Annotated in this window: 46 protein-coding genes, 1 riboswitch and 2 other annotated features (1 of these 49 running past the window's edge); of the genes, 4 read left to right on the top strand and 42 right to left on the bottom strand. The window is 38.0% G+C overall.

Going from position 1 to position 57,671, the window contains the following annotated elements:
- Positions 1 to 1,195, bottom strand: partial view of a valine--tRNA ligase gene (locus CD122_RS02205; protein WP_103357385.1) — the start only. 1,436 nt of this gene lie to the left of the window's left edge; only the first 1,195 of its 2,631 coding nucleotides appear in the window; the start codon lies at positions 1,193 to 1,195; its stop codon lies off the left edge, out of view.
- A gap of 41 nt (positions 1,196 to 1,236) precedes the next feature.
- Positions 1,237 to 1,448 (bottom strand) — a binding site (T-box leader).
- 55 nt (positions 1,449 to 1,503) lie between these two features.
- Between CD122_RS02205 and CD122_RS02200 the strand changes: the two genes are divergently transcribed.
- Positions 1,504 to 2,055, top strand: coding sequence for a DNA-3-methyladenine glycosylase I (locus CD122_RS02200; protein ID WP_103357384.1), 552 nt, complete (start codon positions 1,504 to 1,506; stop codon positions 2,053 to 2,055).
- Here the strand turns inward: CD122_RS02200 and CD122_RS02195 are convergent.
- From CD122_RS02195 to CD122_RS02015, 36 genes are all read right to left on the bottom strand, one after another.
- Positions 2,052 to 3,131 (bottom strand): AbrB family transcriptional regulator, encoded by a 1,080-nt coding sequence (locus CD122_RS02195; protein WP_103357383.1) that lies wholly within the window; start codon positions 3,129 to 3,131, stop codon positions 2,052 to 2,054. The genes CD122_RS02200 and CD122_RS02195 overlap by 4 nt on opposite strands.
- A gap of 239 nt (positions 3,132 to 3,370) precedes the next feature.
- A complete protein-coding gene (gene hemL, locus CD122_RS02190) occupies positions 3,371 to 4,660 on the bottom strand; it encodes a glutamate-1-semialdehyde 2,1-aminomutase (RefSeq protein ID WP_103357382.1) in 1,290 nt (429 codons plus the stop codon).
- A 21-nt stretch (positions 4,661 to 4,681) separates the two neighbouring features.
- Positions 4,682 to 5,656 carry a porphobilinogen synthase gene (gene hemB / locus CD122_RS02185; RefSeq protein ID WP_103357381.1) on the bottom strand — a complete coding sequence of 325 codons (975 nt, stop codon included), beginning with the start codon at positions 5,654 to 5,656 and terminating at the stop codon, positions 4,682 to 4,684.
- A gap of 3 nt (positions 5,657 to 5,659) precedes the next feature.
- Positions 5,660 to 6,334, bottom strand: coding sequence for a uroporphyrinogen-III synthase (locus CD122_RS02180; protein ID WP_103357380.1), 675 nt, complete (start codon positions 6,332 to 6,334; stop codon positions 5,660 to 5,662).
- A 15-nt stretch (positions 6,335 to 6,349) separates the two neighbouring features.
- Positions 6,350 to 7,276 (bottom strand): hydroxymethylbilane synthase, encoded by a 927-nt coding sequence (gene hemC, locus CD122_RS02175; RefSeq protein ID WP_103357379.1) that lies wholly within the window; start codon positions 7,274 to 7,276, stop codon positions 6,350 to 6,352.
- A gap of 25 nt (positions 7,277 to 7,301) precedes the next feature.
- Positions 7,302 to 7,973 carry a cytochrome c biogenesis protein gene (locus CD122_RS02170; protein WP_240624105.1) on the bottom strand — a complete coding sequence of 224 codons (672 nt, stop codon included), beginning with the start codon at positions 7,971 to 7,973 and terminating at the stop codon, positions 7,302 to 7,304.
- 180 nt (positions 7,974 to 8,153) lie between these two features.
- Positions 8,154 to 9,497, bottom strand: coding sequence for a glutamyl-tRNA reductase (gene hemA, locus CD122_RS02165; RefSeq protein WP_103357377.1), 1,344 nt, complete (start codon positions 9,495 to 9,497; stop codon positions 8,154 to 8,156).
- Positions 9,498 to 9,621: 124 nt separating this feature from the next.
- Positions 9,622 to 10,227: a ribosome biogenesis GTP-binding protein YihA/YsxC gene (gene yihA, locus CD122_RS02160; RefSeq protein WP_103357376.1), complete on the bottom strand. Its 606-nt coding sequence runs from the start codon at positions 10,225 to 10,227 to the stop codon at positions 9,622 to 9,624.
- A gap of 116 nt (positions 10,228 to 10,343) precedes the next feature.
- Complete coding sequence (gene clpX / locus CD122_RS02155; RefSeq protein WP_103357375.1) at positions 10,344 to 11,606, bottom strand: ATP-dependent Clp protease ATP-binding subunit ClpX; 1,263 nt, start codon at positions 11,604 to 11,606, stop codon at positions 10,344 to 10,346.
- A 235-nt stretch (positions 11,607 to 11,841) separates the two neighbouring features.
- Complete coding sequence (gene tig, locus CD122_RS02150) at positions 11,842 to 13,161, bottom strand: trigger factor (protein ID WP_103357374.1); 1,320 nt, start codon at positions 13,159 to 13,161, stop codon at positions 11,842 to 11,844.
- Positions 13,162 to 13,246: 85 nt separating this feature from the next.
- Positions 13,247 to 14,167 (bottom strand): hypothetical protein, encoded by a 921-nt coding sequence (locus tag CD122_RS02145; protein ID WP_103357373.1) that lies wholly within the window; start codon positions 14,165 to 14,167, stop codon positions 13,247 to 13,249.
- A 9-nt stretch (positions 14,168 to 14,176) separates the two neighbouring features.
- Positions 14,177 to 14,788 (bottom strand): NUDIX domain-containing protein, encoded by a 612-nt coding sequence (locus tag CD122_RS02140; protein WP_103357372.1) that lies wholly within the window; start codon positions 14,786 to 14,788, stop codon positions 14,177 to 14,179.
- Between the two features lie 494 nt (positions 14,789 to 15,282).
- Positions 15,283 to 15,639, bottom strand: coding sequence for a 50S ribosomal protein L20 (rplT, locus tag CD122_RS02135; protein WP_095116548.1), 357 nt, complete (start codon positions 15,637 to 15,639; stop codon positions 15,283 to 15,285).
- Between the two features lie 83 nt (positions 15,640 to 15,722).
- Entirely contained in the window at positions 15,723 to 15,923 is a 201-nt protein-coding gene (rpmI, locus tag CD122_RS02130; protein WP_044361466.1) for a 50S ribosomal protein L35, read from the bottom strand.
- A 26-nt stretch (positions 15,924 to 15,949) separates the two neighbouring features.
- Positions 15,950 to 16,477: a translation initiation factor IF-3 gene (gene infC, locus CD122_RS02125; protein ID WP_103357389.1), complete on the bottom strand. Its 528-nt coding sequence runs from the start codon at positions 16,475 to 16,477 to the stop codon at positions 15,950 to 15,952.
- A gap of 24 nt (positions 16,478 to 16,501) precedes the next feature.
- Positions 16,502 to 16,636: a sequence feature (ribosomal protein L20 leader region), on the bottom strand.
- A 41-nt stretch (positions 16,637 to 16,677) separates the two neighbouring features.
- Positions 16,678 to 18,186: an amino acid permease gene (locus tag CD122_RS02120; protein ID WP_103357371.1), complete on the bottom strand. Its 1,509-nt coding sequence runs from the start codon at positions 18,184 to 18,186 to the stop codon at positions 16,678 to 16,680.
- Between the two features lie 108 nt (positions 18,187 to 18,294).
- Positions 18,295 to 18,468: riboswitch (Lysine riboswitch) on the bottom strand.
- A gap of 57 nt (positions 18,469 to 18,525) precedes the next feature.
- On the bottom strand, positions 18,526 to 20,463 hold the full coding sequence (gene thrS, locus CD122_RS02115; protein WP_103357370.1) for a threonine--tRNA ligase: 1,938 nt from the start codon (positions 20,461 to 20,463) through the stop codon (positions 18,526 to 18,528).
- A gap of 363 nt (positions 20,464 to 20,826) precedes the next feature.
- Entirely contained in the window at positions 20,827 to 21,750 is a 924-nt protein-coding gene (dnaI, locus tag CD122_RS02110) for a primosomal protein DnaI (RefSeq protein WP_103357369.1), read from the bottom strand.
- Complete coding sequence (locus CD122_RS02105) at positions 21,747 to 23,129, bottom strand: replication initiation and membrane attachment family protein (RefSeq protein ID WP_103357368.1); 1,383 nt, start codon at positions 23,127 to 23,129, stop codon at positions 21,747 to 21,749. Before CD122_RS02105 ends, dnaI begins: the two co-directional genes overlap by 4 nt.
- A complete protein-coding gene (gene nrdR, locus CD122_RS02100) occupies positions 23,129 to 23,599 on the bottom strand; it encodes a transcriptional regulator NrdR (RefSeq protein WP_103357367.1) in 471 nt (156 codons plus the stop codon). Before nrdR ends, CD122_RS02105 begins: the two co-directional genes overlap by 1 nt.
- A 171-nt stretch (positions 23,600 to 23,770) precedes the next feature.
- The gene (locus CD122_RS02090) at positions 23,771 to 24,772 is read right to left on the bottom strand and encodes a glyceraldehyde-3-phosphate dehydrogenase (RefSeq protein ID WP_103357365.1); all 1,002 of its coding nucleotides are present in this window, start codon (positions 24,770 to 24,772) and stop codon (positions 23,771 to 23,773) included.
- A 321-nt stretch (positions 24,773 to 25,093) separates the two neighbouring features.
- On the bottom strand, positions 25,094 to 25,708 hold the full coding sequence (gene coaE / locus CD122_RS02085) for a dephospho-CoA kinase (protein WP_103357364.1): 615 nt from the start codon (positions 25,706 to 25,708) through the stop codon (positions 25,094 to 25,096).
- A 13-nt stretch (positions 25,709 to 25,721) separates the two neighbouring features.
- Entirely contained in the window at positions 25,722 to 26,594 is an 873-nt protein-coding gene (gene mutM, locus CD122_RS02080; protein WP_103357363.1) for a bifunctional DNA-formamidopyrimidine glycosylase/DNA-(apurinic or apyrimidinic site) lyase, read from the bottom strand.
- A gap of 19 nt (positions 26,595 to 26,613) precedes the next feature.
- Positions 26,614 to 29,241: a DNA polymerase I gene (gene polA, locus CD122_RS02075; protein ID WP_103357362.1), complete on the bottom strand. Its 2,628-nt coding sequence runs from the start codon at positions 29,239 to 29,241 to the stop codon at positions 26,614 to 26,616.
- A gap of 123 nt (positions 29,242 to 29,364) precedes the next feature.
- Entirely contained in the window at positions 29,365 to 31,074 is a 1,710-nt protein-coding gene (pnpS, locus tag CD122_RS02070; RefSeq protein WP_103357361.1) for a two-component system histidine kinase PnpS, read from the bottom strand.
- On the bottom strand, positions 31,075 to 31,773 hold the full coding sequence (locus CD122_RS02065) for a response regulator transcription factor (RefSeq protein ID WP_103357360.1): 699 nt from the start codon (positions 31,771 to 31,773) through the stop codon (positions 31,075 to 31,077).
- A 192-nt stretch (positions 31,774 to 31,965) separates the two neighbouring features.
- A complete protein-coding gene (gene icd, locus CD122_RS02060; protein WP_103357359.1) occupies positions 31,966 to 33,228 on the bottom strand; it encodes an NADP-dependent isocitrate dehydrogenase in 1,263 nt (420 codons plus the stop codon).
- Positions 33,229 to 33,276: 48 nt separating this feature from the next.
- Positions 33,277 to 34,395 (bottom strand): citrate synthase, encoded by a 1,119-nt coding sequence (locus CD122_RS02055; RefSeq protein WP_103357358.1) that lies wholly within the window; start codon positions 34,393 to 34,395, stop codon positions 33,277 to 33,279.
- A gap of 395 nt (positions 34,396 to 34,790) precedes the next feature.
- Positions 34,791 to 36,551 carry a pyruvate kinase gene (pyk, locus tag CD122_RS02050; RefSeq protein ID WP_103357357.1) on the bottom strand — a complete coding sequence of 587 codons (1,761 nt, stop codon included), beginning with the start codon at positions 36,549 to 36,551 and terminating at the stop codon, positions 34,791 to 34,793.
- A 17-nt stretch (positions 36,552 to 36,568) separates the two neighbouring features.
- Complete coding sequence (gene pfkA, locus CD122_RS02045; protein ID WP_103357356.1) at positions 36,569 to 37,540, bottom strand: 6-phosphofructokinase; 972 nt, start codon at positions 37,538 to 37,540, stop codon at positions 36,569 to 36,571.
- Positions 37,541 to 38,076: 536 nt separating this feature from the next.
- Positions 38,077 to 39,021, bottom strand: coding sequence for an acetyl-CoA carboxylase carboxyltransferase subunit alpha (locus CD122_RS02040; protein ID WP_103357355.1), 945 nt, complete (start codon positions 39,019 to 39,021; stop codon positions 38,077 to 38,079).
- Positions 39,021 to 39,881, bottom strand: a complete 861-nt coding sequence (gene accD, locus CD122_RS02035) for an acetyl-CoA carboxylase, carboxyltransferase subunit beta (RefSeq protein ID WP_103357354.1) — start codon at positions 39,879 to 39,881, stop codon at positions 39,021 to 39,023. Before accD ends, CD122_RS02040 begins: the two co-directional genes overlap by 1 nt.
- Before the next feature lie 166 nt (positions 39,882 to 40,047).
- Positions 40,048 to 41,283, bottom strand: coding sequence for an NADP-dependent malic enzyme (gene ystJ / locus CD122_RS02030; protein ID WP_103357353.1), 1,236 nt, complete (start codon positions 41,281 to 41,283; stop codon positions 40,048 to 40,050).
- Positions 41,284 to 41,664: 381 nt separating this feature from the next.
- On the bottom strand, positions 41,665 to 44,859 hold the full coding sequence (locus CD122_RS02025; protein WP_103357352.1) for a DNA polymerase III subunit alpha: 3,195 nt from the start codon (positions 44,857 to 44,859) through the stop codon (positions 41,665 to 41,667).
- Between the two features lie 33 nt (positions 44,860 to 44,892).
- Positions 44,893 to 45,828 carry a DHH family phosphoesterase gene (locus CD122_RS02020; protein WP_103357351.1) on the bottom strand — a complete coding sequence of 312 codons (936 nt, stop codon included), beginning with the start codon at positions 45,826 to 45,828 and terminating at the stop codon, positions 44,893 to 44,895.
- Positions 45,829 to 45,839: 11 nt separating this feature from the next.
- Positions 45,840 to 47,135 carry a DRTGG domain-containing protein gene (locus tag CD122_RS02015; RefSeq protein ID WP_103357350.1) on the bottom strand — a complete coding sequence of 432 codons (1,296 nt, stop codon included), beginning with the start codon at positions 47,133 to 47,135 and terminating at the stop codon, positions 45,840 to 45,842.
- A gap of 357 nt (positions 47,136 to 47,492) precedes the next feature.
- Between CD122_RS02015 and CD122_RS02010 the strand changes: the two genes are divergently transcribed.
- Positions 47,493 to 47,906, top strand: coding sequence for a universal stress protein (locus tag CD122_RS02010; RefSeq protein ID WP_103357349.1), 414 nt, complete (start codon positions 47,493 to 47,495; stop codon positions 47,904 to 47,906).
- 53 nt (positions 47,907 to 47,959) lie between these two features.
- On the opposite strand, the gene CD122_RS02005 is transcribed toward CD122_RS02010, so the two are convergent.
- Positions 47,960 to 48,649, bottom strand: a complete 690-nt coding sequence (locus tag CD122_RS02005; protein ID WP_103357348.1) for a metal-dependent hydrolase — start codon at positions 48,647 to 48,649, stop codon at positions 47,960 to 47,962.
- A 130-nt stretch (positions 48,650 to 48,779) separates the two neighbouring features.
- Here CD122_RS02005 and CD122_RS02000 point away from each other — a divergent pair, with 130 nt between their 5' ends.
- Positions 48,780 to 49,835 carry a M24 family metallopeptidase gene (locus tag CD122_RS02000; RefSeq protein ID WP_103357347.1) on the top strand — a complete coding sequence of 352 codons (1,056 nt, stop codon included), beginning with the start codon at positions 48,780 to 48,782 and terminating at the stop codon, positions 49,833 to 49,835.
- Positions 49,836 to 50,270: 435 nt separating this feature from the next.
- Here CD122_RS02000 and CD122_RS01995 read toward each other — a convergent pair whose 3' ends face one another.
- Together CD122_RS01995 and ald are read right to left on the bottom strand one after the other, a co-directional pair.
- Positions 50,271 to 50,480: a hypothetical protein gene (locus tag CD122_RS01995; protein ID WP_103357346.1), complete on the bottom strand. Its 210-nt coding sequence runs from the start codon at positions 50,478 to 50,480 to the stop codon at positions 50,271 to 50,273.
- Between the two features lie 135 nt (positions 50,481 to 50,615).
- Positions 50,616 to 51,731 (bottom strand): alanine dehydrogenase, encoded by a 1,116-nt coding sequence (gene ald, locus CD122_RS01990; RefSeq protein ID WP_103357345.1) that lies wholly within the window; start codon positions 51,729 to 51,731, stop codon positions 50,616 to 50,618.
- 116 nt (positions 51,732 to 51,847) lie between these two features.
- On the opposite strand from ald, the gene CD122_RS01985 reads away from it, so the two are divergent.
- Complete coding sequence (locus CD122_RS01985) at positions 51,848 to 52,351, top strand: universal stress protein (RefSeq protein WP_103357344.1); 504 nt, start codon at positions 51,848 to 51,850, stop codon at positions 52,349 to 52,351.
- A gap of 267 nt (positions 52,352 to 52,618) precedes the next feature.
- On the opposite strand, the gene cas9 is transcribed toward CD122_RS01985, so the two are convergent.
- Both cas9 and CD122_RS01975 read right to left on the bottom strand, forming a co-directional pair.
- On the bottom strand, positions 52,619 to 55,777 hold the full coding sequence (cas9, locus tag CD122_RS01980; protein ID WP_103357343.1) for a type II CRISPR RNA-guided endonuclease Cas9: 3,159 nt from the start codon (positions 55,775 to 55,777) through the stop codon (positions 52,619 to 52,621).
- A gap of 240 nt (positions 55,778 to 56,017) precedes the next feature.
- Positions 56,018 to 57,211: an MFS transporter gene (locus CD122_RS01975; protein ID WP_103357342.1), complete on the bottom strand. Its 1,194-nt coding sequence runs from the start codon at positions 57,209 to 57,211 to the stop codon at positions 56,018 to 56,020.
- Positions 57,212 to 57,671: the final 460 nt, after the last annotated feature.

Genomic DNA, 57,671 nt, shown 5'->3' with positions numbered 1-57,671 from the left:
GAATTTCTTCCATCCAGCGATTGAATGTTTTCTCAAAACGTGGTGGTACGAATTCAATACGTCCATCTGTTTTTTGGTTATCAAGCGCTTGTTGGGCAAGTGGTGCCATTTTAACGAACCATTGTGTTGATAAATATGGTTCTACAACTGCGCCACTACGTTCAGAATGTCCAACTGAATGTACGTGATCTTCAATCTTAATCACTAAATCTTCTGCTTCAAGATCTTTTACAAGTTGCTTACGACATTCAAAGCGGTCCATACCTTCATACTTGCCTGCTTTGTCATTCATTCGACCTGCTTCGTCCATTACAACGATACGCTCTAAGTCATGGCGATTACCAATTTCAAAGTCGTTCGGGTCATGTGCTGGTGTTACTTTCATGGCACCACTACCGAATTCCTTGTCTACATATGAATCAGCTAAAACTGGTAATGTACGACCGACAATCGGTAAAATCACTTCTTTACCAACGATGTCTTTATAACGTTCGTCATCTGGATTAACTACAATTGCTGTATCTCCAAGCATTGTTTCAGGACGTGTTGTCGCAATTTCAATATAACCACTGCCGTCTGCATATGGATATTTAAAATGATAGAACTTACCGTTAACATCTTCGTGAATTACTTCGATGTCTGATAATGCTGTGCGTGCTTCTGGATCCCAGTTAATAATTCGTTCACCACGGTAAATCAATCCTTTGTTGTACATATCAACAAAGACTTTGCGCACGGCTTTGCTTAAACCATCATCCAATGTAAAACGCTCACGTGAATAGTCTAAACCTAGACCTAACTTCGCCCATTGTTTACGAATAAAAGATGCATATTCTTCTTTCCATTCCCATGCTTTTTCTAGGAACTTTTCACGACCGATGTCATGACGAGAAATACCTTCTTCACGCATTTTCGCTTCTACTTTGGCTTGTGTCGCAATACCGGCATGGTCCATACCAGGTAAATACAATGTGTCATACCCTTGCATGCGTTTCATACGCGTTAAAATGTCTTGTAATGTTGTATCCCAAGCATGACCTAAATGCAACTTTCCTGTTACATTCGGTGGTGGAATCACAATTGTATACGTTGGTTTCTCAAGATCGCCACTCGGCTTAAAACGTTCGTTATCTAACCATTCTTGGTAACGTCCCGCTTCGACTTCTTGCGGGTTATATTTTGTTTGCATGTCCATTTAAATCCCTCCATAAAAAATAAAAAAGAACACCTGTCCTAAAATAGGACGGATGTTCCGTGGTACCACCTATATTCAATAGATAATTGTTAACTATTGCACTCATATGATTAACGCTCATGACACGCTCTAACCTACTGATTCAGCTAGAGAACGAGTGGGCTACCTTCAGTCAAAACTTATATGCATTCGCACCAACCATGCACTCTCTTAAATAATTTTTCAACCTACTCTTCCCAAATACTAATATTCTGTTTAACAATATAGTATAATGAATTATCTTTGAAGTCAATATTGGAGTTGATGAAATGAATCCCTGCGCTTTTGGGACAACAGATCCACTGTATATCCGGTATCATGATGAATTTTGGGGTAAGCCCCTTTACGATTCACAACAGCTATTTGAATTACTTGCATTAGAGTCACAACATGCTGGCTTATCATGGTTGACGATTTTAAAGAAAAAGGACGCATATCGTGAAGCCTTTTTTAATTTTGATCCATATAAGGTTGCACAAATGACCGAGGAAGATGTAGACCATTTGTTAGATTTTCCTAACATCATTCATCATCGTCAAAAACTAGCGGCGATCGTTGCACAAGCACCTGGCTACATTGAAATCGAACGTGAACATGGCAGTTTCAGTAAATTTTTATGGTCATTTGTTGACGGTGCACCGATTGATTTTCAATATCGTACACCTCAAGAACGCATTACTGTTAATGATACGGCGAAGCAAATGTCTAAAGCATTAAAGCAATATGGTTTTAAATTTATCGGTCCTGTCACCATCTTTTCATTTATGGAAGCGGCTGGCTTATATAATTCGCACTTGATTGACTGTCCAAACAGACACTAAGTATTGTTATTCATCTTTTTCGAGCGATATTTAAAATACACATCAATCAACGGTGCAATCAGCATTAAAATAAAGAAAATCCGGAAGATATGGAACGAAGACACAATTGCGACGTCTGCGCCCGTATCTAATGCGACAAGTACGATTTGAGCCATTCCGCCCGGTGCAGCACCTAAAAACATTGTATTGAGCGGAATGTGATTCAAATATTGTAATCCCCAGACCATGAACAGCGTACCAGCAATTAGCAATATATTTTGAAAGGCAATCGCCAATGCAATTCGCCCTTTCAATTGATTTGTCAAATGTGCAATTTGAACGCCTACACGCACCATATAAATCACTTGAGCTGCTGCAATAATCGGCGCATCTAACGTAAAGACGCGTTCAGTTGATAAATTCCAAATAATTAACACAACAATCGGTGCAAGCAGCATTTTAGTAGGAAAGTTGATTCTTTTCATAATAGCATACACGACTGCAATGCCTATAATAAGAATTAAAATATGCTCAATATGTAAGGTTTCTGTTAATAAAGGCGACTTTACAACATCTGTATGCTTTTCTGGTTCGCCTTGAAACAAAAAAGCAAGAATCGGCACTAAAATAACGACAAATATAATACGTGACGTTTGTGTCAGGCTCACTACAAGCAAATCAGCACGTTTATTCTCTTCTGCCATCACCAGCATTTGACTCAACGCACCAGGTATCACGCTCAATACTGCTGTTTCATCGTTCACATTTGCAATTTTACGAAAACCATATGACACGATAAGAGCCAATATCAAAGTTAGCACGTTGACGATAACAATTGACAACCAATGACTTTGAATATCAACAATCACTTGCCGTGTGAAACTACTCCCTATTTGAACACCAAGCATAATTAATCCGAGTTCACTCAGCCATGATGGCCATTTAACATCTTTTTTAAACAGTTTTACGACAATAAGGCTACCTATAATTGGACCAAACATCCATGGCAAAATAATGTGACAACGCCATAAAATCCAACCACAGATGATTGAGACACTTAACACAAGCAAATTATTGATCGCATTCTGATTTCTCATCAAACCCCACCCCCTTATGACAATCATTGCCTATGTATTTATTTTAATCTTAACAAACATCCATAGCTAAAATAAAAGAAATGGTTTATTCCCAACATTAAATGTTAAAGCACAAAACGCTTACAATAACTTTACATAAATATTCCTTCCCAATAAAAATGCCATGCAAATAACGTGGCATTGTTGAAACTTACATAGGCTTCAACTTAACACGACATTCACATGGCAACACTTTGTTATTATTTAGGCGCAACTCTACTCAATGCAACATCAAATGCTGCGATTGTTTTTTCAATATCTTCTTTCGTATGCTCGGTTGATAAGAACATACCTTCAAATTGAGATGGTGGTAAAAATACGCCTTGTTCTGTTAATTCGCGGTACATTTCACCGAATAATTTTAAATCTGAACGGTTTGCTTCTTCAAAGTTTCTAACTGGCCCTTCATTGATGAAGAAACCAATCATAGAACCTGCACGATTGACTGTTAATGGTACGTTATGTTTCGCAAACACTTCTTTTAAGCCCGCTTCTAACATATCACCGAGCTCATTAAAGTACTCATAGCTTTCAGGCGTTAATTGACTTAATGTCCAGTAACCACTTGTCATCGCTAATGGGTTCCCCGATAACGTTCCTGCTTGGTAAATATCGCCGCTTGGTGCAATGCGGTCCATAATTTCTTTTCTACCACCAAAAGCACCAACAGGGAGACCCCCACCGATTACTTTACCGAGACACGTTAAATCTGGTGTCACATCAAAATAACCTTGTGCACAGTTATAGCCGACACGGAAACCAGTCATGACTTCATCGAAAATAAGTAATGCATCGTTTTCTTTCGTAATATCTCTTAAGCCTTGTAAGAAATCATTAATTGGCGGTACGACACCCATATTTCCTGCAACTGGTTCAACGATAACTGCCGCAATGTCATCACCAAATTGTTCAAATGCGTAACGTACAGCTTCTAAGTTATTGTATGGTACTGTAATCGTATTTTTTGCAATACCTTCTGGCACACCTGGTGAATCCGGTAAACCTAATGTTGCGACACCGGAACCAGCTTTAATTAAAAGGGAATCACTATGTCCATGATAGTTACCTTCAAATTTAATAATTTTATTTTTGCCAGTGTAGCCACGTGCAAGTCTTAATGTATCCAACGTTGCTTCTGTACCTGATGACACCATACGCACTTTTTCAATAGATGGCACCCGTTCAATAACAAGTTCAGCTAATCTGTTTTCTTCAAGTGTTGATGCACCAAAGCTTGTACCACGTTCTAATACATCATGTAATTCATTAATGACACGCTCATTACGGTGTCCTAGAATTAGCGGCCCCCAACTTAATACATAGTCAATATACTCATTACCATCAATGTCATAGATACGACTGCCGTTCCCGCTCTCCATAAAAATAGCAGGTGTATCGACAGCTTTAAACGCACGGACAGGGCTGTTTACCCCACCTGGCATTAATTGTTCAGCTTTTTCAAATGCTTTAATCGATTTATTATAACGCAACTCTATCAACTCCTTAGCTAATTACTGATCTAAATAACGACAAATATCTTTCGCAAAATATGTGATAATCATATCCGCGCCTGCACGTTTCATGGAAATCATTTGTTCCATAACGATGCGTTCTTCATCAATCCAACCGTTTTGAGCAGCTGCTTTTGTCATACTGTATTCACCACTGACATTGTAGGCGACGATTGGAATGTTCGTGTTGTTGCGCACATCACGAATAATATCAAGATAACTTAATGCAGGTTTGACAATCATCATATCTGCACCTTCAGCTAAATCACTTTCTAACTCACGTAATGCTTCTAATCGGTTCGCTGGATCCATTTGATACGTTTTGCGGTCACCGAATGATGGTGCTGATTCAGCTGCATCACGGAACGGTCCATAGAAGCTAGACGCATATTTAATACCATAACTCATGATTGGAATATTTTGGAATCCTGCATCATCTAACCCTTTTCGAATCGCCGCAACAAAGCCGTCCATCATGTTGCTTGGTGCAATAATATCCGCACCTGCTTTCGCTTGAGAGACTGCAGTTTTCACAAGTAACGGTAAAGACTTATCGTTATCTACATCATGTGTGTGGTCATCAATCACACCACAGTGACCGTGATCTGTATATTCACATAGACATGTGTCCGCCAAAATTAATAAATCATCATACATCGATTTGGCGATTTTCGTTGCACGTTGAATAACGCCATCATCAACAAAAGCACCTGTACCACACGCATCTTTTTCATTCGGAATACCAAAGAACATCATCGCACGAATGCCTAAATCATAGGCTGCTTTAATTTCTTCATGCAGTAGATTTAAACTGATTTGGTAAATACCCGGTAATGATTTAATTTCTTCTTTAACATCATCACGTTCTACGACAAAGATAGGATAAATTAAATCTTCTTTTCGTACATGTGTTTCTCTCACCATACTTCTCATCGTTTTTGAAGAACGTAAACGTCTATGTCTATCAAATTCCATAATTTAGAACCCCTTTTCCAAAATTTTATCAATCATCGCATCAAGTGTTTGTGACTCCGCTACAATACCTTGGTAGCCATAACGAGACAGCGTCTTCTGTGTAGGTACACCGATGACATACAACCCATCAAAATCAATATTCGGATGCCTGTCATACAATGCACGCACTGCTGAAGAACTCGCAAAAGTAATCGCATCGGCTTGTTGATTAACGAGCATCGCATACACTTGATCCACTACGGCTTCATTCGCTTCAATATCATACAAATCAACTTTCGTCACCTTGTAACCGCGTTGTCCTAGCTCTGTCGCAAGTTTAGGTCGCGCTTGTGCACTTGAAGGCAATAAAATCGCCGCGTGTGCATCCGCTTCAAATTGTGCTAAGAAGCCTTCTTGTGAAAAGTCATCCGGTACAAAGTCCACAGCAATACCCTGTTCTTCACAATATTCCTGTGTTTTTTTGCCAATTGCTGCAATATGTTTCACACGCACTTGCCCAAAATATTTCATAAAATACGCCACAGCATTTTGTGATGAAAAAATAAGCCAATCATATTCGATTTCTAATACTTTTGGATCAAATGAGCATGCAACTGTTGATAAAAGTGGCATGTGACAAACATTGACTTGCTCATGTTGATAGGCAAGCGTCTGCGTCATAATGACCGTTGGCTTCATAACAAACACTCCTCGTTAATGGGAATCACTTAATGCTTCAATAATCTTATACGCGCCCTGTTGTTTCAATGTGTCGCTTACAAGTTGTCCTACTGCGACAGGGTCTGTTCCCGATGCCGTATGTTGGAATCGTTGCTTACCATCTGGCGACATAATGAGACCTGTAAAGTGAATGCTTGCATCTTCTCCAATAACCGCATGTCCACCGATTGGCACTTGGCAACTACCGTCCATCTCTTTTAAAAATGTACGCTCTGCTGTGACGCAGTCTGCTACTTCTGAATTGTGTACTTTGGCTAAAAGGTCTAACAATTCCGTATCATCAGCACGGCATTCAATACCTAAGGCACCTTGTCCAATGGCTGGAATTAATAAGTTATCATCTAAATATTCCGTTACAATATTTTCTGACCAGCCCATACGTTTTAGACCGGCTGCTGCCAAAATAATTGCATCGTAGTCTTCTTCTTGTAATTTTTTCAAACGTGTATCAATGTTGCCACGTATCCATTTAATCTCTAAATTCGGATAATGCGCTAAAATTTGTGCACCACGTCTTAAAGAGCTTGTACCGATAATGCTGCCATCTGGTAAGTCTTTTAGTGCGACGTGATTTTTAGAAATATATGCATCATATGGATTTTCGCGATCTGGGATACAGCCGAGTGTTAATCCGTCCGGTAAAACACTTGGTACATCTTTAAGTGAATGGATCGCCATATCAATCTCTTTACTGAAGAGTTCGTTTTGAATCTCTTTCACGAATAATCCTTTACCGCCGACTTTAGATAGCTGGCGATCCACGATTTGGTCGCCTTTCGTGACGATTTCTTTAATTTCAATCTCCAAATCAGGTTGAACTGCTTTGAGGCGTTCAATAAATTGGCGACTCTGTGTCAACGCTAATTGACTTCTTCTCGAGCCCACTACAAGTTTACGCATTTAAGAAACCTCCATTGATAATGTGTTATACGCCCGTCCACTGATGGAATGACGAAAGTTGTGTAATGACGATTAAGTTAATCATACAACATAAAAACAACATAATATTAACATAAATTAAAAACTGCTGCTTAAACCTCTGTGTTACGCGCATTGCAAGATAAGCGATATAACTCAAAATAATTAAAAAAGACGAAATTACTTTGGCGTCTAGAAAAATGTGTGTCCCAACTGAAAAAATTCCCCATTGTACACCGAGCACAAGGCTGACAAACAATGTTATCACACCAATTAACGTGCAGTAAAACACCGTCTTTTCTAACGTTCCAACACTGCTAATTCTAAAGTAATTTTGATTGAAGCGCTTTAAACGTAAATTGCGATATTGCACGAGATACAAAATTGCGTTGACAAATGCAATCGCAAATATGACATAGCTTAATAACGCTAATGAAATATGCACAAAGAGTAACTCATTCATAACTGATAGACGCGCACCTTGAACGCTGAACTGATACGGATGAAATGTATGGATCAGCATAAAGATAAATCCTAACATACTCAATAGTACAATCATCATATCAGACATGCGAAAAACAGCGCAGACAAAGGTTATTGTTAATATTAGCCATGTTAAGACGTAAAAACTTTCAATTATAGATGTTAGTGGCAATTGACCGCGCCATAAAACATACATAGTTAAAGAGATTGTTTGAAGCACCCAAACAATCCCTAATATATAAAAACCGATATTTTGAAGGCGATAATTCTTTTGAAATAAATCAATCATTAAACAAATCACACATATGAAATATAACAAAACAATCGCCTCGTGAAATCTAACAAAAAAAGCTTCTACCATCGGCATCACCTAGCCTTAAGATTCAAAACTTAATAAACGTTGCTGTAAAATACGCTTTTTGTTTTCAACAGCTTCTTGTTGATAGTTCGTATCAACATCAAGGTCGAAAATCTCTTGAAACAACTGCAATTTTGCGGCAGCTTGGTGATCATCACTAATTTCTTTGGCTTGCTTGATAGGTTGTTTGAGCATTTGGTTAATAATACTTTTCGTATGCTTAGAAACGACCTTGCGTTCACGCTCTGAAAGATGTGGTAGCTTACGATCGATACTCGCCATCGTTTCTTGTTGAATTGCCATGGCTTGTTCACGTAACGCACGAATAACAGGTACAACGCCAAGCATGCGTACCCATTCATTATGCTTGTCTATCTCAGCAGGAATGCGTTCAGCAATGGCTTCAGCAGCTAAGCGACGCTCTCTAATATTTGCATCTACAAGACCTTTCAAGTCGTCAACATCATAGATAAACACTTCCATATCATGTGCATCGAATGGCTCGATATCTCTAGGAACTGCAATGTCGATTAGCACGATTTGTGAAGTTTTTTTCGTCACAGCTTGACGCATTTCAAGCATATCTTTCGTAATAACGAACTGATCAGAACTTGTTGAACTAATAACGATATCCGCTTGCGTTAACAATTCTGGCAAAGCATGTAAAGGCGCTGCTTGAATCTGATGTTTATCCGCTAATGCTTCGGCACGTGATGCTGTACGGTTTAATACCGTAATATCCGTGACATTGGCACCCTTCAAATTCAGAATAGATAGTTCGCCCATTTCACCAGCACCGATAACTAAAGCACGTTTTTTGTTCAACTTGCCAAACATCTTTTTCGCTAACTCGACAGCAGCGTATGATACACTAATCGCATTGTCCGCAATATCTGTTTCATGATGCGCTTTTTTACTAAACGTAATCGCTTGCTTGAACAATTCGTTAAAAATCGTACCTGTTGTTTGCGCCGCCTGCGCTGTTAGGAAAGCGTCGCGCATTTGACCTAAAATTTGTGTTTCACCTAAGACGATAGAATCCAATCCAGCTGTAACTCTAAATAAGTGTTCTATCGCGTCATCACCGATTTTTACGTCTGTGATGGCTTTAATCTCATCTACCTCAAAATTAAACTGTCTCGCTAAAAAGCGTTGTATATAATAACGACCCGTGTGTACTTGATCTACAACGGCATAGATTTCCGTTCTATTACACGTTGATAGAATGACATTCTCTAAGATTGATTTCGTTTCAAATAATGTCTCATGTACACGCATCATATCTGTATCTTGGAATGTGAGCTTTTCACGTAATGTTACATCAGCTGTTCGATGATTCACACTCACTGCAATAAAATACATGATCATGTCCCCCCATAAACTACAATAAAATCATTATAACATAGAAAGAATCCCCACAAATTCGTTTGAAACATGATTCCGTTGATAAAAGTTCTTAATGTCTACAATTTAGTCAAATATTACATTACTCCGTTGTATCTTCACCTATAAACGCATCAATTGTCGCCCAAATTTCTGGCTGTTTATTTTTAGAAAGTGATGAATAACTAATAATCTTGTCACTCGGATCCATATCTAAATCTTGCTTAATACGTTTAATATGTTTTTGTACTTTTCCTTTTGGTACTTTATCCTCTTTTGTTGCGACAATAAGTGTTGGAATCTCAAAATGTTTCAAGTAGTCATACATTAAAACATCATCTTCTGTTGGCGGATGACGCAGGTCGACTAATTGAATAACGAGCTTAAGCTCTTCACGCGTCGTTAAATACATTTCAATCATTTTCCCGAACGCTTCACGCTGCTTTTTACTTACTTTCGCATAACCATATCCCGGTACATCGACAAAAATTAATTGTTCATCGATATTATAAAAATTAAGCGTTTGTGTTTTACCAGGTTGTTGAGAGGTTCTCGCCATATTTTTGCGACCAATCATGCTATTAATAAACGTCGACTTACCTACGTTTGATCGACCACTCAGTGCAACTTCCGGCAAGCCCATTTCTGGGTATTGCTCCTTTTTAACGGCACTAATGATAAGCTCAACATGATTTGGATTAATCTTCATGAATTTTCTCCTTTTCGTATATGTATCACATATTTTCATTTTAGCGTTTGTTTATATACTTGAACAGCAAAAAAGCTTAAGACGTGCGGAATACAGCATCTTAAGCTTTTCATCTATTATGCAGATGTTTTACTGTTATTTAACAATTGACCATCTTGATCATAAAGTTCTGGCGCTGTCTCATTGACAATTGTTTCTTTCGTGATAACAACCTTCGTCACGTCTTCAGTTGAAGGAATATCGAACATAATGTCAATTAACGCTTCTTCGATAATTGAACGTAAACCACGTGCACCTGTTTTACGCTCAATTGCTTTTTCACTAATCGCTGATAATGCATCATCAGTAAATTCTAATGTTACATCATCCAACTCTAACATCTTCGTATATTGCTTCACTAACGCATTTTTCGGTTGTGTTAAAATGTTTTTCAATGCAGCAATATCAAGTGTTTCTAAATTAGCAACGATCGGCACACGTCCAATAAACTCTGGAATTAAACCATACGCTTGTAAATCTTCTGGACGAATATGCTCTAATAAGCTGGCATCATCATATTTTGAAGCTTCACTGCTTGCAAAGCCGATGACTTTTTCACCTAAACGACGCTTGATGACTTCTTCAATGCCGTCAAATGCGCCACCTAAGATGAATAAGATATTTGTTGTATCAATTTGAATGAATTCTTGGTTTGGATGCTTACGTCCACCTTGTGGCGGTACACTTGCTGTTGTCCCTTCAAGAATTTTCAATAATGCTTGTTGTACACCTTCACCAGATACATCACGTGTAATAGATGTGTTTTCCGATTTACGTGCAATCTTATCGATCTCATCGACATAGATAATGCCTTTTTCAGCTTTATCAATATCAAAATCAGCTGCTTGGATTAAACGCAACAAGATATTCTCAACATCTTCACCCACATAACCTGCTTCTGTTAAACTTGTCGCATCTGCAATCGCAAACGGTACATTTAACGTACGTGCAAGTGTTTGTGCTAATAATGTTTTACCGCTACCTGTTGGCCCAATAAGCGCTACGTTACTTTTTTGAAGTTCTACATCATCATCTTTAGGACCTAATTGGTTAATACGTTTATAGTGGTTGTACACAGCCACTGCTAAAGATTTCTTGGCCTTTTCTTGACCGATGACATAATTGTTCAATTCATCCATAATTTCTTTTGGTGTTTGTAACTCAGTGAATTCTTCTGTTTCTGCTTGGTTCAGTTCTTCTTCTACGATCTCTGAACACAATTCAATACATTCATTACAAATGTAGACACCACTACCAGCTACTAATTTTTTAACTTGGTCTTGGTCTTTACCACAGAAAGAACACTTTAAGTTTTCTTCGTCTTCATTGAATTTAAACATACTGTATTACACCCCTATCCTTTACGACTATACTAGAAAGCATTTTATTATGCAATCGTTCATACTTTCAAGTTTTTTGCATAAAACAATGAAAGCGGGATAGAAATCAATGAACGTCATTAGATTTCTTTATCCCGCCCTGGCACATTCATGTTGGCTTTTAAGCAACCTACGCGCTATAACCTACTGCCAGCATTGTCTTATCATTTAGAAAGCATTGCTTACACAATAAGGCTTATGCTTCTTTATCTGCTTCGCTGTCTTTTGGTGCATCCACTAATTTAGCTTCTGACACTAATAAGTCGATTACTTTGCGAACGCGTACGTCATTTTTGATAAGATCAGAATTACCTAAAGTCTTTTTAATATCTTCAACTGAGATGTTGAATTGCTCACTCATTTTTTGTAATTCGTTATCTACATCTTCATCAGTTGCTTCGATATTTTCAGCTTTTGCAATAGCATCTAATGTTAAGTTAGTTTTAACGCGTTGTTCTGCATCGTCTTTCATTTGTTCGCGAACTTGATCTTCGTCTTGACCTGAAATTTCAAAGTATGTTTTCAAGTCTAAACCTTGTTGTTGCATATTTTGTGCGAACTCTTGAAGCATGCGGTCTTGTTCAGACTTAATCATTGCTTCTGGAATATCGATTGTTGCGTTGTCTGCTGCTTTGATTACTGCTTCTTCTTTTTGTAAGTTTTCAGCGTCATTCTTTTTCGCTTCTTCTAATTGTTTACGAACGTTTGCTTTGTAAGCATCTACGTTTTCAGCATCTGCATCTAATTCGCTCGCTAATTCATCGTCTAAAGTTGGTACTTCTTTCGCTTTGATTTCGTTGATTTTAACTTTGAATGTTGCTGGTTTACCTGCTAATTCTGCTGCGTGGTATTCTTCAGGGAAAGTCACTTCAACGTCTTTTTCACCGTCAACTTTTAGACCTACTAATTGCTCTTCGAATCCTGGAATGAATGAACCAGAACCTACTTCTAGGTCGTAACCTTCAGCTTGTCCGCCTTCGAATTGTTCACCGTCAACATAACCATCGAAGTCAAGGTTAACTGTGTCGCCTTCAAAAACTTCACCGTCTTCTTTAACGACCATATCAGCCATTGCTTCAAGACGTTGGTTAATCGCATCGTCAACCATTTCGTCAGTTACTGTTGTGTCTTGTTTTTCAATTTCAAGACCTTTGTAGTCACCAAGTTGTACTTCTGGTTCTACTGTTACAGTTGCTTCAAAGATAAAGTCTTTACCTTTTTCTAATTGTTTGATGTCAATTTCAGGTTGTGCAACTGGGTTAATACCCACTTCATCAATTGCATCGCTGTATGCTGGTTGTAATAAGATGTCTAATGCATCTTGGTATAAGCTTTCTACGCCAAAACGTTGTTCGAAAATTGGACGTGGTACTTTACCTTTACGGAAACCAGGTACATTAATATTTTTAACTACTTTTTTGAATGCTTGGTCTAATGCTTTGTTAACTTCTTCAGCAGGTACAGTTACCTCAAGTAACCCTTCATTACCTTCTTTTTTTTCCCATGTTGCTGTCATGTATAAAAACCTCCATGAAATCCATTTTTAAAATTTTTCAACTTCTTTATTATAACATAGCTAAGTCCCGTTTCAAGTAGACTTGCTAGCTATTTAACAATTTAATAAAATCCAAAACTGTCGCATCTACCGAATATGTCGGTGGTAAACCCATCATTTCTTCAAAGTACACGAAGTAACTTTGCACCCAGGTCTTATCATCAGCAATTTGCGTGATGTCAATTGGATACATCGCAATATTGTGTGCATTTAGATGAACGTGTGCTTCTTGCACAAGTGATGGATATTCAGCTTCGAGCAATTCGATTATTTGCGGTACAATGATGTCAATAAAACGTGTTGCCTCAAAACTTTCTAATTGTGTCGGTATCACTTCGAACTGCTGTCCATACATTTCTAACTGAATGCTTTGATTGTAACGAGCAAATCGCAAATATTCAAGCATTAAACTTTGTAAAGTTGTACGGATATTGTCTTGTGTCATCAAATAAGCAATTGTATCGCCAAAATGATATGCCCCATCTTCAATGAGTGTCAAGATCAGTTCTGTTTGTTGGGGTACAGATAGTTGATCGAATTGTTGCAACTGCACTTGCATTGCTTCTTGTCGCTCATGCAATTTACGCTTGGCTTGATCGCTTAGCGGTAACAATGCCATGCGCATCTCATGGCTCACATCATTTTTGAATAACTGGTCAACGATACCAACGACCGATTGATATTGTTTCAACGCATATAAACTTTTAACGTGAAATAACATCAAATCATCTTGTGGCTCAAATTCTTGTTTCACCAATATGTGTGTTTCTTCTCTCAACTCTAAGTATGCTTCAAGTTCCCACAACACATGACACTTCACTAACGCCAGTTCATTCGTTAATTCGAAATGCTTCTCGTACGTCATAAACGCGTCATAAGCCTTTTCATACTGCGCGTCATCTACGGCACGTTTAATATCCAAACATAGCTTTTCTTTCATTTTTGGAAACGGTATAAGTTCCGACATCCACATCACCTAGTTCCATTGTTCTAGTATTAATGCACTCCATGATTCAAACTGAGATAAATCATCAATCGTTTGGACGGGCTGCCAGTGAATTGACAACGTATCCGTCTCGCGTACTTCCACTTGTGCTTTGCGGACTTTGATTTTAAACACCACACCGATATGTACACGTCCAACTTCATTGTTGTCATCATTAATGAAACCGATATGCTGTAAGCCTTCTGTGTCGTCCACAGATAGCCCTACTTCTTCTAATAGTTCACGGCTCGCATTCTCTTTCACAATCGCCATAATATCATTTTGATCTGGGACGTCATTCATATGGCCGCCTACACCAATTGAGGCAAGACCGTGAAGACGTGACTCGCCACCACCTGATAAACGTTGATAAACGAGAATGTCGCCATCTTCATTTTCTAAAATACAATATGAAATTAACTGTTTAAATGAAGGATCTTCTTCCATATCACCACGGCGTTTCACTTCATACTGACTTAATGTTTTAAGAATGGCTTCACTTTTTGCATCATCATATGGTAAAAAGCCATTAAACGCATTGTTTTCGTTATCAAATAATACATCTCGTGCAACTACTGTAATTTGTTCATCAAATTTAGACATAGCAAACTCCTTTATCCTCGATTATCCATATCGTACCAAACCTTGCATATGCTCGCCAAGTAATATACGAGATGGGTTCGACTTCAATTATAGATATGGTATGTAAATAATTATAGTGTGAGTGGCTGACAGAGCTTGAGACGTTACACAGATGAGCTCGAGTAGTATGTTGTCGAATGATTGAGAGTGGGACAGGAATCTCATTTTTCTAAAAAGATTCCGTCGTCCCACCCCGGCAAGGCTGACTAGGCATGAAAAAAAGCTTGTGAAAGCGTATTTTCATACCAGTCAGCTACTGCCATATACATAAAATCTCAAGTTTATTTTGAATGTTTGTATTAATGTCCCAGCCGCTTGCTACTTTCAATCGCTTAGTTCTGCTCAAGTTCTAACCGCTTTTGCTTCACACTTTCTAATCCCTCAATCATCACATTCACAAATAAAAAAAGAGTTGGCTGTCTATCAAATAAACAAACCAACTCTCTATGCAATTATTATTTTAAAGCGTCTTTCGCTTTGTTTACTAATTCAGCAAATGCTTTTTCGTCAGCGATTGCGATTTCAGAAAGCATTTTACGGTTAATGTCGATACCAGCTAATTTTAAGCCGTTCATTAAACGTGAGTAGCTCATGTCATGTTGACGTGCAGCTGCATTGATACGTGTGATCCATAATTTACGGAAATCACGTTTTCTTTGACGACGGTCACGGAATGAGTATTGACCTGATTTCATAACTTGTTGTTTTGCTACTTTATATAATGTGCTTTTTGCACCGAAGTAACCTTTAGCTAATTTGATTGTCTTTTTACGACGCGCTCTTGTTACTGTTCCACCTTTAACACGTGGCATAATAAATTCCTCCTCGTTATCTCTTTAATATGCATCTTTGGCATACTTAGACGTTTATATGTTCGTTCGTTTAGTTTTTATGATTATTTAACGTATGTTAATAATTGTCTTACGCGTTTTGCATCACTCTTAGAAACAAGTGCCGCTTTACGAAGTTTACGTTTTTGTTTAGTAGACTTGTTAGCGAATAAGTGTGAAGTATAAGCTCTAGAACGTTTTAATTTCCCACTTCCAGTTCTTTTAACACGTTTCGCTGCTCCGCGGTGAGTTTTCATTTTAGGCATGACTAATTTCCTCCTATTGTTCTTGTTTATTTTTCGTTAATTGGGGCCAACATAAGAAACATTTGGCGACCTTCCATTTTAGGTTTTTGCTCAACTGTTGCAATATCTTTGCACTCGTCAGCAAAATTCTCTAAAACGCGTTGACCAATTTCTTTATGCGTGATTGCACGCCCTCTGAAACGAATAGAAACTTTAACTTTGTCACCTTTTGTTAAGAACTTTCTACCGTTCTTAAGCTTCGTATTGAAGTCGTGTTCTTCAATTGTTGGGCTTAAGCGTATTTCCTTAATATTGATGACTTTTTGTTTCTTCTTCATTTCTTTTTCTTTTTTCTGTTGCTCGAACTTGTATTTACCGTAATCCATGATACGAGCAACAGGTGGTTTTGCATTAGGGGCAACGATTACAACGTCTAGGTTGAGTCGTTCTGCCATTTCTAATGCATCTTGCTTAGATTTGATACCAAGCTGGTCACCGTTTTGACCGATAACACGTAGCTCTCTAGCGCGAATCTTTTCGTTAACTTGCGTTTGATCCTTAGCTATGGTTGACACCTCCAAAAATTTTACGAATGGTCCAAGCACGAAAAAAAGCGGGGATGTGCTCCCCGCTTCTAACGTTAACATGAACTAACTCACATGTTTATATCGTTAACCTGCCAACTGCTTCGTGCGTCGCTACAGGTGAGAAGCGGGTTGCTTCTACTTGGTCCGTTTCGTATTCAACAGATATAATCATACCAAGTTGTTAGTTATTAGTCAACATATTTATGAAAGTTTTTTTCATCCATTGATACATCTTGACTTAAGTTTACTTTGTCCAATGGAATGACTTTCGTTTTATATCTTAGTTTATGGTACAAGAAGAAGAATAAGAAGACTGGAATACCCATGTAAGTGATAAAGAAACGTTTCGGATCAAAACCACCGCCTTGGATGAATTCAACGTCCTGTCCAATGATAACAATAATACATAATACTAAAGCAAGGATTGGTCCGAATGGGAACCATTTTGCTTGATACTTCAATTTAGAAACATCGTAGTTTTGTGCTGCAAAGGCTTTACGGAAACGATAATGACTAATCGCAATACCGACCCATGCGATAAAGCCTGTCAAACCACTCGCAGCAACGATATATTCATAAGCATTACCACTCACTTGTTGTACGATAAAGATGAAAACAACAACAGCTGCTGTTGATAACATCGCAATCCATGGTGTACCATTTCGGTTCGTTCTACTAAATGGTTTGGCAGCTAAGCCATCATGACTCATTGAGTAAAGCATGCGCGTACTTGCATACATCCCTGAGTTACCTGCTGATAATACTGATGTTAAAATAACCGCATTCATAAATGATGCCGCAAACGCTAAACCAGCATTTTTGAATACTAATGTAAATGGTGAAGTCGCAACATCATCGCCACCACCCATTAACGCTGAGCTATCGTATGGAATTAACATCCCGATGATAAAGATTGCGAAAACGTAGAATAATAAAATACGCCAGAATACTTGTTTAATTGCTTTTGGTACTGCGCGTTCAGGATTTTCTGACTCCCCTGCTGTAATCCCAACAAGTTCTGTCCCTTGGAATGAGAATCCGGCAATTAAGAAGACACCGAATACGACTAGTAAGCTGCCGCCTGCACCGTCTCCTAAAATTGGTGCGTCGCCTTTTGTAAAGACATCAAATCCAACAGCTGGTCCACCCATAATCCCTAAAATTGTTAATAAACCTACAATAATAAAGACAATGACTGTCGCCACTTTGATAAAGGCAAACCAATATTCACTTTCACCGTATACTTGTACTGACAATGCATTCAAACTAAAAATGATTGCCATAAAAATACAGCTCCAGAGCCACGCTGGGAAGAACTGTAACGGTTCCCAGTACTCAATAACGTGTGCAGCAATTGTTACGTCAGCTGCAACGGTAATGACCCAGTTAAACCAGTAATTCCAACCGAGTGCAAACCCTAATGACGGATCAACAAAGCGTGTTGCATATGTACTGAATGATCCAGTAACTGGTAAATACGTTGCCATCTCTCCTAAAGATGTCATAAGGAAGAATACCATGACACCGATAATTGCATAACCGAGGAGCGCACCCAACGGCCCTGCGTCATGGATGGCACCTCCTGATGTCATAAATAAACCTGTCCCAATCGCCCCACCAATAGCAATCATTGAAATGTGACGGTCTTTCAAATGGCGTTGAACACCATTGTCCGTTTTTAAATTCTCGTTACTCATTTTGCCTCACTTTCTATTACTTAGAGGTGATTCTCAGAAAAACTATACGTCTAAATAAACGAAATAAAGGTTACATCGACGTTGATGTAACCTTTACTTTATCTAGAACAAATAAGTAGCACATCACGTTTGTGACAGTCTAGCACCTTTCGATTACTAGCCCAACAAGTTATTGGGATGACAATAACTCGCTTCGGCATTTTTACCTTTTACTTGTTCAACATACGCAACATCTCTGCTTCTGACAAGTGACTCATTAAAAATGCAACCTCTAACTAAATTGAATATTATTATTTGAATTACATAACAGTATACAGCATCAAACCATACTCTGCAATGCTATCTTTGTTTTTTTAGACGAATTTCATCTACTAAATGCCATACGAAATCTTCTGCTTCCATTGTTTCTTGGTCTTTAGAACCGTATTGACGTACGTTAACTTCACGATTTTCAACTTCTTTATCCCCTACAACGATTTGGTAAGGAATTTTTTTCATTTGCGCTTCACGGATTTTATAGCCCATTTTTTCGTTACGATCATCAATATTCACGCGGACACCATGAGATTTTAATGTATCGTGAATTTCACGTGCATAGTCATAGTGTAAATCAACGTTTACTGGAATGATTTCAACTTGTTGTGGTGCTAACCATGTTGGGAATGCACCTTTTGTTTCTTCAGTTAAGAAGGCAACGAAACGTTCCATCGTTGATACGACACCACGGTGAATAACGACAGGTTGATGATGCTCGCCGTCTTGACCGATATATGTGAGTTCGAATTTTTTCGGTAATAAGAAGTCAAGTTGCGCTGTAGATAATGTTTCTTCTTTACCCATCGCAGTTTTTACTTGAACGTCTAGTTTTGGTCCGTAGAATGCTGCTTCGCCAATCGCTTCTTCATATTCTAAACCAAATTCGTCAACCGCTTCTTTTAACATTGATTCTGCTTTATTCCACATATCGTCATCATCAAAGTATTTTTCTTTATCTTCTGGATCACGATAGCTCAAGCGGAATTTGTAATCTTTGAAGCCAAAATCTTCATAAACATTCAAAATCATTTCAACAACACGTTTGAATTCTTCTTTAATTTGGTCTGGACGTACAAAGATGTGTGCATCGTTTAAAGTCATACCACGTACACGTTGCAAGCCTGATACCGCACCACTTGCCTCGTAACGGTGCATTGTACCAAGTTCAGCAATACGAATTGGTAGTTCACGATATGAATGTGGTTTGTTTGCATAGACCATCATATGGTGTGGACAGTTCATTGGACGCAATACCATTGCCTCATCCGCATCTAATTGCATTGCCGGGAACATATCATCTTTGTAATGATCCCAGTGACCAGATGTTTTGTAAAGTTCTACGTTCGCAAGCACTGGTGTGTATACATGGTCGTAACCAAGTGATACTTCTTTATCAACAATATAACGTTCAATTTCACGACGAATTGTTGCACCATTTGGTAACCATAATGGTAAGCCTGCACCGACAAGTTGATTATTTGTAAAGAGTTCCATATCTTTACCGATACGACGGTGATCACGCTCTTTACGTTCTTCTAACATTTGTAAGTGTGCTTTCAAGTCTTTTTTATCGAAAAATGCTGTACCGTAAATACGTTGTAACATTTTGTTGTTGCTGTCACCGCGCCAGTATGCACCTGCTGTTGATAACAACTTGAATTCTTTAATTTTCGCTGTTGATGGTACGTGTACACCGCGACATAAGTCAGTGAATTCGCCTTGTGTATATAGTGTGACATTTTCATCTTCAGGAATCGCATCGATTAATTCAAGTTTGTATACGTCATCTTTGAAAAATGCTTGCGCTTCTTCACGTGATACGACTTTACGTTCGATTTTATGATTTTCATTCACGATTTGTTTCATTGTTTTTTCAATTGCTTCAAAGTCATCACTTGAAATTTTCTCTGGCATATCGAAGTCGTAGTAGAAACCACCTTCGATCACTGGACCAACACCAAACTTAACATCGCCATATAAGCGTTTTAAAGCTTGTGCCATTAAATGCGCTGTAGAGTGACGTAACACTTCTAAAGCCTCATCGCTACCTGGTGTTACAATTTCGATGTCTCCATCAACTTCAAGTGGACGTGTTAAATCAACCATCTCACCATTATATTTACCAGCTACTGCTTTTTTGCGTAATCCCGGGCTGATTGATTGTGCAATTTCTTCAGTTGTAATCCCTTTGTCAAACGCCTTGCTGTTGCCATCTGGAAAACGTACATTAATTTGTGTCATAATTCTCCTCCTAATAAAGTCATGTTAACCCATACGCTTAGGACGATTCCTTTATAGATTAGTGCAATAACGCAAATGATATTCTCAAAAACAAATTAAAAAGACCCCATCCCAACAAAGGGACGAGGTCTTCGCGATACCACCCTAAATTCGTCACACGACACGTGCAACATCTCTACATAAGATAACGGTCTTGAGCCGAGTATTCATTACAAATACTATCTATCGGAGGGAGTAACGCCATGTTTCATTAACTGCACTCTCATCACCGGCAGCTTTCTGTATAATTAACACATCACGTCATATCCTCGAATTGGTTAACATTATGAATTTATCTCTATTATAACGCTATTTTTCATTTTTTCAATGGTTTCTATAATTTTCGCCTTCCAATTTATAAGGCTTAGTCAATGTTTTCACACGTTCCATAATGCGTTGCGCTTTCGTCCATTCTACACCATTTTTCGTACGTGCGAGATGCGCTTCCAAATCATTATAGTCCATATTCGAACTGAAAAACGTTGGCATTTCTTGAATCATGCGATAATGTAGGATTGGTCCAAGTACTTCATCACGCACCCATGGCGTCATATCTTCTGCGCCAATATCATCCAGAATAAGCACCTTCGCATTACGCACTTGTTCGATTCGTTTTGCCGTCGAACCGTCTTTAAAACCATTTTTCAATAAACGAATAAACTCCGGCACATAAATAATCGTTGTCGGGATGTGGCGTTCTTTCAATTCATTCGCAATTGCACCGAGAATGAACGACTTCCCCGTGCCGAACTCACCATATAGATAGAAACCTTTGACGGACTTCTGTTCAACAATATCATCAATCAACGGCTTAATCTGCTTAGCAAGTTCCAAACGATTTCGTCTATCGAATTTCACATCTATCAGCTTAGCATTTAATGTGTCGGGATGCATATGGAATGACGTAATCATACTATGTGCAAGTCGTTCTTCATCATGACGGATCTTACACGGACATGGTTTGTAGCGAATTTTGATACGCTGTTGATCAATGTACAGCTCCGGAATGTGCCCTTTAACAAAGTTCGGACAGTTTTCATACGTGTGATTGTCCGTATAATGCTTTTGTTGGTCTTTATATTCTTGTAATACGTTCAAATCATTATCAATCATGTCGTTCGTTACTTCCGATTGATGCGCCTCTAAAAATGCTTTCACATCTGGATCACTAACAACTTGTTTTTTGATTTTCTCGATACGTTTATTAATCGCATCATTCGAGCGCATAATTTGGCTGAATGGCTTCATGATTCATCACCTGCCTTTTGACTTTTTTTCAATTCATCTAAAAATGCATTTACATCACGTTCTAACGCTTCCGAATCTTCTTCCTTCGACTCAAATTCTTCAGGATGCGTCATCCAACGTGGTTTTTCCTCATATACAGGCGCATTTTGATAACGTTGCGGTTGACGATACGGTTGCGTTCTTTTTTCTTGTGCGCGTGTTTCGTTGCGTTGTGTATCCATCGCTTTTTCATGCGCGGTTTTCGCGTCTACCACACCACTTTTCTTCCACGTAGAAGCAACGGCGTATACGTATTTTTCAGGTAAGCTATTGTCTATTTTCTGCATCACATACTGCAACAATACATTGATAACACCAAAGCTAAATCCTTCACGTTCCATCAGTTCTTCTATCATACGCTTCTGATACAACGGCGGTTCGGAGCCACCGTAAGACGTCAACATAACCACTGGGCTTGTATTATCCATTAAATGATACCAGTCGTCCCAATTCTCGACGTCCACTTCTTCCACTTCTGATTCATCAGCCAATTGCGTCTGTGCCGTTGGTTGCGCCTGTTGTAATGATGGTAATGTTTGTTGATTCATATTTAAAAAATGCGTCTGCGCTTGTTTACGCAAATCAACTTCTGATAAAGTTTGATCACTATTCAACGACTTTAATATGAGTGTTTTCATCTCATTAGGCGGAATCCGATAGAGCGTCGCAAGTTGTATAATGAGCGAACGCGTTGGCTCCGTCAAAATGTCCTTACTAATATAATGTGTCTGTAACATATCCGCCAATAAATCAAAATCAAACGACACGTCCGTTAAATCCACGCCGTCATACGTTGCTTCAGCAAGCCCTTCTTCCGGTGTATGTAGTGACTGCTTGGGCACTTTAAACACATCGGTGAATTTTTTCGTAACATCCATAAACCCTGTCAAATCCGGCTGTAGAATGATGAAATGCGACTTAAGTTGATGATAACGTTGCTGTCCAACAACTTGGTAGAAATAAATAGAAAGCATCGGGTCGTTGAAAAAATCATGGGGACTTGGCGGTGGTAACAACTGATACACAAATTGTGTTGTCTCATCAGAATGTTGTACAAATGTACGAACCAAGCCAATGCCTTCCAACAAATCCACGTGCTCTCGAAACTTAACTAGATTCATCTTCAATTCAGACATTAACGTATAATGCGTCAAACCATCTTCAAACGTACTCTGACTAAATTGATTCAAAAATTGATAAATACCAATCGACTCCGCTCCGATTAACGGCGTAAAAAGACGACTTAATATATCATCATGTATTGCTTGATTATGAAATTGACGTACCACACAAAACCCATCATGCGGTCGCAATTGGTTATAATGCATCGATAATGTCATCAAGACTCACTCCGCTTGTTTTCTTTCAAGATACCTTGCATCGATTCAAGTAATTGATCTACATCTTTAAACTCTCTATACACGGATGCAAATCGGACATATGATACTTGGTCGACTTGCATTAATAAATCCATTACGTATTCTCCGACATCACGTGATGATACTTCAGCAATCCCTGACTCACGCAATTGCCATTCAACTTTGTTCGTAATCTCTTCTAATTGTTGAAAACGGACCGGACGCTTTTCACATGAACGAACGAGACCGTTAATAATTTTCTCTCGATTAAACTGCTCTCTCGTGCCGTCTTTTTTGACAACGATGAGCGGACTCATTTCTATATGCTCAAAAGTAGTGAAACGTGTACCACACTGGTCGCACTCACGTCTTCTTCTGATGGCATTCGTATCTTCTGCATGTCTCGAATCAACAACACGAGATTGCGTATGATTACATTTAGGACATTTCACGACTTTGTCACCTTCTTAACAAGAATTTTGTTTCATTATACTATAAACCATGCAATAGCAAAAGTTAGAGAACGTGTTAAAGACGTGAGACGATTTGCACCAATCGCAAAAAAGCCGAAACTCGAACACGCATTCAAGTTTCAGCCTTTAATATATCTATGGTCTCATTAATTATTTAATTCCTTGGGCAATCAATTGTAGAACATCTACAACACGATTTGAGTAACCCCATTCGTTATCGTACCACGCAAGTACTTTAACTTTGTTATCTCCCATAACAATTGTTGATGGCGCATCAATTATTGCTGAGTGTGGATTTGTCATGAAGTCATCTGATACAAGTGGTACATCGACTGTTTCCACAACACCATCAAGGTCATTTTGACGGAATAATTCATTCACTTGTTCTTTTGTCACTGATTGTTTTAAATCAACAACTAAGTCAACAAGAGACACATTTTTAGTTGGAACACGTAAAGCCATACCGTGTAATTTACCTTCTAATTCAGGCAATACCAATGCAAGTGCTTTTGCTGCGCCTGTTGAAGTTGGAATAATACTTTCGAATGCTGCACGCGCACGACGTAAATCTTTGTGTGGGTTATCCAAGTTGTTTTGGTCGTTTGTTACCGCGTGAACTGTTGTCATTAAACCATTTTCAATACCAAATTCATCATTTAATAATTTGGCAACCGGTGCTAAACAGTTTGTCGTACAAGATGCATTACTAAATACATCATATTTTTCTACGTCTAAGTCTTTATCGTTAACACCTTTAACGATTGTTTGAACATCGCCACCTTTTGATGGTCCTGTTAAGATAACTTTTTTCGCACCCGCTTTAATATGCGCAATTGCTTTATCACCATGATTGAATTTACCTGTTGCTTCTACAACAATATCAATTCCTAAGTCTTTCCATGGTAAATTTTCTGGATTTCGGTCTGACGTAAGTTGAATGTCTTTACCATCTACTTTAATACCATTTTCAGTAGCTTCAACCGTTTTATTGAACAGTCCATGCGTTGTATCATACTTAATAAGATGGGCAATTGTCTCAGGTGGGTAACTCGCATTAATCGCTACTACCTCAATGTCCTCATTATTTAATGCAATACGTAATACCATTCGGCCGATTCGACCTAATCCATTAATCGCAATCTTTGTCGTCATGTTAAAAAGCACTCCTTAAAAATGTGTTATACTTATATTCAAGAGTATAACATAATCTCAAATAATTGAAACCGTTTTCTTAATTATTTTTACTTATAACATGTAATCACATTGTTGAATGACTGTTAAATAAGCATTTGTCATGTATAGATTAATTGGCATTATGTCATATTGTTTTGTTGAAAAAGTATAAAACTGCCAGTCGAACGGCTTTTCTACACATCTGGACACTTTTACTAAGACACCCCAATAAAACTACTGTATAAGCCATTAAAAAAGCGCGCCAACCCTATTATAAGAATTGACGCACTTTGATTATATTTATTCAGCTGTATATGGCTCAAGAAAGCCTTTTTTAATTAATAGTTTTTCAACATTTTGTTTTAATTCTAATGTTGTTCCTAAATTATCAATCACAACATCAGCCATTCTACTCTTCTTATCAATTGAGATTTGGCTATATACGCGTGCTTTGGCATCTTCTAAAGACAAATCATTACGCGCCATTAAACGATCCACTTGAATAGACTCTGAAGCATATACAAGCCACACTTCATCTACTGTATCTTCAAGCTTGTTTTCGTATAATAGCGGGATATCCATAATCACATTGTGCCCTTCCGCTAAATACTGCTCTTTTTCCGCGTTCATAATATCGCGCACTTTCGGATGCACAATCGCATTTAACTTTTCACGTAATGCACTATCGTAAAAAATTTGTTCTCCAACGTACGCACGATCCATCTCGCCCGATTCAGTAATCGCTGCATCACCAAAGACTTCTCGTACTTGTTGTAAGCCTTCTGAACCTTTCTCAACCGCTTTGCGTGCCGCTACATCTGCATCTACAATTTTAAAACCGTGTGCTGATAATAACTGCGCAACTGTTGATTTACCTGTCGCAATACCGCCTGTTAATCCTATTACTTTTGGCATAATTTCCCTCTTCCTATCGTTGACATTGTTCGCAATAATGTGTGTTTCTACCGCCAATAATCGCTGTTGCAATATCGCCGCCACACACGGAACACGTCTTTTGCTTATATACTTTTAATTGATTTTGCATCGTCCCACGCTGACCATCCGCATGGACATAATCCGAAATACTCGTTCCACCACTTTGTATACCCATTTCTAACACTTTTACAACACTATGAAACACTTTTTGTCGTTGATCCACCGTAAGCGTACTTGCAACTGTATGCGGATTAATCCCCGCATCGAAAAGTGCTTCACACGCATAAATATTGCCACACCCTGCGATAACACGGTGTTCTAATATCATTTGTTTAATTGGCATTTTTTGATATTTCTTATGCGCAAACTGGCTTAAAAAATGTGATTCCGCTTCTTCTGAAAAAGGTTCAGGCGCAATCTCAATGATTGATGGATATTCACTAAGTGCTGCCACATTGCGAATTTCTCCAAATCGGCGAATATCTGAATAAATCAGTTTCAATCCGTTATCGAGATGGAAGACAACATGCCAGTGCTTACGATAATTCGGTATGACGATGTCCGCGACTTCTTGCGCTACGAAAAAGCCACCAGCCATACCCAGATGTGAAATCAATGTACGCACACTTGTATCTTTTTGAAGTGTAAACAACAAATACTTACTACGACGTGTCACATCTTCAATCGTATAACCAATACTATATTGTTTAAACGCATCTAAGTCGATACCTTTGATAATCGTTTCTTTACCGATAGCTTTACCCGCTATCACTTTTTCCGAAAATGTAACGTCCGTGATTCGTTGACCAACCACATGTGGGACAATTCCTCGTTTGACGTGTTCTACTTCTGGTAATTCTGGCACTGTTTACATAACCTTCTTTCTATTTGGCATCATACCAAGTTGGGCCGAATTCAGACTCAACGCTTAATGGAACATCTAATTGTAGTGCATTGACCATGATTTCTTCAACAAATTTGCTGAATGCCGCTACTTCATCTTTTGGCACTTCAAAAATCAATTCATCGTGTACTTGTAATAACAATTCAGCTTTAAAGTCTGTATCTTGCACGGCATAATGGAAATCTACCATCGCTTTTTTAATAATGTCTGCCGCACTACCTTGGATTGGTGAGTTCATCGCAGTACGTTCTGCAAAGCCACGCTTGTTAAAGTTACGACTCGTAATATCCGGAATATAGCGACGACGATGTAATAACGTTTCAACATACCCTTGCTGTTTCGCGTCTTGTACGATTGTTTCCATATACGTCTTCACGCCCGGGAAATGCGCTAAATAATCATCAATAAATTGTTGCGCTTCCTTACGTGTAATCCCTAAACTTTGACTCAAGCCGTAGTCACTAATACCATAAACGATACCAAAGTTAACCGCTTTTGCTTGTCGGCGCATTAACGATGTCACATCTTCCGCTTCAACATTAAACACTTTCATTGCTGTTGTTGTATGGACGTCTTCATTGTCAATAAACGCTTTTTGCAACGTTGGGTCGCCTGTAATATGCGCCAATACACGTAGCTCAATTTGTGAATAGTCTGCCGCTAAAATAACATAGTCTTCGTGTGATGATTTGAATGCCTTACGAATTTGACGGCCTTCTTCTAAACGAATTGGGATGTTTTGTAAATTCGGATCTACTGAAGACAAACGTCCAGTCTGCGCCAATGTTTGATTAAATCGCGTATGGATGCGTTGGTCATCCCAAATCACTTTTTGTAGTCCTTCCACATATGTCGATTGCAATTTTGACAACGTACGATATGTTAGGATATTTTCAATAATTGGGTGTTGCCCTTCTAATTTTTCTAAGACATCTACAGCTGTTGAATAACCTGTTTTTGTTTTTTTGATAACTGGTAAACCGAGTTTTTCAAAAAGTATCACACCTAATTGTTTTGGCGAATTCAAGTTGAAATCTTCTCCGGCTTGCTCATGTATCGTAGCAATCAACTGATCTAAACGTTGTTGTAAGTCTTGTTCCATCACATGCAACGTCTCTTTATCCGTATAAATACCTGTATACTCCATCTCACTTAAAATTTGTGCCAATGGCAGTTCCAAATCTGTTAACAAATCTAACTGTTGATGTGACTCGAGTATTTCAGTCATTTGTGTTTGAGATGTTTTAACCGCATCTAAAATGGACGCAATGTGCGCATGTAACACATCATCTTCAGGCACCTTGTATGACTTACCTTTTCCGTAAATTGCCACATCTTCTTTTACATGTGTATTCGCAAATCGCGACATAACTGAACTTACATCATCAATCGTTTGTGATGGATCGATTAAATAACTCGCTAACATTGCATCAAACGTCACGTGCTGCAAGTCGATACCTAAACGTTTCATCGCAATATACAGCTTTTTCGCATCATACGTCACTTTAGCTGTTTCAGTATTTGCTAACCAATCCACAGCTAATTGATGTGCACATAAGTCTTCCACAGATGTCACAACATAATTTTCCCCATCGAATATGCCAAATTTCAATAATGGATCTTTTAAGTAATTGGCCCCTGCAACTTCAACGTGAACGGCAGCTTCTTTTAATGTGTCAAACGCAATGACTGACAAATCCGTTGAAACTTCGAATGTTTTCGTAGGGACATCATCTGTTGGTGTGCTGTCAACATCATCCAATAACTGACGAAATTCCAATTCTTTAAACAAGGCGATTTTATCTGACGTATCATATGTTTCTGGTAAACGTGTATCAGCTACTGACACCGCAATTGGACTTTCTCGATTAATCGTCGCTAATGTTTTACTCATCAACGCATCCTCTTTACTGGCAAGCAATTTTTCTTTTAACTTTTTGCCTGATACGGCATCGATATTTTCATAAACACCTTCAACCGTTCCGAATTGATTGAGTAACTTTAATGCCGTTTTCTCGCCGACACCTGCGACACCTGGAATATTATCCGATGCGTCACCCATGAGCCCTTTCATATCAATAATTTGTTTTGGCTCTAAACCTTGATACTTTTCAGCAATAAATGCAGGCGTGTAATGATCTACATCTGTCACGCCTTTTTTCGTGTAGTAAATAGTCACATTATCAGACGCCAATTGTGTTAAGTCACGATCCCCTGTAATGATAATCGTCTGCATGCCCGCTTCATCAGCTTCACGACTCAAAGTACCGATAATATCATCCGCTTCATAATTATCTAATTCATATGTTTGAATCGCATATGCTGCTAACAGTTGACGAATATACGGAAACTGTTCACTTAATTCAGATGGTGTTTTTTGACGTCCACCTTTATAGTCCGCATATTGTGCGTGACGGAACGTTGTCTTACCAGCATCAAATGCTACAAGAAAATGCGTCGGCTGTTCTTCTTTTAAGACTTTTTCTAATAAGCGTGCAAACCCATAAATCGCATTTGTATGGATGCCCGCTTTATTTTGTAATAATGGCAATGCGTAAAAAGCACGGAAGCTCAAACTATTACCATCGATTAGTATCAATTTGTCCAAAGTATTCCCTCCAACAATATTAGTAGTTATATTTTATCACAGAACGTATCGAAACCCTATTCGTCACGATAAATAGCAAAGGCAGAACAGCATAAGCCATTCCACCTTATTAACAATGTCTATTTACTTGTTATGGTTAGGCAAGATAACTCTGAACGTCGAGCCTTTGCCTTCTTGAGATGTAACTTCAATCTTCCCTTGATAAGCTTCAACAATATGTTTCGTAATCGAGAGTCCAAGACCTGTACCACCCGAATCACGACTACGCGCCTTGTCTACACGATAGAAACGTTCAAAGATGCGATACTTTTCATCGGGATGAATGCCTATCCCTTCATCAATGACTTCGATGATTTGTTGGTGGACTTCACTATAAGCACGTAAAGTCACCGTCTTCGCTTCAGGAGAATAATTAACTGCATTCGTCAGCAAATTGACAATGACTTGCGTGATTTTATCTTCGTCAGCCATCGCAAAAATATTCGGTGCGACATCATCGACCAGCATAATCTCCTTCAAATCAGCCAGTGGTTGTATACTAGATAACGCATTACGCGCAACATCCGATAAATCAATGCGATGCTTTTCTAACGTTGCATTTTGTTCAATTTTAGATAAATCAAGCAAATCTTCAACAAGTGATTGAATGCGGTTAGACTCTTTTAAAATAATGTCTAAAAACATATCTAATGACGCCGGATCATCTTTCGCCCCGTCAATTAATGTTTCAGCAAAGCCTTTGATCGACGTAATCGGCGTGCGCAATTCATGCGATACATTTGCTACAAAATCACGTCGTAAGTTTTCCAACTTTTTAAGCGCTGTAATGTCATGTAATACGATGACCATCCCTTGCAGGCGTTTCTTTTTACGCGTCAAAATTGGCACACATGCTGCATCGAAAAACTTCTGATGAATATCGTTCACATGAATCTCTATTTGTTGATAAATCCCTTTTTCAATTTTAAAGCCTTCAACAATCAGTTCTTTCAACTTTGGATGTAAGACCGTTTCGTAATTTTGATGTTCGACATTTTTGCCATTGTGGAACATATCAATGTACGTTTTATTGGCCACGACAACTTCACCCTGTTTATCGATCATTAATATCGCACTCGGTATATTTTCTAATGTCGTTAACAAGCGATTACGTTGCATTTTCTGTGCGTGATTAAGTTTCTCTAAACGACGCGCCAAGACGTTAATAGAAACGTATAGCTCTTTTGTCTCTTTCACACTACTTTCAGGCACCCGTATGTTGTAATGACCGTCCGACAACAGGGCTGCAGCATACGATACTTCATTAATCGGTTGAATGTACGTTCGATTGATGTAACGTACAGTGAAAAAGATAAAACCTAGCGTAATCATGCCCGTGACAATTAAATATTTCCAGAATTGTAACTGCATATCATTAACCATCACAAAATGACCACTCATTAATATAACCGTATCTCCTTGCTGATAGGCATAACGATAAATGCTTGATTTGTTATCCAGTTGATACACACTCGACGCACGTTGCAGCTCATCTAACAGCTCTGCTTGATGACCTTTGACTGACGGCAGTTGTTGCGTCTGAATGGCGACTTCTTTGCCATGATCAATAATCAAAATATTGGTTTCAAATTGCTGAGCCAATGCTTTCAAACTTTTAGTATCTTGTTTTTGATAGGCGGATAGTAGCTGCTTTGCCTCTTGTTCCGTTTCTTTTTGTTGGTGCGTCACCGCGGTTGAATGAATGCTGTTATGAATGAAAAAGCCGAGTATAAGAAAACTTACAACGATAATAGTTGTAAGTATCAATAATAATTTATGATAAAATTTAATCATTTATTTAGGTCGCTCCAATTTATAACCGAGTCCGCGAACTGTTTTAATGAGTTGTGGCTTTTTCGGATTTTCTTCAAGCTTTTCACGTAAATGACTAATATGCACGTCCACTATTCGGGAATCTCCCGCAAATTCATAATTCCATACAGAGTTCAACATATGTTCACGCGTAATGACACGCCCTTGTCGTTCAATTAAATACAATAGCAGTTCAAACTCTTTCGGTGTCAATTCGACTAACTCTCCATCACGATACACTTCAAAAAAGTCTGGACGAATACGCAATGCGCCAATTTGAATGTCTTCTTCTGTATCATCTTGCCATTCAGCAGATGTGACACGACGTAAAATTGCTTTTACACGTGCTACGACTTCTCGAGGCGAAAAAGGCTTTGTCATATAGTCATCAGCACCAAGCTCTAAACCTAATACACGATCAAATGCATCATCTTTTGCAGTTAGCATTAAAATAGGTACAGAATTTTTGTTTGCACGAATTGTTTTACACACTTCAATGCCATCTTTCTTCGGCAACATTAAGTCGAGCACGACGATATCAGGTTTGACTTCATCGACTTTTGCTAATGCTTCTTCACCGTCTTGTGCGACATCAATATGATAACCCGCTTGTTCTAGGTTATATTTTAATAATGTAACAATTGAATGTTCGTCATCCACAACGAGTACTTTTTGAACCATCTGTGCGTACCTCCCAGTTTATTTAACGTTATTATAACTTAAAATATCCATACATTTTGTTACTTTACAACAATTTAATATGAACTTAACATTCTTTAAGAACCAATAAAAAAGGGCTAGACACATCAATGCCTAACCCTTGTATGATCAATCAATACGTTGCGCAGCGTAGAGACTGCGACACACTACTGATTATAAATTTTTAATTAATTCATCAGCAAATTCTGATGTAGAAACTTCAGTTGCACCGTCCATTAAGCGTGCAAAGTCATAAGTTACAACTTTAGAAGCAATTGTCTTTTCAACTGAAGCTGTAATTAAGTCTGCTGCTTCTTGCCAACCTAAATGTTCTAACATTAACACACCAGATAATAAGACTGATGATGGATTTACTTTGTTTAAGCCTGCATATTTTGGTGCTGTACCGTGTGTTGCTTCGAAAATTGCGTGACCTGTTTCATAGTTGATGTTAGCACCTGGTGCGATACCAATACCACCAACTTGTGCAGCCAATGCATCTGAAATGTAGTCACCATTTAAGTTCATTGTCGCAACCACATCATGTTCAGCTGGACGAGTTAAGATTTGTTGTAAGAAGATGTCTGCAATAGAATCTTTGATAATAATCTTACCGTCTTTTTCAGCTTGTTCTTGTGCAGCGTTTGCAGCATCTTTACCTTCTGCTTCAACAAGACGATCATATTGTTGCCATGTGAAGACTTTATCACCGAATTCTGCTTCAGCTAAGTCATAACCCCATTGTTTGAATGCACCTTCTGTAAACTTCATAATGTTACCTTTATGAACAAGTGTTACAGATTTGCGGTTATTATCTAAAGCGTATTGAATTGCAGCGCGTACTAAACGCTCAGTACCTTCTTTAGATACTGGTTTGATACCAATACCTGAAGATTCTGGGAAGCGGATATTTTTCGCACCCATTTCATTTTGTAAGAAGTCGATTACTTTCTTAACCTCTTCTGAACCTTCTTTGAACTCGATACCCGCATAAATATCTTCAGTATTTTCACGGAAGATAACCATATCCGTATCTTCTGGACGTTTAACAGGAGATGGAACACCTTGGAACCAACGTACTGGACGTAAGCATGTGAACAAGTCTAACTCTTGACGTAATGCTACGTTTAGTGAACGAATACCGCCACCGATTGGTGTAGTTAATGGCCCTTTAATTGCAATAAGATATTCTTTAATTGTGTCTAATGTTTCAGCTGGTAACCATTCGCCAGTTTCATCAAATGCTTTTTGACCTGCTAAAACTTCTTTCCAAGCAATCTCTTTCTTGCCATCATAGGCTTTTTTTACCGCTTCGTTAATTACACGGCTTGCTGCTTGCCAAATATCTGGTCCAATACCGTCACCAATAATAAATGGGATAATAGGTTGATCAGGTACTTGTAATCCATTGTCCGTTTTAACGATTTTTTCACTCATTGTTAAATAACCTCCAAAAAGTAGTTTAAATATTAATCTGAAAATATTCTAGCGTGCTTCGATTGGCTCGTATTTACGATTTGTTTCACCAATGTAATTCGCACGAGGACGAATAATACGGTTGTTCGCTAATTGTTCTAAGATGTGTGCAGTCCAACCTGCAGTACGACTTACTGCGAAAATTGGTGTGAACAAGTCATGTTCGATGCCCATACTGTGATATACAGTTGCACTATAGAAGTCAACGTTTGGTAAAAGCCCTTTTTCTTCTTTAATAATGTCAGCGATTTTCACAGACATTTCAAAGAGTTCTTTTTGACCTGTTTCTTCAGTAATCTTACGGCTCATTTCTTTCAAGTATTTGGCACGTGGGTCGCCATTTTTATACACACGGTGACCAAAGCCCATTACTTTTTGTTTATTCGCAAATGCATTCTCTAAGTATGCATCTACTTTGTCGATAGAACCAATTTCAAATAACATGCGCATTACTTGTTCATTCGCACCACCATGTAAAGGTCCTTTTAATGAACCAACAGCTGCTGCGATACCAGAATACATATCTGATAAAGAAGATACCGTACAACGTGCTGTGAATGCAGATGCGTTCAATTCATGGTCAGCATGTAAAATTAACGCCTTGTTAAAGCCTTCCACTTCAACATCAGTTGGTTTTTCACCACGTAGCATGTATAAGAAGTTCGCTGCATAGCTTAAAGATGGATCAGGCTTAACTGGTTGCTTACCTTGACGTACACGTGCAAATGACGTTACTAATGATGCGATTTTCGCTTGAATACGAATTGCACGTTCTCTCATCGCTTCTTCGTCGTTTTCATCTGCATCATCATCAAAGTGTGCCAAGTAAGACACTGATGTACGTAATGCAGTCATTGGATGTACTTTGTCAGTTGTATATTCTTCAAAGTGACTGTACATTCGTGGGCTGAGCGTCATATAATTATATAATTTTTCTTTAAGCGTTTTAAGCTCTTCTTCATTTGGCAAACGATAGTTCCATAATAAGAACACAACTTCTTCAAATTGTGCATTTTCAGTTAAATCATCAATATCGTAACCCGCATATGTTAACTGGCTATCAATGATGGAACTAATCTTTGTTTCGGCTGCGATAACCCCTTCTAAACCTCTCATTAATTCTGCCATAGTAATTTCCCCTTTACTTTATATTCGCTCTAATGTAACGGCTTTCATACTTGTATTATAACTAATTCCATCGAATTTGTGAACATTTTAAGAACACCGTAAAATCAGAATTATCAAACAATATTGTATGCAATACGCTTCATTAGAGTCGTGAATGCGATGACAGCACGTTTTCTTATTATTTTCATATCGTGTGCCATTACATAATGTATGCCTTTTCATTTATTTATCATACACCATAAATAATTGTGATGACAACTTATTGATATTGTCTGTGTATATATCCACACTATAACATACCTTTACGTTAACCTCCCTAACTCCCCCTAAACAAAAAAAGCGGCTGTAAAACCTGAAATTAAGATTTTACAACCACTCTATTTATAATTTAAAGATTATAGTACGTTCGCATAGCCTTCAAATACTTTACCTTGTGCTGCGTCAACAGTAACAAGGATACCATCTGGAATTGCTGATGTAACATTTTCAACACCAACAACTGTTGGAATACCTTTTTCAAGACCAATGATGGCACTTGGTGAAGTTAAGCCACCTTCTTCAGTAACTAAGGCAACAGCTTTATCTAGGTAAGGTACCATTGCATCGTCTACTGATGGTGTAACGATAACAACGCCTTCAAGATTTTTACCAGCTAATTCTTTCGCATCTTGGACAACTACTGTACGACCTACTGCTGATGTACGTCCGATACCTTGACCGCTAGCAACATCTTCACCAATCAAGTGAAGTTTCATTAAGTTTGTCGTACCTGTTTCACCTGTTGGCACACCCGCTGTGATGATGATTAAGTCACCGTTAACAACACGACCAGTGTCAACTGCTGTTGCAACTGCATTGTTTAACAACTCATCAGTTGAGTAGATACCTTCACGGATGACAGGATATACACCCCAGATTAATGTACATTGTCTTGCTGTTGTGGCTTTTGGCGTAACTGCAATAATATCAGATTTTGGACGATATTTAGAAATCGTACGTGCTGTATTACCACTTTCCGTCGCAGCAACAATCGCTTTTACGTTTAAGTTCAATGCTGTATGCGCTGTTGATACACCAATCGCATTCACTAATGATGTTTCAACAAGTTTCGTACGGTCAGATAATAATTTTTTGTAATCTTGTGCTTGTTCAGCTGCAAGTGCGATATTATTCATTGCAATAACAGCTTCTTCTGGGTAAGCCCCTGCTGCCGTTTCACCAGATAACATAACTGCATCTGTACCGTCGTAAATCGCATTAGCAACGTCTGATGCTTCCGCACGTGTTGCACGTGGGTTACGTTGCATAGAATCTAACATTTGTGTCGCTGTAATAACTGGTTTTCCAAGTTTGTTACATTTACGGATTAAATCTTTTTGTACAACTGGTACCGCTTCAGGTGGAATTTCAACACCCATGTCACCACGTGCGATCATTAAACCGTCAGATACTTCTAAAATTTCATCAATATTGTCGATACCTTCTTGGTTTTCGATCTTAGGAATGATTGTAATGTTGTCATTCTTTTCATCCTCTAAGATGCGACGGATTTCTAAAACATCGCTTGCACGACGTACGAAACTTGCCGCAATAAAGTCCACGCCTTGTTCAATACCAAAACGAATGTCTGCTGCGTCTTTTTCAGTGATACCTGGTAAGTTAACGCTCACACCTGGTAAGTTAACACCTTTTTTATTTTTTAATTCACCAGTGTTTAATACTTTACAGTGAACTTCACCGGCAGCTTTATCAATTGCTTTAACTTCAAGTTCTACTAAACCGTCATCTAATAAAATGTAAGAACCGATTTCAATATCATCGATTAATTGTGGATATGTTACTGAGAACTTATCTTCAGTACCTTCTACTTCAGTCATGCTTACTGTGACGTCTGAACCTTTTTGTAACATGATTAAGCCATTTTTCATGTCATGTGTACGAATTTCTGGTCCTTTTGTATCAAGTAAGATACCGATGTTTTTATTTAATTTTGTTGCGACTTTACGAATTGTCGCAATACGTGCCGCGTGTTCTTCATGTGAACCGTGAGAGAAGTTTAAACGCGCAACGTTCATACCCGCCATCATTAATTTTTCTAACATCTCTTCAGATTCAGATGCTGGGCCAATCGTACATACAATTTTTGTCTTTTTCATTGAGAAAGCCTCCTAGGTTATATCGATAATTCTTTAGTTAATTCAAGCATACGTTGATTAATCGGTCTACTATTTGTTGTATTAAAAATCTCATCGAAATCTGTTGCGCGCAGACGATTATCTTTAATACCTACACCTTTGGCTGTTTCGCCTTTCATTAATAGTTCAACAGCATAACCACCTAATCGAGAAGCAAGTACACGGTCTTCACCTGTCGGGCTACCACCACGTTGAATATGTCCTAAAACTGATACACGCGCATCTACATTGATATATTTCGTCAATTCTTTCGCACATGCTTCTCCAGACATACAACCTTCTGCCACGATGATGATAGAGTGTTTCTTACCACGATCAATACCTTGTTGAATTTTTTCAGCGATATCTTTAATATCTACTTCAACTTCAGGGATAATAATTGTTTCTGCCCCTACTGCAAGACCTGACCATAATGCTAAGTCACCACAGTCACGACCCATAACTTCAATGATGAACGTACGTGCGTGACTTGATGCTGTATCACGAATGCGGTCAACAGAGTCGATAATCGTGTTTAACGCTGTATCGAATCCGATTGTAAAGTCAGTGCCGCTAATGTCATTGTCAATCGTTCCTGGGATACCGATTGTTTTAATTTCTGTGCACTCTTCACTAATGCGTTGTGCACCGCGGTAACTACCGTCGCCACCGATAACGACAAGTCCTTCAATACCGCGTTTTAATAAGTTTTGAATCCCTTTTTCACGAACAGCTTGATCTTTAAATTCTGGGCAACGTGCTGAGTATAAAAATGTACCGCCACGTTGAATTGTGTCTCCAACTGATCCAAGTTCAAGCTTATGAATATCATCTGTAATTAAACCAAGATAACCTTGGTATACACCATAAACTTCAATGTTATGATAAATTGCTTTACGCACAACTGCACGTACCGCTGCGTTCATACCAGGAGAATCTCCACCGCTTGTTAAAACTGCAATTTTTTTCATGTAGACATACCCTTTCTAGCTAAATTCTTAAGTTAAAAATAACACAAATCATTTGTGCATTCCATTAATATTCTGGTATCAAAAAAATGAAAACGGTTTAAAATGATTATTTCATAAATTTGACACGAAACCACACAACTTGCTCAAAAACACAGTATAAAAAGACGCTTTTAGGGTACAGAAAATTGATGACAAAGCACTGAGATTCGTTGAAATGAACATCCAAAATGTCGTGGGTTTGAGACATTTAATTTTGATTCTTTATGTATAGGCAATAGCTGATTGATGTGACTGGGACATTAATACAAACATTCAAATGAAGCTTGAGATTTTATGTATATGGCAGTAACTGGCTGGCATGAAAATACGCTTTTACAAGCTTTTTTCATGCCAAGTTAGCCTTGGCGGGGTGGGACACCGGAATCTTTTTAGAAAAATGAGATTCCTGCCCCACTCACTCATCTTCGCCCATACAAAAGACCCTCCAATTGTTACATCGTCTAAGCAATACAACAACTGGAAGGTCACAGCATCAATTATTCAATATACGTACCAATATTTCTAAACTTTTGATAACGATCTTCTCGTATATCATCAGGCGCCATGTTCACGAAATCTTGTAAATGTTTCGTGAAGGCTTTTTTGATACGACTTGCTTGCATTTCCACATCATGATGCGCACCACCTAGTGGCTCTTTCACTACTTCATCTGCAATGTTTAATTCTAACAAATCATAAGCTGTAATCTTCATTGTTTCTGCAGCAATTTTAGCTAACGCGCTATCTTTCCACAAAATACCCGCTGCGCCTTCTGGAGAAATAACAGAATACGTACTGTTTTCAAGCATTAATAGTCTGTTGGCAACACCTAATCCTAAGGCACCACCACTTCCGCCTTCACCAATTACAATCGCAATAACTGGCACTGTCAAAGCAGCCATCTCAACAAGGTTTCTAGCAATCGATTCACTTTGACCTCGTTCTTCAGCAGCTTTACCCGGATAAGCCCCTTTCGTATCAATAAAGGTAATGATTGGTCGTTGGAACTTCTCTGCTTGTTTCATCAATCGCAACGCTTTACGATACCCTTCTGGATGCGCCATGCCAAAGTTACGGTAAATATTATCTTTCGTATCTTTACCACGTTGTTGTCCAATAACCGTTACTGGTGTGCCATTTAAATATGCAAGACCACCAATCATAGATGGATCGTCACGGAAACTTCTATCTCCGTGTAGTTCAATAAAGTCATCAAATATGTATGGAATATAATCCAACACAGTTGGGCGTTCAGGTAAACGTGCGAGTTGCACACGATCCCATGATTTTAGTGATGTATATACTTTTTGCTTTTCATTTTCAAGTGCCGCTTCTAACATTTCAATTTCATCTGTGAGATCGACATCATTTTTCACTTGTGCTTCTTCTAATGATTGAATTTTCTTCTTAATTGCTTCAATTGACTTTTCAAATTCTAACATTATTTTTCCACCTCACGATGCATATCGAACAGTGTCGCAAGCGTACTTTTCATATCACTGCGATGTACAACTTTATCCAGCTGACCATGTGCTAATAAAAATTCGGCTGTTTGGAAGTCATCTGGCAACTTCTCGTTAATTGTTTGTTCAATTACACGACGTCCCGCAAAGCCAATCAATGCTTTCGGTTCTGCCAAGTTAATATCACCGACAGACGCAAAACTTGCCGATACGCCACCTGTTGTTGGATGCGTCATGTATGAAATAAACAACAGACCTGCTTCGGAGTGACGTTCAAGCGACACAGAAGTTTTCGCCATTTGCATGAGCGAAATAATCCCCTCTTGCATACGTGCACCACCTGATGCGGTAAACAGAACGAAAGGCAATCTATGTTCTGTACAATAATCAACAATACGACAGATTTTTTCGCCGACAACAGAGCCCATACTACCCATGCGGAATCGAGGGTCCATGACGCCGATACCAAATGGCATGCCGTTCAATTTCGCAACACCGGTTACAATTGCTTCGTTCATGCCAGTTTTCGTTTGATCTTTTTCCACTTTCTCTTCATAACCCGGAAAGTTTAATGGGTTTGCAGAGGTCATACCTTGGTCAAACTCTTCAAAACTGCCTGCATCCGCTAAGGCTTCAATTCGTCCATATGCTGAGAGCTGAATATGATGGTCACAGTTGAAACAAACATTTAAGTTCTCTGTTAGTTCTTTTGTGTACATAATTTTTTTACAGTTTGGACACTTGGTCATAATACCGTCTGGGACATCATTTTGCTTTGAATCTTGAACCGTTACATACTTTTTCTTTTTCGAATTACGATTAAAAAAGTCTTTAAACATATTAATACCTCCACAAAGGACACGTTCAACGAGGTGGGACTGCCTCATTTTTTCTTAAATGGCACCCCAACTCGTCTGTACGTTCCAAGCAAGCGTCAGAAATCATATTAATCACGATGACTTGCTATTAAAATTTTATCTTCATAGGCGCTGATGTGTTACGCGTTTAGTTTTTCTTTAACTCTGACAGTTCGATTGTTTTATTATAAACATCTTCAGGGTCCACTTCTATTCTCGCAACACCAGATTCCATCGCTGCACGTGCTACTTCTCTTGCTACAGATGCTGCAACACGATAGTCAAATGGTTCAGGAATCACATAATCAGGATTGCGTTCTTCATCCGTAATCAAGTTGGCAATCGCTTCAACCGCCGCACGCTTCATATTTTCATTAATATGCGTTGCACGGACATCTAACGCGCCACGGAAAATACCCGGGAATGCAAGCACGTTGTTAATTTGGTTTGGAAAATCAGAACGTCCTGTACCAATTACTTTCGCACCCGCCGCTTTCGCTTTGTCAGGTGTAATCTCAGGGTTCGGATTCGCCATCGCAAAAATAATCGGGTCATCCGCCATTGATTGCACCATTTCTTCACTCAATGCATTCGCAACTGAAACACCGATAAATACGTCTGCATCCTTAATCACATCGACTAACTTACCTTCAATTTTATCTTTATTCGTCCATTTAGCGACTGTCTCTTTCGTATCGTTCATACCATGTGGACGTCCTTCATAAATAGCACCTTGAGAGTCACACATAATCATGTTACGCACGCCATATGAGTACAATAACTTAACAATCGCAATACCAGCAGCACCTGCACCATTTAGTACAACTTTAATATCTGCAAGGTCTTTGTCGACAATACGTAATGCGTTGACAAGGCCCGCCATTGTCACGATTGCAGTTCCATGTTGATCGTCATGAAACACTGGGATTTTTGTTTCTTTTTTCAAACGCTCTTCAATCTCAAAACAGCGAGGTGCTGAGATATCTTCAAGATTGACGCCACCAAAATTTGGTTCAAGTAATTTAACTGTGCGAATAATTTCTTCTGTGTCTGTCGTCGCCAATGATAATGGCATCGCATCCACACCAGAAAAACTTTTGAATAATACTGCTTTACCTTCCATTACTGGAATACTCGCTTCAGCACCGATATTACCAAGTCCTAACACTGCAGTCCCATCAGAGATCACCGCAACTGTATTACTTTTCATCGTGTAATCATATACTTTGCTTGGTTGCTCATGAATATCTTTACAAGGCTCAGCAACACCTGGTGAATACGCTAAACTCAGTTCTTGTTTGTTTGTTACTTTCACTTTAGGGCTAACAGCGAGCTTTCCATGATTTTCTAAGTGCATATGTAATGCGTCGTCTCTTAATGACATCTCTTTATCATCTCCATTATTTTTTCTCGTTGTTCCTACACATATGTTGTCGCGTAGATTGTCAATTATCACTTTACTATAGCATAACCCTATTAAATTGGGCTATATGAATTTACTGTCAAATTATGCACAATCATTCTCAAATAATGTTGACAGGGCGTGGGACAGGAAGCTCATGTTTATAAAAAGATGCCACTGCCTCAATCAGCTACTGCCATCTACATAAATACTCACACTTAAATTGACTATTTCTATTAATGTACCAGCCGTCCCTACTGCCTATTATCGTATCTAGCGATGTAAAGTGCTACAAGGCGCTATGCATTTGCACGATATAAACAATCAGCACCCATTTATGACTAGGTGCTAATCGCCTTTTTATTATAATAAACGAATATGGTTTGGTTCAAATAATTGTATAAACGTTTCCAAAATATCTTGGCGTTGTGCAATCATACCAACTTGTGTCATATTGTTCGACTGCTCATCAAATAACAGCACCGGTACACCCGCATTTCCCTCGGTTTGTGCTAAATATTGCGCATATATATCTTTTGTTAAACCTCGGCGTATCACGACTTGTTGGACCTGATTCAGTTTATCACGCTCGTAATCAATGAACGGTACGATGTGATTAATAATGATTTGACGTTGCTGTTGGCGCCATTCAAACTTGCCAAACACAACATACGACTGGTTCGTTTCTAATTTGAAAGTGAGTTGTTGATAAACGCTTGGGAAAATGACACCTTCCACAGTCGTTTGACCGTCGTTCAATGTCACAAACGCCATTTGTTGTCCCTTAGACTTCGTGCGAATGACACGCATACGCTCAATCGTTACAAGTATCGGCTGATTTACTGCTTTATGATGTATACGATGAATCCCTAAATACTGTTTACGGATAAATAACTTTTCGATTGGATGCATCGTTACATAAAAGCCTAGATATTCCTTTTCGTAAGCACTTAATTGTTCATCTGGCATTTCATCCGTCTCATGGTAATCCTTCTTCACCGTCGCAAAATCTTGAATAATTGATTGATCCAATTCCGAATTGGTATCAGCAATATGATCAATTGACTGCAACAATGTGGCGCGATTTTTACCAAAGCAGTCAAGTGCACCGGCAAAGATTAACGCTTCTAACAAGCGGCGTGTTCTCACACGATTAGGTAATCGATCACAAAAGTCAAAAAAGTCTTTGTAAGGCCCATGCTCATAACGCTCCGTTAAGATTGCTTGAACGCTGTGATACCCTACACCTTTAATCGCTCCTAATGAGATATACATTCCTTCAGACGTTGCGACATAACGCCATTGACTTTTATTAATATGTGGCGCATGAATCTTCAATTGATGTTGTTTCGCTTCTTGTATAAATTGCGCTGTTTTTTCTTCATTATTAATCACATTCGTTAAAATGTTCGCATAAAAATAAGGCGCATAATGAACTTTAAGGTATGACATGATATAGGCGATTTTCGAGTAACTTACAGCGTGAGCACGCGGGAAGCCGTAGTTCGCAAACTTCAAAATCAAGTCGAAAATCTGACCACTCAGCGCTTCTGCATAACCTTTCTTTGCCGCACCATCGATAAAGTGTTGACGCTCACTCTCTAACACAGAGCGGTTCTTCTTACTCATGGCACGTCGTAGAATATCCGCTTCACCATAACTAAAGCCGGCAAATTGACTCGCAATCTGCATGATTTGCTCTTGATAGATAATAACACCATACGTTCGTGATAAAATCGGTGCTAAATCTGGATGCAAATACTTCACTTGTTGCGGATCATGTCGACGTGTAATATACGTTGGAATTTCATCCATTGGACCAGGACGATACAATGACGTAACCGCAACAATATCTTCAAAATGTTCAGGTTGCAGTCGTTTGAGCACGTCTCTTACACCTTTCGACTCAAGTTGGAAAATACCCGTTGTCTCTCCTTTAGACAACATCGCAAAAACATCCGGGTCATCAAACGGGATTTGTTCGATATCAATGTGGATATTTAAATCTCGCGCAACTTGCTTAATAATTTGATGAATAATCGTTAAGTTTTTCAAGCCTAAAAAGTCAATTTTCAATAGGCCAATACGTTCCGCTTCCGTCATCGTCCATTGCGTTAGAAGCCCTGTATCTCCTTCAGTTAAAGGAATCGATTCATAAAGTGGTCGGTCATTTACAATCACACCTGCAGCATGCGTCGACGTATTTCGCGGTAACCCTTCCAATTGTCGGCAAAGTTCATACCATTTTTCATGTAAATGATTGCGGTGTACGAACGTATGGAACGGTTCAAAAGTGTACGCTTCTTCCAATGTCGATTTGCCACTCATCGAAATAAGTTTGGATGCCTCACTCATCGTGACTTCATCAAAGCCGATAACTCTCCCTACATCACGCGCAACTGCTTTGGCGAGCAAATGTCCAAACGTGATAATGCCCGAAACACGGTAATCTCCATATTTTTGTTGCACATATTGAATCACTTTTTCACGTTGTGTATCTTCAAAGTCAATATCAATATCTGGCATCGTCACACGTTCAGGATTTAAAAAACGCTCAAACAGTAAATCATAACGTAACGGGTCGATGGTCGTAATGTTTAACAAATAACTGACGAGCGATCCCGCAGATGAACCACGCCCAGGTCCCACGAGAATGCCGTTGTTTTTCGCATAACCAATCAAATCACTCACAATCAAAAAGTAATCCGCATAACCCATACGTGTAATAACATTAAATTCATATTGCAATCGCTCTTGATATGCATCTGTCGTTAATTGACGTTCAGCCAGTGCCATAGTCAATTGTTGCCACAAGTAATCATTCGCAGACTCACCATTAGGCGTAGTGAACTCCGGTAATAACGCTTGATGGTATTGAAGTTCCGCATCACACAATGCCGCAATTTCATCCGTACGAGAAAGCCACTCTGATGGGATTGATTCGTTTTCCAGCGTCGCCACATCTAAAATGTGTTGCGATGTTTCATGCGATTGTGCGACTAGATTCACTTTTGTATTATCGCGAATTGCCGCTAACGTCTTAATCGCATCCTTGTCTTCTGGATAAGCATAAAAAGCCGCACGCGCCCACACTTGCGGATAATGCTCATATGACGTTGATGTCTCATCTAAGTATACTGTTGTAGATTCTGGTAAATTTGCCAACCAATCAATCGTATCATCATGAATATCTTTAAAAATAATAACCGTATCGGCCACATAAGATGATAAATGCGCAACATCTACAAATGTTTGTTCATTAACTTTAATGTCTGTCGATATTTTAAACAGCCGTTGTAAACCCGCTTGATTCTTAGCTATCACGATGGCTTCACGTTGTTGTAAATGGTCGGAAACATGAATCGTCATTCCTAACATTGCTTTCAAACCCGCTTGTTGGCAAGCATCATAGAATTGCGGAATGCCGTACATTACGTTCAAATCGGTCAATGCCATAGCAGTATAACCCGCTTCTTTTGCGCGTTGAATTGCACTTTCAATTGTTAAAGTTGAATTCAACAAGTCGTATGCTGAATGAATATTCAAATGTGCAACCATTTTACGCTCACCTCTTTATCATGAATGTACCGCTTATTGTACTTTTTTTCTTAATTCTGATGCTAATGTTTCAAACTGTTCCCAGCTATCAACCGATACACCAGAAGCATTCGGATGACCACCGCCACCGAAATCTGCTGCGACATCGTTAATAACGATCCCTTTTGAGCGAATGCGACAACGAATTTCTGTGCCTTCATCTACCGCAAATACCCATACTTTTAAGCCTTTTAAATCGGCAATTGTATTAACAAATAATGATGCTTCAGACGGTTGTATATTAAATTGCGCTAAAACGGCTTTCGTAATTGTTACTTGGCAAAAACCATTGTCTTCTAATTGGAAGTTTTGTAGCACATAACCTTGAAATGGCATTAAGTGAGGATCTTTTTCACCTAATTGATTTAACAAGTCCATGTGCTGAATATCGTATGTTAATAAAGCACTCGCGATTGCCATTGTTCTTGGCGTCGTATTATTAAATAAAAAGCGCCCTGTATCACCGACAATTCCTAAATATAGTGCTGATGCAATCTCACGGTTCATATATTGTGTATCGCCAACCGCTTCAATCATGTCATAAATGATCTCACTTGTTGATGACGCTTGTGTATCGACATAATTAATTTCACCGTATTGATCCACTGGCGGATGATGATCGATTTTAATCAATGCTTGACCATTCGTAAAACGCGTATCATCTACACGTGGCGCATTTGCCGTATCACAGACAATGACTAATGCTTCCGTATACATGCTATCATCAATTGAATCTAATGTCCCCATGAACGCTAAAGACGGCTCGCTGTCACCCACTGCGTATACTTTTTTGTGAGGATATTTAGCTTGAATATAGCGTTTCAAACCATATTGAGAGCCAAACGCATCGGGGTCTGGTCGAACATGGCGGTGAATAATAATCGTATCGTATTGTTCTATTTTTGAAATAATCTGTTCAAAACTGTTCATTACATACACTCCTAATTGTCTAATAGTTGGCACATGATTAATGCCTTGGCTACAGGTGCTTGATTGCTTTCCATCGTTACTTCAATTTTAGCAAAATTACGTCCCATGTCTAAAATTTGATAAAGTACTTCTATCTCATTTTCAATCTGTACCGTTTTAATATAAAAAATATTTAAGCTTTCAATCATCACTTCTAACTTTTTGTGCTTTCGCATAACACTTTTAATCGTTTCTTCAATAATTGCGACCGAAACAGACTTGCTTAACGTACCAAACTGATTCGTCAACTGTGGCGTCACTTCGACAAAAATTTGATGATTTCTAATTTCGATATGTTTCGCCACTTGATCATTAATTGTTTCTCCCACTTGGGGTTGTCTGCCCACAACTTGCATGGCTTTTAATACATCTTCACGCGTAATAACACCGATTAATTGCTTGTTCACACCTGTCACAGGCAATAATTCGATACCTTCCCAAATCATAATATGCGCACAACTTGCAACTGTTGTATGTATTTGCACACTTATTGGCAGCTTCGTCATCACCTTGCATACAGTTTCTTCTGCATTTTGATTGATAATGTCTTTACTCGTAATGAGCCCTGTTAACCGTACATGCTCATCCACAACTGGAAAACGTGAATGCCCAGTTTCTCGAGACTTATCACGGACGTCTTGAACCTTCAACGTCTGCATTACATAGGACGTCTCTTCAATAGGAATAACAATATCGTCAACAACGAGAATCTCTTTTTTGATCATTTGATTGTACATGGCACGGTTAATCATATTCGCGACCATAAATGTATCATAATTAGATGAAATAATCGGCAATCCCTTGTCATCAGCCATACGCTTAATTTCATCGGTCGTATCAAAACCACCTGTAATCAGCACGGCACTGCCTTTTTGTAATGCCGCCTTCTGTACATCCAATCTGTTCCCTACAATTAGTAGCGTATTCTTTGAAACAAAGTTAACGACATTATCCACTTCCATCGCACCAATCGCGAACTTTGTAAGTGTTTTGAAACGTCCTGAACGACCGCCAATCAAATGACCATCAATAATTTTAGCGATTTCAGCAAAAGTTAAGTTATCGAGATGCTGACGCGCCTTTTTTTCAATTCGCACCGTTCCAACACGATCAATCGTTGCGACAAGTCCACGTTGACCAGCATCCTTAATCGCACGATACGCCGTCCCCTCTGAAACATCGAGGTATTTTGCTATTTTACGCACTGAGATTTTTTGTCCGACACTCAAATTCTCTATGTGCTTAATAATTTGCTCATGTTTTGTCATTGCCTAAGTCACACCTTTTCCATACTACATACAACACAATTTAAAAAAGTTTTTATCTCCATTATTTTCCAGCAAAAGTAACACACTCTAGCCAGATTGTCGCTCAAATCAACGCATCGTTACAATATTTTAATATACATTTCGCGTTACAAAGGTTATTCATGGTTGTCCAGGCGATTGTAACACTTTAACGTTGTACATGGCGCACTTACATACCTTACCTATTATAACTTTTTTTGCTACTTTTTTGCACAACAATTCAAAGTGTCATCATAAGGTCAAATACTGAAAAATTGCCGATAACCATAGCATTTTAGTATGAGATTGTTTACACTAGACATAGGGAGGTTGATTGAGATGCATAAAAATATACTACTCGCAGTCGACACGGATTTGAAAAACACGAAAGCACTACAAGAAGTTGCTAAACTTGCTGGAGAAGGTACAACCGTGACAATGTTGAACGTCATTGGTGAACAAGATGTACAAGCTTCCGTTAAAATGGGCACACATATGGATGAATTAAAAGCCATTCGCCATGAAAAGATGGCACCCACACGTGAAACGCTTGAGTCAAACGGCATCCCTTTTGAAGAAATTATTGAGCGCGGCAATCCTAAAGAAAAAATCGTTGCGTATGCGAATAGCGGTCAATATGACATCGTTGTCTTAAGTAACCGCAAAGCAGAAGCAGAGAAGAAGTTTGTTTTAGGTAGTGTGAGCCATAAAGTGGCAAAACGCGCAAAAATTCCAGTTCTCATCGTTAAATAATTAACAAAGTGAGCCTGACGCATCATGTCGGCTCACTTTTTCGTTTTTTATTATTAAAGTTTCACAGCTTCACCAGGTTTTAAAATTTGAACTTCCCCATGCGTGACAGCTGCTTTAAAATCTTCAGGGTTCTGTTCGATAAGTGGGAACGTGTCAAAATGAATTGGCACTGTGATTTTCGGTTGGATAAACTGATTAATCGCATAACTCGCGTCATCAATACCCATTGTAAAGTTATCGCCAATTGGAATGAAACATACATCAACTGGATGACGGTCTGCGATGAGTTTCATATCACTAAATAGCGCTGTATCTCCTGTATGATAAACAGTCGTTCCTTCTAACTCTAAGATAACCCCCATTGGCATCCCTAGATAAATAGGCACACCTTCATCATTTAATAAGCTTGAACTATGAAAAGCTTGAACGAACTTCAACTTACCAAAATCAAATGTCCACTGACCACCAATATTCATTGGATGCACATTTTCAATTCCTTTTGCTGTTGAAAGATAGTTGGCAATTTCAGCTGTTGAGATAACTGTCGCGCCCGTACGTTCAGCTAATGCTAATGTATCGCCAAAGTGATCTTCGTGACCATGCGTCAAGACGATATAATCCACTTCCAACGTATTCGCGTCTAAATCACTCAATTCATTACCAGTAATAAATGGGTCGATAATCCCCTTTTTACCGTTAGCTTCAAAATAAACAGTCGATTGACCATGAAAAGATAATTTCATTTGATATGCCTCCTTCTCAATATTCCTAACTTTACTATACCACGCGAACCGATTTCCTACACACATCCTTGTTTGAATTTTACAAATAACTGGCATACAATAAAATAGACATATTATAAGGAGGATTTGTATGGAAAAGATAGAACAACTGATTCAAACACTTCAAAACGAAAATGCAGATGCAGCTTGGATATCACATCCAATTAACATATTTTATTTAACAGGCTTTAAAAGTGAGCCTCACGAACGCTTGTTTGCGCTGCTCGTTACGAAAGAAGGCGACCAAACTTTATTCGTACCACAACTAGATGTTGAAGAAGTTAAAGCTTCCCCATATCAAGGCAAAATTATAGGATATCTTGATACTGAAAATCCTTATGCAAAACATAGCGCAAAATATCCAAAAATGTTAATTGAAGAAACACATCTCACAGTTAAACGTGCACGCGAACTAGAAACAGCTTTTGATGTAAAAACATTTGACGCATTAGATTTAACGTTGAAAACATTACGAAATGTGAAAACGGAAGCAGAAATTACTGAAATGCGTCGCGCTGCTGAACTTGCAGATAAATGCGTAGAAATTGGTGTGGCATACTTAAAAGCTGGCGTATCAGAACGTGAAGTCGTCAACCATATTGAAAATGAAATTAAGAAACATGGCGTAAGTGAAATGAGTTTCGATACGATGGTTCTATTTGGCGACCATGCAGCAGCGCCACACGGTACGCCAGGCGATAGAAAACTACAAGATGACGAATATGTGTTGTTCGACTTAGGTGTTATTTACAACCACTACTGTAGCGACATCACACGTACTGTTGCTTTCGGTCAACCGAGTGATGAAGCAAATCGTATCTATGACATCGTCAAACAAGCAGAACAATCAGCAATTGATGCGATCAAACCAGGTGTCACAATTAGTACACTTGATAACATTGCTCGCGGTATTATTGAAGACGCTGGCTATGGCGACTATTTCCCACATCGTTTAGGTCATGGGTTAGGTCTTGAAGCACACGAATACCAAGATGTTTCTAATACAAATGAAAACGTCTTAGAAGAAGGTATGGTTATTACAATTGAACCAGGTATTTATGTACCAAACGTTGCAGGTGTGCGTATTGAAGATGATATTTTAGTAACAGCAGACGGTTATGAAAGCCTGTCACACTATCCTAAATAAACGAATAAAAACGCGACGCCCCTATCATGGTGTGTCGTGTTTTTTTGAGGGATGGGACAGAGGTTAGGACAGAAGCGCTTAGGATTTGAGCAGAAGCGAACGATGAGCAAAATTGCTTTTTGATTTTGCCGAAATCGTGGCAGTTCTGTCGAAAATCCCGCTTTCGGGACACCGTTTATCGGTTTCCCAGTACTTAAATTTATTGTGTCCCAACCCCGTCGTCCCCCGGCAAGGCTGACTAGGCATAAAAAAAGCTTGTAAAAGCGTATTTTAACACCAGTCAGCTACTGCCATATCCATAAAATCTCAAGCTTAATTTGAATGTTTGATTTAATGTCCCGGCCCCCAGCCTTCGTAAATGAACATTCTGCATAATATCACACGCATCATCACTAATACTACAAAGTTATGGACTACAATTTGTAAACTAATATATTAACTTTGTTTATTTATCTCATCCTGCTTTGCGATAAAGCGTTTTTCAAATTCAGCCAATGCCTTTGCTTTCTCAGGATTTTTTCTTGGTCGATCAAACTTTCTTTCCCCAGGGTTAAAATCTTCAAAAATAGCACGTGTCGCTTTCAATGCCGCTTCTTTATTTTTACGTATGTGTCGCATTTGATCTTCAAACTTTATCGTTTTCACATGATCACCCCACTTTACATAGCCTATAACTTGCTAAATAATTTTAACTTTAGATATAAACAAAGCCGCCAAAATCCAATAGTGAATTCTGACGGCTTATATAGGATACTCGAAATTATATCTGAATCCAATTTATTATGATAAGACTTCTGTTACTGGTGTGTACGTGCGATCAAACGCATCAGCAACTGCTTTGTTCGTTACTAAACCATTGAATGTATTTAAACCATGCGATAATGGCACATTGTCAATCAATGCTTGTTTGTAACCTTTATTCGCAAGTTGTAGCGCATAAGGTAATGTTGCATTATTTAAACCAATTGTTGATGTACGTGGCACTGCACCCGGCATATTTGCAACTGCATAGTGCACAACACCATGTTTAATGTAAGTTGGATTATCATGCGTTGTAATCTTATCAGTTGTTTCAAAAATACCACCTTGGTCGATTGCGATATCCACAATAACAGAACCTGGTTTCATTTGCTTAATCATGTCTTCTGTAACAAGTGTTGGTGCTTTTGCCCCTGGAATTAATACGGCACCGATTACTAAGTCACTATCTTTCACATTTTCTTCAATGTTTAATGGATTTGACATGATTGTATGCACACGACCATCAAATAAGTCTTCTAATTCTTGTAAGCGTTTGGCGTTAACATCAAGAATTGTAACATCCGCACCAAGACCTAGTGCGATTTTAGCGGCGTTAGTACCTGCTTGACCACCACCGATAATAGTTACTTTACCTTTTTGAACGCCTGGAATACCACCTAATAAGATACCCATTCCACCGTTAAAACGTTGTAAGAATTGCGCACCGATTTGTGCAGACATACGACCTGCAACTTCACTCATAGGTGTTAATAATGGTAATGAACGGTCAGCTAATTGAACAGTTTCATAAGCGATTGAGATTACTTTTTTCTCAACTAATGCTTCAGTCAATGCTGGTTCATTCGCAAGATGTAAATATGTGAATAAAACAAGACCTTCTCTAAAGTAACCATATTCTTCTTCTAAAGGTTCTTTTACTTTTACAACCATATCTACGTCCCATGCTTGAGCAGCTGTGTCGACAATTTGCGCACCTACTTCGATGTAATGCTTGTCTTCAAAGTAAGAACCCTCACCTGCGCTTTTTTCGACAAGAACTGTATGTCCTGCTTCTACAAGGGCATGTACCCCACTCGGTGATAAACTCACACGGTTTTCGTTATTTTTGATCTCCTTAGGAATTCCAATTTTCATACTCCTACACCTCCAACTCAATAATAACGCACAGATATTGTAAGCGCAATCATAATGATTTCCGTATGCATAATTTTGTGATATAATAATGGTGAAATAAGAAAGGGGTTTTTGCTATGTTAATGTACAAAAACATATTAATCGCAGTCGATGGTTCTCATGAAGCAGAATGGGCATTCAACAAAGCTGTTGCCGTTGCAAAACGTAACAATGCCAAACTTACAATCATCAATGTCATCGATTCACGTACTTACACATCTTTTGAAGTATATGATTCACACTTCACAGAAAAGTCTAAAACATTTGCTGAGAAATTGTTAGACGGATACAAACAAGTAGCAATTGACGAAGGTGTCGCGGATGTTGAGACACGCTTAGAATTTGGTTCACCTAAGTCTCTAATCCCTAGAATGGCAAGTGAAGAAAAACTTGATGTTGATCTTATCATGTGTGGTACATCAGGTTTAAATGCAGTTGAACGTTTCATCGTCGGCTCTGTATCTGAAGCTATCGTTCGACATGCAACATGTGACGTATTAGTTGTACGTACTGAACAAATCCCAGAAACATTCAAGCCAAAAGTGGCAACTGAAGATTTTTTAAAGGACTTCAACATTTAGTCAAAAAAGACCAACTCGCTCATTTTTGAGTGGTTGGTCTTTTTATGTGGTTCTAGTATTTATACATATCTTGTATATAGGATGCTAATGCTGCAGGTAATTTCTGATAATCTAAGTCTAGTTTGTATGGATGACGACTTAAATGGTTGTGTGAACGCCATTGAAGAGGACCTTATCAGTCATCCCCTTTTTTAATTTTCAAGCTATCTAAGTGCAGTGAAAGTTTATCAACATCAGAAATATAAACAATTCGCCATCCCATTGTTATCACCCTTTTTTGAATACAAGTTGTGGTGCTTTTGGTCGCTTACTTTTATAAATATTCCCTAAAATGTCAGTATAGATTTTTTCAATATCAGTCGTATTTCGACCAATAGTCATAAAAATACGATCACCCTTTTTTAAATTATGCAGCTTCACATAATCCGTTTGTCTTATGTCAACTCTATCAAGTTCAATTCTATTACGTCTATCATTGTTGACACCAATTACACGGTATTTTTCACCATTCAGCTGAATGATATCATTTGTATAAAAGCTACCTATAAATTGATCTGTTTCAGCAATCTGCTTGCCTTTCTTCAATTGTGCATATTCATCTCGATTTACAAAATATCGGTCTTTATCATTATTTAATGATAGGTATGAAAGACTAACCATTTTATAACCTTGTTCTGATTTATAAATATCAAAACGAAATGATTTTTTTGAAAGTTGTACAACTTGATTTTTTGCACCTGAATAATTATGTGTAACATCTAAATGTTCACCAAGCGCCTTCATATAATACTTTATCTTTTTGACAACTGGACCATTGTCATCTTTTGCATACTTTGTCACAAATTCCCCAGTTTCCTCATAATATTTAGCCAATGGATTTTTTTCATTTGCATATTGTTCCATAATGACATGGATTTTTTTGAATGTTTCTAGATCATTTTGATACATCAGTATATTCTCTGGGTATTTATTAAAAATCTTTTTCACCTTGTCATTTTGACGATCATATATATTTTTTAATGTTTCAACAACATAGATTTTATCATCAATATTTCTTGTCGAATAAATCGTATCATTAATTAGTTGTCGATTAGGCTTCTTATCCACACGATGGGAAAACTTGGTAATTGGATAATTTTTAATATCATCCATCTTGAAGTAGTTACCAAATACTTCTTGATATTGTTTGTCATTTTTAATCTCAGAACTATTTTGATGCATATTTATATCGGACACATCTTTAATTTCTTTCAATAGCTTATGTTCTTTAAAAAGATAGTCTGCATTTGCGATAATTAATGCATCTTGAGCATGATGTTTATAACCCTCATCACGCTCTTTTCTAAAACGCCATCTTTTACGTAAAAAGTCTGTAAAACTCCCATTTATCGTTTTAACTTTGACATCTAAATCGTTGATATGAAAGTAAGCTTTTAATAAGGAAGTAAGTTCACGTGTTGCATATCGTGTATCAACTAAGTTTCGATTGATAAATTCTTTTTGAATATCATACTTAGTAATATCACGTTCTTCTAATAAATATTCGCGCTTTTTCTTAGACATTCTATCTTTATTTTTACCAAGATTTAAAATGTGTTGTTTGAACACTGAATACTCGATATCTGAATTTGATGACGTTAAATATTGATACGGCGTTTGATTAGATTTTTTAGCATTTTGTTCGCTTCGTACTAATACTTTATTGTGCATTGAATTATCAAAGGAAATGGATCTCGGAATGATATGATCAATCTCATAATGATCCGGATTACGTAATAAATCATTAAGTGGTATATCTTTCAAAGAATACAAACATTTCCCTTCTTGTGCATCATGTAATCTAATTTTTTGAATTAAATATTTGGCGTTTTCATTCCCATATTCTTTAATTATTTCTTCGATACGTTTACGCATTTTTTCGTTTTTCTTTTGAATCTCATTTAAATAACGGCGCTGTTCAGCTGAGTTAGACTTACGTGCTAATTCAATAATGATGTCTTTGGGTAAACCATATTTTTTTATTACCGCATTTACAACACCAATCGCTTGTTTAAAGGAACGTTTGACAACTGGAGATAGTATCGCATCTTCAATCATAGCTGTTGGAATGCGCTTATACCCTTTCAATTCATATTTTTTTGGTTGTATGTTTAACGCAGTAAATACTTCCATATGATTCATTGAAGAATGCCATAATTCTTCAATAATCATCTGCATACATTTAAGAGACAAATTATGTGTTCCCGTATAACCTGTTAAATCTGAAATTACACTTTTATCATGTTCAGAAAGCAGATATTCAAGTTGACCAAGTTCATTAATGATTGAATCCTTATCCTGATAAATGGTCAATATTTCAGCAATTTGATCAAGCAAGTCAATGTTCTCTAAAATCTTTTGATCACTAATCACCATTTTCAAGTCATGATATAATTTGAAACTTGTAAACTGAGGTTTGCCTGACTTTGTAATACGGTATCCGGAAATATCCACTTCTTCAACACCGATTTCCTTAGCAATTTGTTTTAATGTAGGTGTTCTCTTTTGTTTAAAAACATTTTCTACGATGTGATATTTTTCATGATATTCTAGTCTGTCATTTTCGTCTCGAGAAATACGCAAATTATTCAAATCATTTAATGCGTTGTATAAATCTGCAGTATATGCGTATTTCACACTTCTATATTCTTCAGGGAAATATGTACAGTGCCCCATCATTAACTGATACCATTTTTTAACATCAGCATCCCAACCATAGAGACTACCTTGACCAGGACCTTCATAGTATGCACGTCTCGTTTCAACTAAATCAATATACTTTTCTTTAAATGTGTCATCGATTTCTGGATAATACTGCATCTGTGTTTCTATGATTTTCTTGGCTTCACGCACAATATCTTTTGTTAGAAAGCGATTTTCAACGCCTCTTACTAGTCCATCTTTTTCTAAACGTTCTTTTTGTAGTTCACAAACGTAGCGCGTTTCCAAAAACTTGGCATTTTTATTTATTTGATCCTTTGTAGATAGACTTTCTTTATCGCCCTCATCTTTGTCCATCACAACATCAACATTATGTATACCTCTTCTTTTAGCAATATGTAATAACGCAACCGCAAGTTCATCCTTTGTTAAGCGTTCTGTTAACCCTTTAACTCTAATATCATAAGGTTGATTATTGACAGGGACTCGGTCCGAAATGATTTTATATTCTGATAACAAAGACTTAACTCTATCTAAGCGGTGAATTCTTCTTCTTTTTAGACGTCTAGCACCACGCTTAGCACGTCGTCCTAAGTTGTTATCCGAATTCGCTTCAGGAAAAAGTCTGACTCCCGCATCAATTATACCTTTCGTATCAAAATCAATAAGCCCATAACCTACTGAACCTATACCAATATCTAATCCCAAAATATATTTACGCGTCATAAGGAATGCCCCCATTCAGAATTATTAACTTAATTATATGTGAAGTAGGATTTTTTTAAAACTAATAACAGAAATAAACCAATATACTTATGATTACAGAATACTAAAACTTAATTATATAACAATACCAGAGCGTCACGTTTCACTTATACCTAAAATTACAGAGTACTAAAACTAGGTACATTATATAACAAGATTTTTGATTTTGGATAATTCAATATTAAACGTAATATTGCATTTCTAATCATTCATCATTGCTCTTTGCCATTTATAAAACAATGGGAATGCCATTGCGTTGATCACAAATAACACTGTACATATGATTAGCGCATATTTCATATCTAATTCATAAACATATCCGCCAAGTGTTCCCCCTAATGCATCTCCAATGAAAAAGGCTGATTGTGACGCACCGAATAGAAACCCTAAGTATTCTTTTGGATATATTTCTAATTCCATTAACTCTTGTGTAATAACAGATCCCGTTTGCAAGATTGCTCTAAAAATTAAAATAATGAGTATTACAGTCGCTAGTAATGATTTTAAAAATAATAAAATGAGTAGCCCTGTTAAAAGTTCACAAGTAAAAAATATTACGTTCTTAAACTGATTTACTTTACTATTTCCAAATAAAGGTGCAGCAACAATACCTACCATACTCACTATTGCCATATAAACACCAATCAATGTAATGTTTATTCCCTGTTCTTTCAAAATAATTGGTACATAGGGTGTAAACAAACTGACTGATAAGCCCATTAATAAACCGAAAATAGCCACACCTATCGTGAGTGATTTATGACTTTTAATAATCGTTTGTTTTGATGCTGATTGTCTATTGTCCTTAGTAAGTTTATCTTTTCTTAATGTATTCGGCACCAATAAAGTAGTCGCTAAGCAACAAAAAGCAGAAAATATGAGCACACCTAATATGGGTTCAATGATCACTAAAGATAATATAGCAACGAGTCCTCCAGCTAAGGATGTGCCGACTGTAATGCCAATATTCGTACCCGTCTCTTTAATTGATACAATCGCTGGTCTTTCTTCTTCCGTACCAATAGATAAAATCCAATAGCGCATAGAAACAATTACGAGTGATGCCCCTAAGCCTGCAACAAATCCTGATACTCCGGATATCATCATAGAATGTGTGAAAATTCTTAGAAACAAACCAACAGCATACACTGCAACTCCTAACTTCAATGCAAAACTTGGCGAAATAATATCACTTAACTTACCCGAGATAATTGATAACGAACCTGCTACAGCCATCATCGTGTATGAAAAGCCAAAATATGGTAATGCATCATTCGCATCAAACCATAATGCATGTACTGTTTTAGAAATATACATAGAGATGTAAAAACATATACTAAAAAGCAAAAAAGTTCTAGCTTCACGATATTTATTCAATGTATGTAAAAATGTCATTGAATCCCCCTTAAGTCTTATATAATGTCTCTTGATTAAACTTTACATAATATTTATATGAATAACTAGAATAAAGAAAGAATATTCGGAAAATATAAGTAGTAATTATGCTCTTGTATAACTTAACCATGCAATTTACTATTTCTATAATAGCAAAGGATTATAATTACAGCAATTGCACATTTAGAATTTACATTAAAATTAAAACAAAATAAAAAATCCCACCTACGAATAGATGGGATAAACACGACATAATGTCTTGTTTTAGTAGATTCTGTAATTTTAGGTATAAATACAGGTAGCTAACCTGTATTTATACCATACCATCAGTAACTTAAACTGTCAATCAATTCACTGATAATTCAGTTTCATTAATCATGACTTGTGGACAAAATATTTAGTATAATTCGTCGTAAAACCATGTCAATATACTTAGTTTTAAATACAAAAGTTATACTAT

The organism is Staphylococcus rostri (genome assembly GCF_002902145.1).
In the GTDB taxonomy this organism is placed as follows: Bacteria; Bacillota; Bacilli; order Staphylococcales; family Staphylococcaceae; genus Staphylococcus; species Staphylococcus rostri.
Note: the sequence above shows the minus strand (reverse complement) of the source record. Positions and strands in the feature narration are given on the sequence as shown.

Bases quoted from the DNA above. Each gene is read 5' to 3' on its own strand.
- CD122_RS02200 (WP_103357384.1), top strand. From the start codon at position 1,504: ATGAATCCCTGCGCTTTTGGGACAACAGATCCACTGTATATCCGGTAT.
- CD122_RS02195 (WP_103357383.1), bottom strand. From the start codon at position 3,131: ATGAGAAATCAGAATGCGATCAATAATTTGCTTGTGTTAAGTGTCTCA.
- hemB (WP_103357381.1), bottom strand. From the start codon at position 5,656: ATGGAATTTGATAGACATAGACGTTTACGTTCTTCAAAAACGATGAGA.
- CD122_RS02180 (WP_103357380.1), bottom strand. From the start codon at position 6,334: ATGAAGCCAACGGTCATTATGACGCAGACGCTTGCCTATCAACATGAG.
- hemC (WP_103357379.1), bottom strand. From the start codon at position 7,276: ATGCGTAAACTTGTAGTGGGCTCGAGAAGAAGTCAATTAGCGTTGACA.
- CD122_RS02170 (WP_240624105.1), bottom strand. From the start codon at position 7,973: ATGTATGTTTTATGGCGCGGTCAATTGCCACTAACATCTATAATTGAA.
- hemA (WP_103357377.1), bottom strand. From the start codon at position 9,497: ATGTATTTTATTGCAGTGAGTGTGAATCATCGAACAGCTGATGTAACA.
- yihA (WP_103357376.1), bottom strand. From the start codon at position 10,227: ATGAAGATTAATCCAAATCATGTTGAGCTTATCATTAGTGCCGTTAAA.
- clpX (WP_103357375.1), bottom strand. From the start codon at position 11,606: ATGTTTAAATTCAATGAAGACGAAGAAAACTTAAAGTGTTCTTTCTGT.
- tig (WP_103357374.1), bottom strand. From the start codon at position 13,161: ATGACAGCAACATGGGAAAAAAAAGAAGGTAATGAAGGGTTACTTGAG.
- CD122_RS02145 (WP_103357373.1), bottom strand. From the start codon at position 14,167: ATGTCGGAACTTATACCGTTTCCAAAAATGAAAGAAAAGCTATGTTTG.
- CD122_RS02140 (WP_103357372.1), bottom strand. From the start codon at position 14,788: ATGTCTAAATTTGATGAACAAATTACAGTAGTTGCACGAGATGTATTA.
- rplT (WP_095116548.1), bottom strand. From the start codon at position 15,639: ATGCCACGTGTTAAAGGTGGAACAGTAACAAGAGCGCGTCGTAAAAAG.
- rpmI (WP_044361466.1), bottom strand. From the start codon at position 15,923: ATGCCTAAAATGAAAACTCACCGCGGAGCAGCGAAACGTGTTAAAAGA.
- CD122_RS02120 (WP_103357371.1), bottom strand. From the start codon at position 18,186: ATGAGTAACGAGAATTTAAAAACGGACAATGGTGTTCAACGCCATTTG.
- thrS (WP_103357370.1), bottom strand. From the start codon at position 20,463: ATGACACAAATTAATGTACGTTTTCCAGATGGCAACAGCAAGGCGTTT.
- dnaI (WP_103357369.1), bottom strand. From the start codon at position 21,750: ATGAAGCCATTCAGCCAAATTATGCGCTCGAATGATGCGATTAATAAA.
- CD122_RS02105 (WP_103357368.1), bottom strand. From the start codon at position 23,129: ATGACATTATCGATGCATTATAACCAATTGCGACCGCATGATGGGTTT.
- CD122_RS02090 (WP_103357365.1), bottom strand. From the start codon at position 24,772: ATGACGACAAAGATTGCGATTAATGGATTAGGTCGAATCGGCCGAATG.
- coaE (WP_103357364.1), bottom strand. From the start codon at position 25,708: ATGCCAAAAGTAATAGGATTAACAGGCGGTATTGCGACAGGTAAATCA.
- pnpS (WP_103357361.1), bottom strand. From the start codon at position 31,074: ATGATTAAATTTTATCATAAATTATTATTGATACTTACAACTATTATC.
- CD122_RS02065 (WP_103357360.1), bottom strand. From the start codon at position 31,773: ATGGTTCAAAAAGTACTCGTTGTGGATGACGAACATTCAATTGTTACA.
- icd (WP_103357359.1), bottom strand. From the start codon at position 33,228: ATGAGTGAAAAAATCGTTAAAACGGACAATGGATTACAAGTACCTGAT.
- CD122_RS02055 (WP_103357358.1), bottom strand. From the start codon at position 34,395: ATGGCAGAATTAATGAGAGGTTTAGAAGGGGTTATCGCAGCCGAAACA.
- pyk (WP_103357357.1), bottom strand. From the start codon at position 36,551: ATGAAAAAGACAAAAATTGTATGTACGATTGGCCCAGCATCTGAATCT.
- pfkA (WP_103357356.1), bottom strand. From the start codon at position 37,540: ATGAAAAAAATTGCAGTTTTAACAAGCGGTGGAGATTCTCCTGGTATG.
- CD122_RS02040 (WP_103357355.1), bottom strand. From the start codon at position 39,021: ATGTTAGAATTTGAAAAGTCAATTGAAGCAATTAAGAAGAAAATTCAA.
- accD (WP_103357354.1), bottom strand. From the start codon at position 39,881: ATGTTTAAAGACTTTTTTAATCGTAATTCGAAAAAGAAAAAGTATGTA.
- ystJ (WP_103357353.1), bottom strand. From the start codon at position 41,283: ATGTCATTAAGAGACGACGCATTACATATGCACTTAGAAAATCATGGA.
- CD122_RS02025 (WP_103357352.1), bottom strand. From the start codon at position 44,859: ATGGTTGCACATTTGAATATTCATTCAGCATACGACTTGTTGAATTCA.
- CD122_RS02020 (WP_103357351.1), bottom strand. From the start codon at position 45,828: ATGAACAGTTTTGAACAGATTATTTCAAAAATAGAACAATACGATACG.
- CD122_RS02015 (WP_103357350.1), bottom strand. From the start codon at position 47,135: ATGACAAAACATGAGCAAATTATTAAGCACATAGAGAATTTGAGTGTC.
- CD122_RS02010 (WP_103357349.1), top strand. From the start codon at position 47,493: ATGCATAAAAATATACTACTCGCAGTCGACACGGATTTGAAAAACACG.
- CD122_RS02005 (WP_103357348.1), bottom strand. From the start codon at position 48,649: ATGAAATTATCTTTTCATGGTCAATCGACTGTTTATTTTGAAGCTAAC.
- CD122_RS02000 (WP_103357347.1), top strand. From the start codon at position 48,780: ATGGAAAAGATAGAACAACTGATTCAAACACTTCAAAACGAAAATGCA.
- ald (WP_103357345.1), bottom strand. From the start codon at position 51,731: ATGAAAATTGGAATTCCTAAGGAGATCAAAAATAACGAAAACCGTGTG.
- CD122_RS01985 (WP_103357344.1), top strand. From the start codon at position 51,848: ATGTTAATGTACAAAAACATATTAATCGCAGTCGATGGTTCTCATGAA.
- cas9 (WP_103357343.1), bottom strand. From the start codon at position 55,777: ATGACGCGTAAATATATTTTGGGATTAGATATTGGTATAGGTTCAGTA.
- CD122_RS01975 (WP_103357342.1), bottom strand. From the start codon at position 57,211: ATGACATTTTTACATACATTGAATAAATATCGTGAAGCTAGAACTTTT.